Raw genomic sequence first — 57,671 nt, forward strand, 5'->3', positions numbered from 1 at the left:
GGTACATGCGGTGACTCAGGCTGCTAAACATGTGCAAAACTATCGCCTTATAGACGCAACGCTTTACGTTACCTTAGAGCCATGCTCAATGTGTGCAGGCATGCTGGTACATGCAAGAGTTAAGCGCGTGGTGTTTGGAGCTTGGGATGCAAAAACAGGCGCTGCCGGTTCGGTGATGAATTTGCTACAGCATCCTGTACTCAATCATCAGTCTGAAATCGTGTCTGGGGTATTAGCCGATGAATGCGCTAACAAAATTTCCGCATTTTTTAAAAGGCGAAGAGAAGAGATTAAAGCAGCTAAAAAAGCGAAGCGCTCTCTGCAAAATGAGAAGCTGGAGCCAAAGCAGTTATAAATCTGGGTAGTTACTGATTAGCGTAGTTATCAATCTGAGCAGTTATAGATAAGCTTAATGACAAATGGGGCAGTTAAAAAACAGGGCACGCGTTTATCATTGCTCTGAGCTTCTGGTAAGTTGGGTGAACATGTCATTAGTGACATAAAGCCTTCTGCGGTGCAGTACTTTCTGATGGCTTTTCTTTATCAACAGTCTGCGTCTATTGTTATTTCTCAATGTAACCCCTTTTCTCATAAATCTATTTTTTTTCATATACTCTCCCTATCTTAACGATGTTGGGAAGCCAAATAATTCCCAAACCTATGTACCTTATCGGTATCATGTTGGGCTGGGCTTATGCTTCCAAACTTACGCCATAGAGATGACACTTAAATGACATATTTCAATAGCCAGCAGACTTATACTGGTATTATATTTTATTTTGTTCATCTAGCCATACTAGGCTGTCGTAGTAGCGCCTGATATTTTCAACATACTGCATTGCTTCATCGCCGCGAGCATAGCCATAGCGGGTAGTGCGATAGTATTTTTTCTGCCTAAGCTGCGGCAATCTGCGTTTCACATCCACCCACAAGTCAGGGTTACCGCCTTGACGCTCGGTTAATACTCTCGCATCTTCCAAGTGCCCCATACCTATATTGTAAGCGGCCATGGCCATCCATACTCTGTCAGGGTTACCAATTCGCGCAGGTATTCGGCTCAGTAAGCTGGCAAAATATCGCGAGCCGCCGCGAATGCTTTGTTCAGGGTCAACGCGATCGCTTACATCCCAGTCACTGGCGGTATCAAGGGTGAGCATCATCAGCCCCCTAACACCAGTGCGAGAAACCGCGTCCGGCTCCCAGTGGCTCTCTTGATAGCTCATCGCTGCCAGTAATCGCCAGTCTAAGTCGCCTGAATATTTTTTGAATAAGGGTTGGTATTGTTTAAGGGTAGACTCTGCAGCGTTCTTGAATGCTCTGCTGTCAACATAATCAAACTGACGAATGTGTCCAAAATATTTGTCTTCTAAAACGGTAAACCACCCTGACTGATGTACCGTTCCAAAATACTCAATAATCGCCGCTTTCACTGAGTCATCTTGGTTTACCGGCATAGCCCAAGCCATGGGCATTTTCGCATTTAGGGTTTTTGCCACAGCCAAGCTTGGATAACGCCTGCGCTGTAACGCGAGCCGATTGCTGTCGGCCACTGTAAAGCTAATTTCTCCTGATGCGACCTGCTGGAGCAATTCCTCTGAATCAGAATCTTCGGTGGTGATAACCTTTGATGACGTTACGTCAGTAGACGATTGATTCAAGAGTGCGTTCAGTACGTGTACTTGACTGCTGCCCGACACGGCAATAATAGGTGACGATAGCGCTTGTATATCACGAGGCCGGGTTGTACCGGCCTTGAATACTAGCTGTTGATCCACAAATTGATACGCTGGTCCGTAGTCAAAGCGCTGCTGCAAATTTGATGTAACGGCATCGCCGGTTGCAACAATGTCGAGGTTTCCTTCTTCTAGCTGCTGCAACATAACTTCATAACTATAAAACGGGTACAAATCGAGCGTTACCCCGAGATAATCCGCAAAGCCAGCCAAAAGCTCATATTCAAACCCTTGGGGCCCGCCGGCGCCATTGTAAAACGTGCCGGCGCCATATACGGTTCCAACTTTGATAGAGTTTCTTTCAAGTAGCTGCGATAGTGCAGTCGGCACAGAGGGCACCGTGCACGCTATGGTGACAACAGAAAGTATCAGTAGGGCGTAAAGTCGAAATTGCTTTTTATAGCGTTGTAACTGCATAGCGCTTTTCTTATTTGTGTTAGTTAAAAAATTTCAAAAAAATTTCATGTAAGGTCGTATTGAGGTTACCAAATGAGCGTAATTGCTCTATAATCCGCGCCGAATTACTCATCAATTTAAGAGGCAACGCGTCGCATTGGTGGTCGTTGTTTCAAAACAACCAGGTAAAGCACTATGTTGGTCCTTCGAGGCGCTCCCGCACTATCAGAGTTTAACCAAACTAAACTGATTGCAAAGCTGGGTCAATCCGGCGTTAAGGTGAAAAACCTTTATAGCGAATATATTCACCTAGTAGATTCTCAAGGTGACTTATCCAATCAGCAAATAGAAATCTTAGAAAAACTGCTCACTTACGGGCCTGCTAGGCAAACACAGTCGCCTTCTGGAACACTTTTTCTTATCACCCCTCGTCCAGGTACTATCTCACCTTGGTCCTCAAAAGCCACCGATATCGCTCATAACTGTAGCCTTGATACTATTAACCGTATTGAACGCGGTTGTGCATTCTACATCGATACCGATACCCGCTTAAGTGATGACGATTTTGCTCTAGTTGCTAGTTTCTTACACGACAGAATGACAGAGTCGGTGTTTACCAATACTGATGATGCGGCGGTGCTTTTTGCACAGGCCGAGGCAAAAAGCTTTACCTCTGTAGAGATGTTAGAACACGGAAAAGATGCACTTGTAAACGCAAACGTGTCTTTAGGCTTAGCGCTTGCTGATGATGAAATTGATTACCTATTTGACAGCTTTACGACGTTAGGCAGAAACCCGACGGACGTAGAGCTTTATATGTTTGCACAAGCAAACTCTGAACACTGCCGTCATAAAATTTTCAATGCCAGCTGGACCATCGACGGAAAAGATCAGGAAAAGTCACTTTTCAAAATGATCAAAAACACCTTCGAATTGCTGCCTGACAGCGTGTTCTCTGCCTATAAAGATAACGCAGCGGTAATGGAGGGTTGGCAAGCCGGACGTTTCTTCCCAAATCCTCAGTCTCATCAGTACGAATATCATCACGAAGATATCGATATTCTGATGAAGGTTGAAACACACAATCATCCAACGGCTATTTCGCCTTTTCCTGGTGCTGCTACAGGCTCTGGTGGTGAAATTCGCGATGAAGGCGCTACAGGTCGAGGCTCTAAGCCAAAAGCTGGGCTTGTTGGCTTTACGGTGTCTAACCTTCGCATTCCAGGTTCAGAGCAGCCGTGGGAAAGTGAATACGGTAAGCCGCAGCGAATTGTTAGTGCACTTGATATCATGACAGAAGGCCCATTAGGTGGCGCTGCGTTTAACAATGAATTTGGTCGTCCTAATCTGTTGGGTTACTTCCGTACTTACGAACAAGAAGTAAACAGCTTTAACGGTGTTGAAGTAAGAGGCTATCACAAGCCTATTATGCTCGCCGGTGGGCTGGGTAATATTCGCCGCGACCAAATTGAGAAAGGTGAAATCACGGTGGGGGCCAAGCTAATTGTACTTGGCGGGCCAGCGATGAATATCGGCCTTGGTGGCGGTGCAGCCTCATCAATGGCATCAGGTCAGTCAAACGAAGATTTAGATTTTGCTTCTGTGCAACGAGAGAATCCAGAAATGGAGCGTCGCTGTCAGGAAGTTATCGATGCATGTTGGCAGCTTGGTGAAAATAACCCTATTCAGTTTATCCACGATGTTGGTGCGGGTGGCTTGTCTAATGCGTTACCCGAGTTAGTCAGCGATGGTGGTCGCGGCGGAAACTTTGAGCTTAGGAAAGTATTGTCAGACGAACCCGGTATGACGCCGTTAGAATTGTGGTGTAACGAATCGCAAGAACGTTATGTCATGTCAGTAGCACCGCAAAATATGCCAGTTTTCGAAGCGATTTGTGCCCGCGAGCGGGCACCCTATGCGGTAGTCGGTGAAGCGACGGTTGAAGAGCATTTAAACCTCAATGACAGTCAATTCGATAATAAACCTATCGATATGCCATTAGACGTTTTACTGGGCAAGCCGCCCAAAATGCATCGGGATGTTACATCAAAGGTTGCACATTCACCTGCCTTTGACGACAGTAAAATCAGCTTAAGTGAAGCAGCAGAGCGCATTTTGTCACTGCCTACGGTAGCTGAAAAAACCTTCCTTATTACCATTGGCGATCGCTCTGTTACAGGACTAGTCAATCGCGACCAAATGGTGGGTCCGTGGCAAGTTCCCGTTGCTGATGTCGCGGTTACGGCCAGTGCCTTTGACACCTATCACGGCGAATCAATGGCAATGGGAGAGCGTACTCCAGTCGCCTTGCTATCTCATGGGGCTTCTGCACGACTTGCCGTAGGGGAAGCGCTGACAAATATCGCGGCCTCTTACATTGGTGATATTAAACGCATCAAATTGTCTGCAAACTGGATGACGGCCGCGGGTCACCCCGGTGAAGATGCAGGTTTGTATGAAGCGGTTAAAGCTGTTGGGGAAGAGCTTTGCCCTGAGTTGGGATTAACTATTCCAGTGGGTAAGGATTCTATGTCGATGAAAACGGCATGGCAGGACGATGGCGAAGAAAAATCAGTCACATCACCGCTGTCTTTGGTTATTACTGCATTTGGTGCGGTAAAAGATATTCGTAAAACCGTAACGCCCCAGTTAAGAACTGACAAAGGCGACAGTAAGTTATTACTCATTGACCTTGGTGAGGGCAACAATCGCCTTGGCGCTAGCTGTCTAGCGCAAGTGTATGAACAACTCGGCGACAGCCCAGCAGATGTGGTTTCACCCACCAGACTGAAAGGCTTTTTCAACGCTATTCAAGCGCTATTGGAAAACGGTCTTGTACAAGCGTACCACGACCGCTCTGACGGCGGCTTATTTACCACCGTTGCGGAAATGGCTTTTGCTGGTAAAACCGGTGTAACAGTGACGCTAGATAAACTCACCGGTAATGATTTATCAGTGTTATTTAACGAAGAGCTAGGTGGCGTACTGCAGGTGCTAGAACGCGATAGTGACGCGGTAAATAGCATTCTTGAAGAGCACGGTGTTGCCGACATCACTTATGATATTGGTTCTGTTAATACTACCGATATGATTGAGTTTCAGCGCGACGGCGTTGCTGTTCTGGCTGATAGCAGAGTATCGATGAGAACCACGTGGGCAACGACAACGTTTGAGATGCAAAAGCTGCGGGATAACCCCACTTGTGCAGAGCAAGAACATATCGCTAAGCAAGACGCAACAGATCCAGGACTTCACACTAACTTATCCTATGATGTTAATGATGATATTGCGGCACCTTACATTGCGACTGGCGCTAAGCCTAAAGTGGCTATATTAAGAGAGCAGGGCGTTAACTCCCACCTTGAAATGGCAGCGGCATTTACGCGTGCAGGCTTTGATGCGGTAGATGTTCACATGAGTGATATTCTTTCAGGTCGAAGTTCACTAGACACCTTTGTGGGTCTTGCCGCTTGTGGCGGCTTCTCTTACGGTGACGTTTTAGGAGCAGGTGAAGGCTGGGCGAAGTCGATACTCTTTAACAGTATGGCAAGGGATCAATTTGAGCAGTTCTTCACTCGTGACGATACCTTTAGTTTAGGTGTGTGTAACGGTTGTCAGATGCTGTCTAACTTGAAATCACTGATTCCAGGTACAGAGCACTGGCCTCACTTTGTAACAAACCAATCGGCTCGCTTTGAAGCGCGTGTTGCTATGGTAGAAGTGATGAAATCAAAATCTGTGCTACTTGATGGCATGGTCGGTTCGCGTATGCCAATAGCGGTCTCTCACGGTGAAGGGCAAGCAGAGTTTGCCAATGCTGATGCGTTAGCAAAAGCAAACGAGCATGTTGCGTTGCGATATGTGGATAATTTTGGCAACCCAACTATGCAGTACCCTGCTAACCCTAATGGATCTCCACAAGGGATCACCGGCCTTACTTCAGCCGATGGGCGCAGTACCATTATGATGCCGCACCCTGAGCGGGTATTTAGAGCTGTCGCCAATTCTTGGCGCCCAGATGACTGGGAAGAAGATGGGGCATGGATGCGTATTTTCAGAAACGCACGTAAGTTTGTCGGTTAAAATCTATGATAAGCGCAATTTATGTTGGCTGTTTGCAGCCAACATAGCTGCTGATTTATTAAACAAGGGCACTTTTTGTGTCAAACCATTGGCTTAGCGTCAATATTTTGCTTTTGCCCCTTGTTATTGGCGTATCGCTGATCTATTGTAGTGCTGCACGGATTGCAATTTGGTTACAGGAGTTGAATTGGGTTGCACTAGTTATTGGTAACAATACTAGTTTAAATAATAAGAGACGAACAATGAATCGTTCCTCAAAAGGGTTTGGCTTGACTGGAGTCGCCATCGCCGTGGTTTTGATGTTTATTACCGCCGTATTTAGTACTTCTGCAAAATCTGCAGACGCTCCAACAACGCTAAGTGTGCAATCTTCAGTTAAGTAGTCTGAAAGCAAATAATAAAGCCCGTAATAAATACGTTTATTACGGGCTTTAATCATTTTGGGCGATGCTATTTTTTTATATCCATCTTGCGCTCATCTTGCTCTAAGTTTGAGCGGTACTTATCCTTTCCTATTTTTTTCTCTGTTGATCAATTTTTGTTGAGGATGTTTCTTTAATAATACATAGGTAGCGCCAAATCCGCCATGCATAGGCTGCGCGGTATGAAACGCAATGACTTCCTCAAGTTCGCGCAACCAATGATTAACGTAACTCTTTTTTAAAGCCGGAAATGGTTTAGAGTTTTCACCAGTTCCATGCTTGATCAAAAGTGCTCTTACGCCTTTTTCATGCCCCGAAAGCACGTTCTGATACAGTAAATCTCTGCTTTCATCGAGGGTTTTTCCCGCCATAGATATCACCACCTCTAGCGGGTACTTTCCTAGCCTTAGCTTTTTAAATACGCCATCTTGAATACCTGGCTGCTGAAATTGTATAAAGTCATCGGGCGGCACAGGTTTCACACCTTCCATACTCAATGGATTTTTTAATTTATCTCGAATGGAGGCTTGCAAGGAAGCGCGTTTCTGTTTTTCTGCTAAGGCTGCTGCTGGGTCGTGCAACTGTGCTTTATCGTCAGAAATAATGGGTTTTACGTCTTGCATCTCAGCAAAAAAAGAATCCAATTCATCGTGTTCGAAATGGCTCATTACGGCTCCCCGAGGTTATATCTAGCTTCAATAGCACGTTACTTAATGGCTTAAGTAACGACAAGTGTTTTGTACACTAAAACAGGATATGGGGATTAAGTTGTAAATTTCACTGGGGTTAGAAAATAGCGCCGGGCTCGTTTAACATCTCGATCACGTCCCATATGTCCTTTGGGCTGCTCTGCTCATTTGCACAGTCGCGTTCTGTGTCATTTTCCATTCTATTTTCTCTAAATACGTCAACTAGTCTCTACATAGTATTGCGTGGATATGTTTAAAAGCAAAATCTACAGAACATAAACAACGCAGTCTGTATGTGAAAATTTACAAGATAAAGTTAGGAAATTGTCAGATTATGGCGTCCCCACCGCGACTCGAACGCAGATCTAAAGCTTAGGAGGCTCTTGTTTTATCCAGTTAAACTATGGGGACGTAGCATATTATTATACCCACCTAAGCCAAATACGGAACCCTGGATTTAGGATAATTACCCCGTTGCTTCTGGTGCGTTTATTTTTTCACCACAAAGTCATTTTCTTGGATATTTGCAACCAAACCAGAGTTTTTGTGAATAATCGTTGAAGAGTTTGCAAAAGTATTTTCAACCACAAAAACACCAGGGTAAAGCGAGTATTGAAGGTATTTCTTTCCTTTATTATCCATGACTTCTTTTGCCTGATAAAGCACAAGCTCGTCGCTGTCTTGCAAACCGTTATCTCGCCCTAAGGAAATAGAAATAATATCTCCGGCCACATTAATCACTCGCCCTGTTACCGGTTGGCAGGCTGTCGCCTCTTTTAAGTCTTGAATAGCATCTAGCATTAGCTTTTGTGCCTCACGACCATAAGTAGAGTGCCAAAAGTAATTTGAAAACTCATCGATTTGAGCAAACCGGTCAAATGTCCACTGCGCATGTGTACTGTAAGACTTGGTAAAGAGTTTACCTCCATTGATGCCGTCAAAAACATGAAGAGTCATTCCAAAGTATCTGTCAACGCTATCATCGGCCCACGGTGTAAATACTGAGGCTGCTTTTCTTTTAATACTCAAGTCGTCGATGGTGCCCACTATTACAAATTGAGAGTTTCCTCTTTGAGACAAAGAGCGAACGTTTTGTTCGGTAAATTCGCTTTTAAATTTTGCTGTATGCGGTGCAATGTAAGACAAGCGAAGCGTATCAGTCGTGTTAGCCATTAAGTCTGCAAAGCGTTTCGTTACCGCTTCATCTAAGTGCCTAATATTGCCCTCGGTAAGTTGTCGTCTATTTGGGATAAGGAAGTGGGTTGTTGCAAAACGTTTGATATCAGATATGGCGGCGCATTGTTGGGTGGCAGGGAAGATATCAGCCCTAATACTCACAGTGAAAACTTCGCCATTGTACCTTTCGTCGATAATTTCTAGTTGTTCAACTTCGCCCGTACTGCGGATTGTCATTTCTTCGTTTTCAAGCAATCCATTTGTAAGCTGTTGGACACTTTTGATAGATGCTCCTGAGAAAAGCATGGCTTGTTTTAGGGCCTCTTCGATTGCCTCACGTTTAGCCGTTTCTTTGTCACCATTTAAGATAATCGCTCGCCCTTTAGCCTCATACCACATGGCATGGGATTGCCCACCAAACAAGGCAATCAGGCAAACCAGTGCCACACACACATTGATCAAAATGGCGTAGCCTTTTATCTTTTTACTTTGCATATAAACCTCACGAACGCTGCAAATAATGCATCGCTTATTTGTGTTTGACGTTTATCAACGCTTAACTTGCGACGGCTCTGTAGTGACTGTATGAATGACTCAGCAATTCCACAATGTAGTAGTGAGTGCTTTTATCTAACTCTTTTACAAAAAGCGCTTTTACATAAAAATGACGCTACGTATTCAGTAATGGCTTTGTAACCCTATAACCTTTTACATGTATGCTAAAACAGTGCCAAGTGCTAAAACAGTGCCAAGTGCTAAAACAATGCCAAGTGAGAGGGGATAACGTTACGAAGCATAATTAAAAAGCGCTACAGAACATAGAGACGCAGTTTAGTTAAAAGGCTTAGCAGTTCAAAAGGCTAAGCAGCTAAAAAGAATGAGCAGGTAAAAAGAATGAGCTCTACAAAAAGCGCGAGTCGTTAGCACTATGATTAAGCCGTATTGCGGTAAACAGGTTTTAAGCAGAATATAAATAGGTTATTTCAAAACGTATTCTCTTGTGAGCCACATACGATTAGGCACAGGCCTTGCACACGATTAGGCGCAGGCTTTGCAGAGGTTAGGCACAGGCTTTGCAAATGATCAGGCGCAAGCCTTGCAGATAAACATACAAGCAAAGCACACGCATAAAAAAATTATCGCAGATATAAGCGTAACGGACACCGCTAAGATTAATGATGACAGGGTGAGCATCTTAGTTAACCGTTACGCGTGATATCAGGAATAGGAAAGAATGTAATGGGTATTTCAACAAGTGTTGTTAGAGTGAAGGCTGCTTTACTTGCGTTTAGTATCATGACACTCGCGAGCTGTGGTGTCATCGATAAGCATGTTGAGTGGGAAACGGTTGAGCCAGCGTCGTACCCTGTTCTTACCGCTATAGGGTATGCCCCTATCGAATCGCAGCAGGGCAGTAATGCTAACGTAAAGCTTTTAATGGCGATGAAAGCGTCAAAACTAGAGGCCTACAGAGAGTTAGCCGAACAAGTTTACGGTCAGCGTATTGAAGGCAGCCAATCATTATCTAGTTTGGTTGTTGATAGTGAGTCCTTACGTGCTTCTGTGGATGGCGTAATTAGGGGAGCAAAAATTGTGAAAACTTACCCGGTAGGTGAAGACACGTATGTCACAGAACTTTCTTTGGATATGAAACGTGTGCACGACATATATTTGACGACGGCAAAGCCACGAAGAGTAAAAGACGTTAAATATTACTGAGCGGCGATGAGGTACTGGTTATATCAAAGCGGGATTTCATGAAGGGTATGATTAATTACAGTGGAGTAGGCAGCGTTTGTAAGAGCTATGAATAAGCGCTGTGTATAAACTATAAACGCTATGCACTCACACCTGAACCAAGGGTACCGCCCTTCGGCTTTCCTTTCTTGTCATACGTAAGTGATTCTTTTGCACGTACTTCCATCATCAGGTTGCGCAGGTGGGTTAAACGAAGCTGGCCCTGTTCAACGGCTTTTTGGTTTACCTGAGTACGATACTTGCAGTCATCAAGCAAGATTTTAGCCTTATCTGTAAGCGCATCGTCTTCCTCTGTGTAAGACTGGCCATTCGCAAACATTGATTCTGCAGTGGCGTCTAACATTTGGATTTCTTCTAGAAGCTGCGTTTTTTCATCAAGCAAGGTCATTAACGCTTCGGCATCACGAGAGCTGATAAGATGAAGCTCTCTTTCTAATAGCCCAGAAAGCGCCGTCAGCTTATCCACCTGGCTGCTTAATACCGATGTTAAGTTTGCATGCTGATTCGTCAATTTATTACTCTTATGGTTCATTCGCCTTGTATAACAGTTAAGCTTCTGTTGTTAACTGTTCGCTGCGAAATTGGCACGTCTAGTTTGAATAATGTACGCTTTTAGATTGTGGCTTTCAAGTTAGCGTTTTATATCTCGCCGCAAGGGGTTTGGCAAAAGCCTTTAGCGTTGAATGAAGCCTTTAGCGTTAAATGAAGCCTTTAGCGTTAAATGAAGCCTTTAGCGATACATAAAGCCATTAGCGATGATACTAAAGCAGCGAAGCTTGGAACCTACGTTATACCCTCACTACTGAGTATTGGTCGTTTCCAGAGCCCTGCGCTATCGCTATTTGGTGCCGAAAATTTCTGCCTCAGCTTTTGCAATCTTACTTGCAAGTACTTCAGGGTTGATTTGGTAATCGCCGCTTTGAATTGCTTTTTTCAAACGATCGACCTTTTCCTGATTAACTGGCGCCTCAGTCCCTTTTTTCTGAACTTGGTTCAGCTGCTGGGCCGATTGCGTCAACGAAACAGAATCTTGGCGAGGTGCTGGCGCCGCGGTGGCGGTTTTAGCAGTCGCTTGCTGTTGAGCTTGCTGGGTCTGGTTTTGCTGTGAAACCTTACCATTATCAACGGGATTTTTTGGTAACCCATTGTTTATATTGTTAATAGCCATAATAGTTCCTCACTACCTTTTTACCTCTCTATACGTTATCGGCCGCTGATACATTTTCTTTAGCCCAAATTAACGTAAAAAGGATAGTTTTCGTACGCCATTATTACAATTGTATCACGACTTTCTCTACGCTGGCGACTCTGGCTATAACGGTCTTTTTTGAGCTCGCATTGAGTACCTGAATATTATCGCCCACCACGCCATCTTGTTGCGCTATACCGGCGGTTTTTACTTTCATTTTGCCTGCTTCGGCAGAGATGGTAATACGATCGCCCTTGCATACAAAACAGAGCATATTTGCTTGGATAGCCTGTCCATTTGTGGCGCGGCGTTTCATACGTGCACCAACTAGCGTTTCAATGTTGGTAAACGTTGTATAGCGAAGACGTTTAATGTCTACACTCGCCATTTTCAAATTTGATGAGGTCAACACTGTGCCTGGGCTAACGGCGCCATAGGTCACAACAATATCTTTTGTCCTTGATACCTGACCACTAGTGAATAAATACCAATCATTATTTTGACAACTCACCCGCACAGAAATGTACGATTGACGAAGGGCTTCTTCGGACGTGTGATACTGATAGCCCTCAGGGCATTCGGGAATATTTATCCTATCGTCTATTTTAACCATATCGACGTCGATGTTAGTATCCGCCGTGTTATCAGAGAGTTGCGATACTAGGTAGTCTTTAGCGCCATTTTCCACAACACGGTGTAAACTGTCTGTCGCAACACATGAAAATGACACTGCACTTGACATAATAAGCGCAATGGCGGCCAATGTTTTCTGTTGTCTTTTGCTATTCAATTTTTTCATTGTGACTTTTCGTGTTCAGTTCGTGAGTTATTGGCTATGCTTAGTAACAATATGCGGGGTTACCACGACCGAGCTTTCTAATGTCAGTCGCTTTTGAGAGTTGCTTTTAAAAGTTTTAGGCGATACTGTCATTTTTCTGTCGTTTAACCTGCAAAAACCAAGTGATCTTGTCTATCTTATTGGATAACGCAATGTTCATGCCCAGAATTACCTAGAGGTGACTTATGTCGGGGATTTTAGATTCAGTTAACCAGCGCACGCAGCTTGTGGGGCAGAATCGTTTAGAATTATTATTGTTTAGGCTAAACGGACGTCAGCGCTTTGGCATAAACGTGTTTAAAGTTCGCGAAGTGCTTCAGTGCCCTCCGTTAACTTCCATGCCCAAGCTAAATCCTCTGGTACGGGGAATTGCCCATATACGTGGACAGACTATTTCCGTTATCGATTTAAGCATGGCGACGAAAGGCAGAAAAATAGAAGACTTGTCTAACGCCTTTATCGTAATTGCAGAATACAACCGCTCAGTGCAAGGTTTCTTAGTGGGCGCGGTAGAACGCATCATTAATACCAACTGGGACGCGATAATGCCGCCACCTCAGGGGACTGGGCGCGCAAGTTACCTCACCGCAGTAACTGAAGTTGAGAACGAACTCATTGAAATCCTCGATGTTGAAAAAATACTTAACGAAATTTCTCCACTGAATGCGGAAGTCAGCTCAGAAGTCGCTGAAGGGCTAACTACCGAAGGGCAAGAAAACAAAATTATCTTTATTGCGGATGACTCCACAGTCGCAAGAAATCAGGTTAAAAAGGCGCTGACTTCATTAGGTCTTGAGATTGAGCTCGCCAAAAATGGTCTTGAGGCGCTTAAGCGTTTAAAAGAAATTGCCGAAGAGTATGGCGATATTACTAAACGCGTTGGTGTTTTAGTTTCTGATATTGAAATGCCTGAAATGGATGGCTATACGTTAACTGCAGAAATCAAGAATACGCCTGAACTGCAAAAGCTTCATGTTGTCCTTCACACCTCGTTAAGCGGCGTATTCAATCAGGCTATGGTTCAGAAAGTGGGCGCCGATGACTTTATCGCAAAATTCCACCCTGACGAACTAGCGACCGCAGTGCAAAAATGGCTAATGACTGAATGCGAATAACGGAGCACCAAGGGATTGATTAATAAAGAGGTTTCGCCAGAGGGCTACCTAAAGTTTAGGCAGTTTTTAGAAAAGCAGTGTGGAATAGTGCTTGGCGAAAACAAGCAGTATTTAGTACGAAGTCGACTGGCGTCTTTGCTGTATAAATACAGCTATAGCTCTGCGGATGAATTGATCAACGTGGTTGTGCGCGGTCACGATCGCGGATTACTGCAAAGCGTGATCGATGCCATGACGACAAATGAAACCTTGTGGTTTCGCGATAACTACCCCTTTGATCTTCTCGTGAAAGACTTACTTCCTGATTTGGCCAAAACCAACAGGAATATCAAAATTTGGAGTGCGGCTTGTTCCTCAGGTCAAGAACCCTACTCAATAGCAATGGCAATTTTAGAGTTTCAGCGACAGCGTCCTGGCATCTTGAGAGGAGGTGTTGATATTGTGGCGACAGATTTGTCATCTGAAATGCTGTCTAAGTGCGAGCTCGGTGTTTACGATGAACTGTCTCTAGCGCGAGGACTTTCTCCACAGCGCAGACAAACGTTTTTCCAGCAGCACGAAATGGGGCGAATGCAGATAAAGCCAGAAGTGCGTCGCATGGTGACGTTTAAAAGTTTTAACTTATTGTCGAGCTATGCCGCCCTCGGCCGGTTTGATATCGTGTTTTGCCGTAACGTACTCATTTATTTCTCTGCAGACGTGAAACAGCGGATACTGCAACAAATTGCCGGCCAGCTGCAGCCAAAAGGCGTTCTTTTCCTTGGCGCTTCTGAATCCATCAGTTCAGCCAGCGACACTTACTCTATGGTTAAATGCCAACCTGGCCTCTATTACCAAAAACGATAAAGTAGTATCAAAAAAGGTAGGGTAGTTGAAAGCTGAATTTTAAAGGCTTTTTTATTACCTGTTCCTCTTATTCCGCAAAATAACAAACGTCAAAATCCAAACTGGCACTCGCCTTGCTAACTATTTCACTAGAAGGTAATTAATATCTTTCTGATGGGACAACACGCATCAGAAGGTGGTGAAAAGTTAGGGGTCATAGTCAATGGCGATCAATCTAGATAAGTTAGTAGGGTTCCACGAATCAGCGCTTAAGATCCGCACTGAGCGGATGGAAGTCATCTCTGGCAATCTAGCGAACGCTAACACTCCTGGCTACAAAGCAAAAGACATCGACTTTAACAAAGCCATGCAGTCAGCCCTGAACGAAGGTGTTCAGGGTCAACACAAAAGCACTGGTGGATTAGTTCGTACCAATGAACGCCACCTAAGCGGCAATCCTTCGTCAGTCGCGGCAAATTTTGACATGCAATACCGTATCCCTACTCAACCTGATACGGGTGATGGCAATACTGTTGAAGTTCAGTCTGAAAGGAATCGCTTCCTAGATAACGGACTTCGCTACCAAGCGAGTTTGCAGTTCTTAAACGGAAAGATTAAAGGCATGAAAAAAGCACTAGGCTCTGGAGGGCAGTAGCAATGGGTTTATTTAACGTTATGCAGATATCAAGCACGGGTATGGAGGCGGAAAATGTTCGCCTTAACACCACGGCTAGTAATATCGCAAATGCAAATTCAGTGAGCAGCAGCTACGAAGAGACCTATCGTGCACGCCACCCCGTGTTTGCATCAGCATTGCAAGATGCAATGAACAGCCAGTCAAAAGGTGTGGGAGTTCAGGTTAAAGGTATCGTAGAAAGCGACGCGCCTTTACAAGTTGAGTATTCGCCCAACAACCCTATGGCTGATGCTGAAGGCTATATTTACAAGCCAAACGTGAATATCGTCGAAGAAATGGCGAACATGATGTCGGCATCTAAAGCTTACGAAACAAACGTTCAAGTGGCTGACACCACGAAGCGTATTTTCCGCCGAGTATTGCAATTAGGGCAAGGGCAATAATGCGCGGTTGGGTTAATGTGAGGACAAACCAGTGAACACAATTAATAACACCGGCTTAAATACCGACCTCTACTGGCAAGAGGAAACGGTGAAAATAGCTGACGGTACGGAGCAGCAGCTTTCACAAGAAGATTTCTTCTCGATGCTGACAGAGCAGCTTGCTAATCAGGATCCAACAAAGCCAGTAGACAACGACCAAATGGTCGCCCAAATGACATCGTTTACTATGGCTGATGGTATCTCTCAGCTAAACGAAAAGTTTGAAACGTTTGCGTCGTCAATGACGTCGAATCAGGCGCTTCAGGCTTCCAGCTTGATTGGTCAGAACGTGCTTGTTCAAGGCAACGTTGGTTTCAAAGGCAGCGACGGTGAAGGAATTTCTGGCGTCGTTGTAAATGAAGGCACTGTTCAGAATATGACGATAAGCATTGAGAACCAGTTTGGCGAAGTTGTCAAAACGATTGATGCTGGAACGCAAACTGCAGGAAACATCCAGTTTGATTGGGATGGGAAAGATCAGCAGGGCAATCTCATGCGTGCCGGTGAATATGTAATAAGCGCCACGGGCGAATTAAACGGCGAGGGTGTACAGCTGAACACAGCGGTCAATCGTCATGTAGGTAGCGTAAGCTTGGCTGGAAGCGGTCAAGGTGTCATTTTGAATTTGGATGGTGATGTCAGTATTAATCTTGACGACGTCATTCAAATCGGCAGTTAGTAGGAGAATTAATAATGTCTTTTAATATTGCACTGAGCGGTGTATCAGCCGCGCAAAAAGATTTGGATGTAACCGCCAATAACATTGCAAACGTCAACACTGTTGGCTTCAAAGAATCACGGGCAGAGTTTGGTGACGTGTACGCAGCATCATTACTTGCAGGTGGTAAAACCAAAGTGGGTGATGGTGTGCTTACCCAGGAAGTTGCTCAGCAATTTTCACAAGGTAGTCTTCAGTTCACCAATACATCACTGGATCTCGCGATAACGGGTAACGGCTTCTTTGCTACGGTCCCAGAAATAACTTCGCGAGATTTTTCATTCACTCGTGCAGGTCAATTTAAGCTGGACGACGATAATTTTGTTGTTAACAGCGCGGGCGATAATCTACTTGGATTCCCAGTTAATAACGACGGAACAAGCGCTTCTGTTGCATTGAGTACCACTGAACCTGTTCGTATTCCTGATTCATCGGGTTCACCTCAGCAGACGTCTGAAGTTGATATTCGAATGAACCTACCTGCGGGCGATGTGGGTCTAGATCCACAGGACTTTGACCCAGAAGATCCCCTTACCTACAACGCAGCAACGTCTGTAACAGTGTATGACTCGTTAGGTGATAGTCATGTAATGACGTATTACTTTATAAAGGACAATGCACCTACGGCAGATAACGAGTGGTATGTGGCAACAGCGGTTGATGATACGCTTGTAGACATGACCGATTCTACGGGTGCAGATACGGACCCAGCAACTGCGGTGAATTCCGTTGGCGGAAATACAGGTAATGCAGTATCTGCCTCCAAACTGCTGTTTTCTCAAGGTGGTGATTTTAACGGAATGGAGACGCCAGATGGTCTCCCCACGTTAGATTTTAAGATGCAAACTGAAGCGTTGGGCGCTGGGATTCTTGCAAACGGTTCAGATCCAACCCAACAAATTAGCATCGATTTTAATCTAGATGTTAACAATGCAACGCCAAATGAACCCACTCAGTTTGCTTCCGCATTCGAGGTAACGTCACTAGAGCAAGATGGCCTGCCAGTAGGCCGTTTGACCGGTATTGATATCGGGCCGGATGGATTGGTAAGAGCAACTTTCTCAAACGGTACGTCTGAGCCCATTGTCCGCGTTGCGCTAGTTAGATTTTCTAATGAGCAAGGCCTAACGCAGGAAAGTGGTACTCAGTGGAAAGAAAGTATTCTTTCAGGCGAGGCTCTTGCGGGTGAGGCAACAACCGGAACCTACGGTGAAATAAACTCATCATCACTAGAACAAGCCAACGTAAACTTGACCACTGAGCTTATCGACATGATCATCGCTCAGCGTAATTTCCAGGCCAACTCTCGAGCTCTGGAAGTGAATAACTCACTTAACCAGACTATCTTGAATATCCGATAGGCGAAATGATATCGCGCGAAGTAGCTTAAAGTGGAAAAATAAAGCTAGCAAAATTAAAGCCGCAGATAGAATCTGCGGCTTTTTATTACTTAAAATCAGAACGTTAGTTACATATCCTTACTCTAGTCAAAATCATCGCTCTAACTCCCACCATTCTGGCACTACCTTTGCAATCTTTGTATATGGTTTGAACAGAGTCAAAAGTCAGTCATGGATAAACTTCTCTATATTGCAGCAAGCGGTGCGTCTCAAGACCTTATGGCGACAGGTATTCGCTCGAATAACTTGGCCAACGCCCAAACGACAGGATTTAGAGCTCAGCTAGAGCAAGCACGAGCAATGCCGGCCTACGGCGAAGGTTTGCCTACCCGTGTTTTTTCAATGACTGAAAGCCCGTCTAATAACTATGAATCTGGCCCTATGATTAAAACTGACCGTGATTTAGATGTGGCAATTCAAGGAGACGGTTGGTTTGCTGTTCAGGGCGACGACGGTCAAGAGGCCTATTCACGCAACGGAAACTTTAAATTAAGCACCGACGGAATTTTGACAGATGTTAACGGTCGCGCAGTGTTAGGGGATAACGGTCCGCTATTTTTGCCAGTGCCTCTTGATAATCTGACCATTGCTGCGGACGGAACACTGTCGATGAGACAGGTTGGCGCACCGGCTAATGTCATCGAGACGGTTGGCAGGTTAAAGCTAGTAAGCCCTAACTACTCGGATATGGAGCGTGGCACTGATGGTTTATTTCATATGAAAGACCGCTCGGTGGCAGACCCATCAGCTAAAGTAAAAGTGATGTCGGGCATGCTTGAGGGCTCTAACGTAAACGCCGTTGAAGAAATGGTAGATATGATAAGCCTTCAGCGTCACTACGAGCTACAGGTAAAAGTCATGAAGCAAGCGGAAGAGCTCGATACCCGCGGTAATATGATGTTAAGAATTTTGTAATAGCAGTTTTCAATTTTTGTTCAATATTTTTCTTTAATATTTTTCTTTAACAGCAATACGTATCGTCGTGTTGTTTGGAGGTTAACATGCATCCAGCATTGTGGATTAGTAAAACCGGATTAGATGCCGCTCAAACTGACGTGGCTGTGGTTTCTAACAACTTAGCGAATGCCTCAACGGTAGGTTTTAAGAAAGACCGCGCCGTATTTGAAGATTTACTCTATCAAAACATCAACCAACCAGGCGGTAGGTCGTCTGCAGATACTGAGTTGCCATCAGGCCTTATGCTTGGCTCTGGTTCGAAAGTCGTGTCTACGCAAAAAGCCCATACTCAAGGCAATCTGCTAACCACTGACAACGCACTTGATTTATCTATTCAAGGGCGCGGCTACTTTGAGATTTTACAGCCAGACGGCACAACGGCCTACAGTAGAAATGGACAGTTTAGTTTAAACGATCAGGGTCAAATTGTGACCTCTGGCGCGGGCTATTTACTGCAGCCTCAGATAACCATACCACCTGATGCACAGCAAATTACCATCTCTCAAGACGGGCAAGTAAGCGTGAGCATAAGGGGGCAGGCTCAGCCTCAGCAGCTAGGACAAATTAACATTGCCGATTTTGTTAACCCAACAGGCCTGCAGCCAATTGGTCAAAATCTGTATTCAGAAACAGTGTCTAGCGGTTTCCCCAACCGAGGTGTTCCAGGTCTTCAGGGCCTAGGGATGTTAGCGCAGGGCGCGCTGGAAACATCGAACGTCAACGTAACGGAAGAGCTCGTTAATTTGATTGAAAGTCAGCGACTTTACGAAATGAACTCCAAAGTTATCTCATCAGTTGACCAAATGCTGGGTCAAGTCATTCAGCAGCTGTAGGAGTGTTTACTATGTATCGTTTCGGTTATTTTTTTACTGCGCTAGTTGCTTTATCAGTAGTCACAGGGTGCGAGAGCACGCCTGATACACCGGTACAGGCAAACGATCCTTTTTATGCGCCAATTATTCCTGATTATCCCAGAGAAACGATCATTGAAGACGGTTCACTATTTCGCGGTCATTTAGCAAGAAGCCTTTATTCTGATGTCACTGCGCGTCAAGTGGGTGACATCATCACCGTTACGCTAAGTGAAAATACGGCGGCAACTAAGTCTGCAAACACGACTACATCAAGAGAAACTTCTGCCGAGCTTGACCCTATTATTGGGTTAGGTGGTAACGCGGTAAATATAGGTCGTGAATCCATACAGCTTGGCATTGATGGCTCAAACGATTTTGCCGGTGATGCTGCAGCTAACCAAACAAACAGCCTTCAAGGCAGTATCTCTGTCACCGTTGTGGATGTTTTGCCAAACAGCAATCTTGTGGTGCGGGGTGAGAAGTGGATGACCTTAAACCACGGCGATGAATATATTCGGTTAACCGGGATAGTTAGACCGCTCGATATCGACCCAGACAATCAGGTTGAATCTACGCGCATAGCAAATGCGCGCATTCAATATAGTGGTACTGGATCATTTGCCAATGCACAAGAGAAAGGATGGCTAGGTAAGTTCTTCTCTTCTACTTGGTGGCCGCTATAAATGATGGGGTTTCTTATGCGTGCTTTAACATGTTTATTTGTTGCTTTATGCCTTTCAGGCGCAGCCAATGCTCAAAGGATCAAAGACGTAGCATCTATTCAAGGTGTACGTTCTAACCAGTTAATAGGCTACGGACTGGTGGTAGGTTTGCCTGGAACGGGCGAGCAGAATCCGTTTACTGAACAAAGTTTTAGAACCATGCTCGCCAATTTTGGTATCCGCTTAGGTGCCGACGTGCGACCTAACGTTCGTAATGTTGCGGCCGTTGCAGTACATGCGGAGCTTCCTGCATTTAGCAAGCCCGGTCAAACAATTGATGTCACCGTTTCGTCGGTGGGCGAAGCGAAAAGCCTTCAAGGCGGCTCTCTACTACAAACCTTTCTTCGTGGTGTAAATGGCGAAGTATATGCCGTGGCCCAAGGAAGTTTAGTGGTCAGTGGTTTTGGTGCTGAGGGTGGCGATGGCTCGCGAATTGTGGTTAACACACCTACGGTAGGACGTATTCCAAACGGCGCCATGGTGGAAAGAGAAGTGCCAAGTGGTTTTGCAAATGGTGATTCGTTAACGCTTAACCTTCACTATCCAGATTTCACTACAGCGAAATCGCTGGCAGACACCATTAACGAACGCTTAGGTGCGCAGCCAGAAAATGGCTATGTCATTGCTACCCCCATTGATGCTGCCTCTGTTCGAGTATCGGCTCCCCGAGATGCAGGACAGCGTGTAGGCTTTCTCGCCACATTAGAAAACTTTGAATTTACCCCTGCCGAGGCTCCTGCTCGTGTGGTTATTAACAGCAGAACCGGCACCATTGTTATCGGTAGCGAGGTACGTCTTCTTCCTGCCGCGATAACTCATGGAGGGCTAACTGTCACTATTTCAGAAAACCAGCAGGTTGCCCAGCCAAACGCTTTCGCAGATGGCGAAACAGTAGTTACCACACAATCTATCGTTGACGTAGATTTAGCCGACAGCCGAATGTTTAAGTTTGAGCCAGGCGTAACGCTTGACCAACTAGTGCGAGCAGTAAACGAAGTGGGCGCAGCACCGGGCGATTTAATGGCAATCCTTGAGGCATTAAGGCAGGCCGGCGCATTACGCGGCGAACTGGTTATTATTTAGAGGCTTACGATAATGGACGCACTCAGCACAAAAGGCCAGCTTGATATGGCACGCAACGTTCACGATATGGGCAGCATCAACAAGATGCGCGAAGCCATAGCGTCGGGCGATGAAACTGTATTGCAAGAAGCAGCAGAGCAGTTCGAAGCGATTTTTGTACAGATGATGCTTAAGTCCATGCGTAAAGCTCAAGACGCATTAGCCGACGAAGACAGCCCTTTTAATTCACAGCAAGTAAAGTTTTATCGCGATATGCACGACCAACAGCTAGCCACGGATTTGACCGCTGGCGGTGGAATGGGTCTTGCCGATGTGATTGTGAAGCAGCTTGGCCAAACCGAAGAAAGCTACACGCCAGCTAGCGTTATACGCAGCGACGGCAATTTATCTTCGCTTAATCAACACCGCGCTGAGTCTATATCTCAGGCACAAGATGTAGCGTTATCCTCGCACTCTATGGGCAGCAAAAGTGCTCATAAGGAAGCGATGTTCGATAGTCCTGAGCAATTTGTTGAGTCACTTATGCCACATGCTGAAAAAATAGCTGAAAAGTATGGCATGGATGCAAAAGCGATAGTGTCGCAAGCTGCGGTTGAAACCGGTTGGGGAAAATTTGTTATTCACTCAGCCGACGGTAAAAGCTCCCATAACCTATTTGGAATAAAAGCAAATAGCGAGTGGAAAGGAGAGCAGGCCGTAGTTGACACGCTTGAATTCAACGGTTTGGTTCCACAGAAACAAAAAGCAGCGTTTAGAGCATACAGCTCTATTGAAGATGCAATGGATGACTATGGACGATTTATTGCTACGCAGCCACGCTACAGTGACGCAGTGAAAGCTGCAGGTAATGCCACAGAGTATACCCAAGCATTGCAGAACGCAGGTTATGCAACCGACCCACACTACGCCAATAAGATCATGTCTGTTTACAACAGCGATAGACTTAATGCGCTGATACCGCAGAGATAGGGGAGGCATACACCATGAGTTCAGTTGACTTATTTTCTCTTGCAACCAGTGGCGTTAATGCCAGTGGAAAGTTGTTGCAAACAACCAGTAATAATATTGCCAATGTAAACACACCTGGATACGTACGCGAGCGCACAGAGCTGAATAACAGCCAAGTGTTTGGTGTTGAAATTGGCAATACAGAAAGAATTATCAACGTGTTTGCGCAAAATCAACTTCGTCGCGACATAACCTCGGTTGGAGAGCTTGAGGCATTTTCATCAAAAACTACGGCTATCGATAATTTGCTTGCGGGTGATGCAAACTCTATTTCAAAAGGGATGAGCGAATACTTTTCTGCGCTACAGACTGCTGCTGACGACCCAACAAACTTGGCGTCTCGAGAGCAAGTACTTGGCAAGTCGGAGTCGTTGTTTCAGCGTATGAGAACCCTGTCTGACTACATGATTGAAAAAGAGGAGGAGCTCAACTTAGAGTTTACTTCTTTGATTAATCGCGCCAATACCCTTATTGGCAATATCGGTGATTTAAACCGAAATATTGTTATTGCTAATGGAAACAGCACAGCCGATCAACCATCAGCACTGCTCAATGAGAGAGACAAAGCCGTTGATGAGCTATCGTCAATTATGGGTATTAATGTTAAGGAAAGTCAGACACAAAACGGTGCGGTTACCATCAACTTAACCTCTGGTGAATCCTTGGTGTTGGAAAACGGCGCGTTTAACTTATTTGAAGTTAACACCGATGCTGACCTGTCGTTAAAGCAGTTAACTCTGCAAACCAACTTTGGTTCGCAAACAAAAGGCGACGCGTCACTGCGAATTCAGGAAAGTGATTTAGGCGGTGCACTTGGTGGACTATTCGGTTATCGAAACGAAGTGCTTGGGCCCACAATGCGAGACGTTGGTCAGCTGTCTATCGCTTTTGCAGACGCTATGAACGAGCAGAATAAGCTAGGTATGGACCTAGACGGCCAGCTTGGAAGTAATATTTTCGATATCCCCTCATTTCGCGGCCTAGCATACGCAGACACTAATGGTGATTACGTAGTCACAGCGCAAGTTACCGAAGGTATGGGCGCAGAACTAACAGATGCTGATTACAAAATTGAAGTAACTGCAGTTTCCGCCGGAGCACCCAGTGAGCTGGAAATAACGTTTTTAAATGCAGACGGAACACCAAAGAAAGATGGCTCTGGTAACGACATCGTGTTTTCAAACTTTCCTGTTTCCTCTGGCTTTAACGAACTGCCAGGTGGAATTGAAGTGGATTTTGCAGGAACGTCTAGCTACACGGTAGGCAACGAATTCCTTATACAGCCTACAAAAACGATAGCGTCAAAAATTGATTTCAGCACAATGCGACCAGAAGATTTGGCATTTGCAACACCCGTTCGCGGTCAAGCCGACAGTACAAACTTAGGTGATGCAAGTGTGGTGAATGTAGGCGTATCTAATACTACCGTGGGTGCAGGTATCGACCGCTCCGCCTTTGATGGTGCCGGTGGTATTGATACGGGAGCGCCCGCTCAAATTGTGTTCACTGCCCCAGACACGTTTGATGTTGTTGATGGAACCGGAGCTGTAATGGCAAGCGTTACCGGAACAACGGATTTAAACAACCTGATTGAACAGGCAAAAAATAGCGGTACGTGGCCAGCAGGACTAAGCGGTTTAACTGATTACCCAGGCTACGATATAAGTTTAGACGGCGTTCCAAGAGCCGGTGATAGCTTTTCACTCGCCTATAATACCGACGGTTTTAACGATAACAGCAATGCGCTTAATCTTGCGGCATTACAAAATGAGAATTTAGTTCAAGTGAGCAGTGAAGCCACAAATACACCTCGTACTTTTCAAGATGCCTATGCGTCAATGGTAGGTCGTATCGGTGAAGATGCTGCAATGGCCAAAGTGTCGTTGGCGTCTGCTGAAGCTATGCAGGTGCAATCAGAAAACTGGTTTCAGTCAGTCTCTGGAGTGAGTTTGGATGAAGAGGCTGCCAACTTGATTAGGTATCAGCAAAGTTACGCTGCGGCGGCTCGTATTCTTACCACCGCACAAGAGCTGTTTAACACTATTCTACAGTCTGCGAGGTAGTTAAAAAATGCGCATAACTACAAATCAAATTTACGACCAAAACGTTCGTTCAATAATGAACAATCAGACCGAGCTGTCTAAGACTCAAGAGCAACTTGCGTCAGGTAAGCGAATTATTGCTCCGAGTGACGATCCTGTTGGTGCGGCAAAGGTACTGCGTTTAACCGAAGAAGTGGACGAGCTTACTCAATTTCAGCGCAACAACGACCTAGTAACAGGGTCTTTAGAACAGCAAGAAGCAGTACTGACGAATATCACCAATTCTATCAATCGTGCTAGAACACTGGTTGTTCAATCTGGTAACGGCATTTTAGCCGACCCTGATAAACGGGCCATTGGTGCAGAGCTAGAACAGATAAAATTAGAAGTTTTAGATTTGATGAACACGCAAGATGCCGACGGAAATTACCTCTATGCAGGTTATCAGTCAGGCAATCAGGCGTTTTCCTTTAATCCTGCATCTACCGGCAATGCCGTTTCCTTTGCCGGTGATGCCGGTGTCAGTTTTATCCAACTTTCAAATAGCTCAAAAATTCAGTCAACCAGCAATGGCTATGATGTGTTTGAAAACGTGCTGTCTCGTTTTAAATTTTCAGTGACAGGAAGTGCTGTAGGCAATTTAGAAAGCGCGACGGTAAAAGAGCAGGGAACATTCGATACGTTTTTCGATAAAAACTTCGACCCTGTGAATGCAGCTAATAATAACTATCGGGTGAATTTCTTGGCCGGTGGGCAAGCCGAACTTGTTAATCAAGGTACGGGCGCAGTAGTGGATACAGTAGGCTTTACATCGGGCCAACCTTTCACCATAAAAGGCATGCAATTTGAGGCTACTGCCGTTGCCGGCAACAGTATAGATTTCTCTCTGGATACGCCAGAAAAGAAGAGCATGGCTCAGGCAATTCATGAGATTCAAGAGATTCTGCTAGACAGCACCATTGATAACGGCGCACTGCAAGAGTCTATTGCCGATGCATTGGTAGGGCTAGATAACGGCTTAGAGCGAATTTCTCTAGAACGGGCGTCCATCGGAAGTCGACTGAACATTGCAGAATCATCGTATGAAACTAATCTGGATATGGAAATTGCAGCTAAAGCCGCGCGCTCATCCATTCAAGATGTAGACTACGCTGAAGCGTCGACTAAATTTGCTCAACAAGAGACAGCATTAAATGCCGCCCTTGCTACATTTCCAAAAATAACCAACTTGTCGTTATTTAACTTTATTTAAGATGCGTTAAATAGGTTATTGACGCGGATTTACATGCTCAATTTAGCTAGGTAAACCCGTGCTTCTTCATCGCAATGACTCGAATAATAGGATACGTAAAGAATATCGTTATCAAGTACCAAGCCTGGATAACTGGTATCACCGCCACTTGGAAGAGTAATGAGCTCAGTGAGCTTTTTTGATTTAACATCAAAATGCCATAATCGAGTACTGAAAATATCGTCCTCCCATTCAATGTGTCTACCTGCGACAACAAAATTCCCAACTTCCAACATAACTGCTGCTGGTCCGCCGATGTAAATGTCTAAATCATGCCATTCCCAGTTTGTGTAAGGTGGATTTGCGTATCCAAATTGAGCGCTGTACGTGTCGGCATCTCGGCGTAAAAAGACGCTCGCATTACCCTTTTCGTCAAAGGAAAGCGCACTCTCATTGGGGTAGCCTTTGTCTGATTTTTCAAGTCCAAATACATTGTCTTGATAGCATGTCATTGTGTTTAAAGGATTGCCCCTATACAGGCTTATAGATTGCGCTTTGCGATTATAGGCAAACCCGTATGCCGTTGTTTTAAACCAATCGCAATTCCAAATCCACCAAGCGTCGTCGCCAAAATAGTGTGGTCCATGCCAGAATAATCCTGTGTCAGAGCTATAGCTCACCATATGACGTGAAAGGCTACTGTCTTCTAAAACAGTTTTGGCATAAGCGGTGATGATAAGACGTTTGCCATCGAATGAGAGTTTTGGATCCCTAAGATCTGTGCCTGGTATTTCCAATGCCAAAGAGTTGAATGGCTGCAATGTATTTTTATTTATCTGTAAAACGATAATTTTGCCGTTAGGGCTGACATGGTTGTCAGCCTCGCGGTAGGTGCAAAATAGCGATGAATCTGAATTATCAAAAGGGTCAGTGCATAAATCAGTAAAGGCAGCATGAGGTGCGGGCGCTGATATCTGAGTGACCTCAAGTATTTTCAATTTATCCAGCACTAAATTTCTCCTATAAAAATCCGAGAGTTACGGCGTTTAATTCAGGCAATAAGCGGCAATATGTTACCGCTAATCGGCAATAATCGTAATTTTTTCTAAAGGGAAGTTACATATTGTCGATACAGTTTCTGAGAGAGCCAGTTCATCAATTACCCCTCAGGTGTTGATGACTACTAAAACAAAACGTCGGAAAACCCGACAGCCAGCCCACGCTGGACTGAGAGTGTAGGAGAGACTTTATGTCTATGTTCGTCAATACCAATGTATCATCATTGAATGCACAACGTCAGTTATTCGATGTTAGCAATTCTTTGAATACGTCATTTGAGCGTTTGTCTTCAGGTTTTCGCATCAACAGCGCTGCTGATGATGCTGCAGGTTTGCAGATTACGGATCGTTTAACATCACAAATTCAAGGCTTGGATCAAGCTGTACGCAATGCAAATGATGCTATTTCGTTAACCCAAACTGCAGAAGGTGCACTAGGGGAAACAACAAATGCACTACAACGCATACGTACTCTAGCCGTACAATCGCAAAACGGAATTAACAGCACAGCGGACAGGGTTGCTCTTCAGGAAGAAGTATCAGCATTGCGTCAGGAGATGTCTAGAATTGGCAGTACTACAGAGTTTGGTGGAGTATCATTACTTGCGGGTGGCTTCTCAGCTACTTTCCTTGTAGGCGCAAATGCTAATCAAAAGATCAGTGTAAATTTGTCAAGAGTTGGTGGCTTTGGCGCAAATGGTCTATCAATCGATGGCGACGTTTTATCGGCGGGCGGTGCTTCAAGCATGCTGGCAGAAATAGATTCAGCGCTATCGGTAATTGGGAGTACACGCGCAGAGTTAGGTGCGTTGCAAAATAGATTTCAGTCAACTATTAGGAATCTGAGCAATATTTCCGAAAACGTATCAGCGGCACGTTCGCAAATCAAAGATACAGATTTTGCAGCTGAGACTGCGAGTCTCACGAGAAATCAGATTATACAGCAGGCAAGCACCACTGTATTAGCACAGGCGAATCAGCGCCCACAGGCAGCATTACAGCTTCTAGGTTAAGCGCTCTAAGCCATCGACTACAGCGAGGATGGAGCCAGGGGGTAGTGACCCGGAGCTTGTTATCTATCTAAATGGCCAGTAATTGAATGTAATTCAATTACTGGCTTTTTTATCTAGAGTATCAAGATACTACCAAATACTTTTCCCATTCTGTTTTCCTCTAGAAAGCGAATACGTGTTTTCAGCTCCTTGTAACCTATTAATTCTCATCCCGCATTGAAAAAACGTTTTCACTACTGCCTTTTATTACCTTCACATAAGCTGTTTTACCCACAAAGTCTTAATTTCTCTGCGTCTCAATCTCAACTTTATGATTTTAATTGGCTCGTAATGTCATGAAAATCATCGGTTTTTAAAAATTTTACTTTTTTTTCGTCTCAGGCGGCAAAAAACGCTAAAGGAAAATCGGTAATAGGACGATAACTATTACAAAGGGGAGATAAAGAACATTTTTACTTCCCAAGTGCCAATAACAACAATAGTAGGGCACTAAGCAAGACCCTATTTACGTAAAGTAAATAAAGTAAGTGAAATTAAAGGTTAGGAAAATCAACCTATTAAGATGCTAAAAGTGCAGTTTAAAAAGTTCTAAAGTAATTGTGTTTTAATGTCGATAAATAGGAAGGTTTGTTAGAAGGGTTGGAGCTGCTGACAGGCGAGAATGAAGCCAGGAGGTAGTGAGAGGTTTGAGGTCTGGAACATCAATCTCACCAGCCAGCAAAGAGAAGAAAACTTCTCCGTTTAGCAAACTTCATCAGTAGTGTGCCGATGAAGTGTCAGATAAAACTGACGACTTAAATCAAGCATGCACTGTGCCAAGAATTTAATAAAACGCGCAAATAATAAAACCAATAGCGCAATTACTCGAAACTGTTAGGAGAGACCCCATGAGTCTATTTGTAAACACCAATGTGTCATCGCTGAATGCCCAGCGTCAACTATTCACAACAAGTAATAATCTGAACACCGCATTTGAACGCCTATCATCCGGTTTCCGTATCAACAGTGCTGCTGACGATGCTGCAGGACTCCAGATAACTGACCGAATGACTTCCCAAATACAGGGACTGGATCAGGCTGTTAGAAATGCAAATGATGGTATTTCTCTAGCACAAACTGCCGAAGGTGCATTACAAGAAACAACTAATGCCCTTCAGAGAATCAGAACTCTTGCGATTCAGTCACAGAATGGAATAAACAACACTGCTGATAGGGTTGCGTTGAACGAAGAAGTTGCAGCATTGAGAACCGAAATGTCTCGTATTGGTTCTACAACGGAATTCGGTGGAGTAAGTTTATTGACTGGCGGTTACTCTGCATCATTTTTGGTTGGTGCTAATGCAAATCAGAAAATCAGTGTCAATCTTTCAAGAGCTGGTGGCTTTGGTGCTTCAGGGTTAGGGATAGATGGTGACGTATTATCCGCAGGTGCTGCATCTGCTATGCTTACAGATGTTGATGCTGCGTTATCAATAATTGGAAGTACTCGCGCCGAATTAGGGGCAACTCAAAATAGATTCCAATCGACTATTCGTAACCTAAGCAACATATCCGAGAATGTGTCTGCGGCGAGATCACGAATCAAAGATACAGATTTTGCCGCTGAGACGGCAGAATTGACCCGTAATCAGATACTTCAGCAGGCAACTACTACAGTATTGTCGCAAGCTAACCAGCGTCCGCAAGCTGCATTGTCACTTCTTGGAGGATAAAGATACGACGCTTTAGGAAGGAGTTGAGAGGCCATCCCCTAAAAAGGAATGCGACCGAGAGGTCGCACCTTTAAGAAAGCGCCGACTAACAGGACTGAGAGTGTAGAAGCGTTGGTTGAGAGGCCAGTTTGTCCTACTAAACCCTGCCAGCCGACAGAAACTAATTTTGCTCAATCTCCTAACGTGAGCAAATTGGCCGAGATATTATGTCTCGGCCTTTTTTTTATAATCGCCGAAACATCCCACCAATTTCAAACTCCAGTAGAGCAACGCTGGAACCCACATACAATAAAGCATCTTTGATGCCAACTTCATTTAAAACTCTCATTTAATTTTAAGTAGCAGTTTAGCTTTACTCGGTCATATTTTTAATTGGCCGTAGGCTGCATTAGAGCCCGTCTTATTTACACTGCAACCGGATACCGCTTCATGTAAGCCCAATTTATTATCTTTGACAACGAATCTTTGGTTGTCCCTGTAGTTTGAGACTCCGTATACGTATATTATTCGACCAAATAAAAAATAATAAAATCAATGCTATGACTATAATTAAAGAGTTTTTGAAAAAAAATTAAAAAAAAGACTAAAGAATCTAAAGCCTTGGCCGATACCTATTGTTGAGGGGTAATATACTTTACTTTTACAAGAGAGGTTAGCAGGCGTAGTGACCCGCTAATTTGAACTGGATGGATTTGAATGTACTTGTAAGCACATCGAATCTCTAGGAGGTAACCTAATGTCTTTATTTGTAAATACTAATGTGTCTTCGTTAAACGCACAACGTCAGCTTTTTGACGTTAGCGATAAATTAAACACATCTTTCGAACGCTTGTCTTCCGGATTCCGTATCAATAGCGCTTCAGACGACGCAGCTGGACTGCAAATCACGGACAGGCTGACGTCACAGATCCAAGGTCTGAACCAAGCCGTTCGCAATTCCAACGATGCGATTTCACTCTCTCAAACCGCTGAAGGAGCGTTAAGTGAAACTACAACCTCACTTCAACGTATTCGGACTTTGGCTGTGCAATCTCAGAATGGTATAAATAGTACTGCTGATCGGGTAGCACTCAATGAAGAAGTGACTGCATTGAGAGAAGAAATGTCCAGGGTTGGTTCCACTACTGAATTTGGTGGTGTATCTCTACTTACAGGAGGTTATTCCGCGACATTTTTGGTTGGAGCGAATGCGAATCAAAAGATCAGTGTCAATCTATCCAGAGCTGGCGGATTTGGCGCAAGTGGGCTGGGCATTGATGGCGACGTCTTATCAGCAGGGGCAGCATCTGCAATGCTGGCTGACGTTGATGCGGCATTATCATCAATAGGGGCACAGCGGGCTGAACTTGGTGCATTGCAGAACAGATTTCAATCAACTATAAGAAATCTAAGCAGCATATCAGAAAACGTGACCGCCGCTAGGTCTCAAATAAGAGATACAGACTTCGCCGCTGAAACAGCGTCCTTGACGCGGAACCAAATCATTCAGCAAGCATCCGTTTCTGTTCTTAGTCAGGCGAATCAGCGCCCGCAAACAGCGCTGTCTTTGCTCGGGTAAACTATACTCTACAATTTGTTCAGTAATGTTGAAACGGGTGCCCGCTTTTCTTGCGAGCGCTCGTTTTTGTGTTTTTGGTGAGGAGGTAGTTAGTGGAAATTCAAAATACCCAAGTTGGCCAAGCTTTTGCTTCGCCATCTGCAAGCACTGTAGTCGGGTCTGATTTACAACAAGCATCAGAGACGGGGGCCAAACCTTTGGCAATAGACAGGGAAAATAAATCAACAAATACTGAGGTAACTGAACCAGGGTTTAGCAGGGATCAAATTTCTGCTCAAGTAAGCCGTGCAAACGCCGATAACAAGACATTAGAAGATAAAGCGACTCTTGCAGAGGCGGCCAAGAAGGTAGAGTCTTTTTTACAAACTCAAAATCGGGATTTGGCGTTCTCAATAGATGAAGACACCAATCGCTCGGTGGTCACTGTAAAAGACTCGCAGTCTGATGAGATAATACGGCAAATTCCTTCCGAAGAAGTGCTTGAACTTGCCGAAAGAATACGAGACTTGCAAAACGATATAGGTCAAACGGTAGGGATGTTTATCGACCGGCAAGTTTAACGAGGTGAATTATGACGATACAATCATTAGGTGTTGGCTCAGGATTAGCGTTAGATGATTTGGTACAACAGCTTATTTCGGCGGAAAGACAGCCGAAGGAGACAAGCTTAAATGCCAGAGAAGAAGCTGTCGAGGCAGAAATTTCTGGTTTGGGTCAAATAAAATCCAAGCTCTCTGAATTTAAAGATTCAGTTGACGACCTTCGCACTGATAGCGACATCAACGGCAGAGAGCCGACCGTCAAAAATCCCTCTGAGGATAATGATGTGCTCTCTGCAGAAGCATCATCCTCTGCACTGCGAGGTAGCTACGCCGTTACAGTAGAACAACTAGCGGCCGGGAGTCGAATAACGACTAACGCGGGCGACTTTACGTCTAGTTCAGATCCACTTTTGTCTAGCGGAACTGGCTCTTTGACGTTTGCGGTAGGTACAGACAAAAACTTTACTATTAATGTCGATAATACGACTACGCTTGCCGATCTTCGCGAACTGGTAAACAGTTCTGCGGATAATTTTGGTGTGACTGCCAATATCATTGAAACTGGAACCACAGAGGGACCTAGACTTGTTTTTGTCTCTGAAGAAACAGGTGCAGGTAACGATCTTTCTATTACTAATGATTCCGGTAACGCCGAACTTGACCGGTTGTCAACGGGCGGAGCTGCGACTAATATTTCAGCCGCTAATATTGAGCTAGCGAAAAATGCTATTGCATCGGTAGACGGTATTACTGTTGAAAGCAATAGCAATGAGTTCGACAATACTATTCAAAATGTCTCTTTTACAGTTAACGAATTATCGCCTAAAGATGCCAACGGTAACGCGCTGGCATCAACTTTGGGAATAGGTTTCGATAAAGAGGGCTTGGAACAAAAGATTAGAGATTTTGTTGATAACTACAATGGACTAATCGACGAAATTGGAAGGTTAACTCGATACGGTGAATCAAGTTTAGAAGATGATGGTGCTTTAGCCGGTGACTCTCTTCTTAGAGGAATGCAGTCTGGACTTGCAAAAATTGTAAGCGAAAATGTTAGTAATTCTTCACTGGGCGGGCTCTTCAGACTTGGCGTTGAACTTGATAAAGACGGCAAGCTAGAAGTTGGGTCTAGTGACTTTGGGCTAGGTTCTGGTGAGGATCGCCTCAAGGACGCGCTCGAAGACAGTTTTGATGATATTGCAAAACTTTTTACCGATGAAAATGAAGGGATAGCCGTTAAACTATACAATTTCGTCGATGAATTCTCGTCTTCAGACGGGCTTATCAGCTTGAGAGAAAAAAGTGCTAAAGAAAGTCGAGAGAATATAAACTCGGCACGAGAATCGCTTGAGTTACGCATGATTAGTTTTGAGCAAACCGTAAGAGCAAAATATGTCAATTTAGATAAAACGGTTGCACAGCTTAATCAAACTGGCTCTGCGTTATTTGCAGCGCTGTATTAACAACTTATTGGAGTTTCTATGTCACTACGAGGCATTAAGGCATATCAAAAAGGCAATCTGAAGCAGGATATTTCCACTGCCGATCCACACAAACTCACATTGTTGTTGCTCCAGGGGGCGTTAGATCGAATTGCCTATGCAAAGGGGGCGATAGAGCGTAAGGATTTTGTGGCGAAGTCGGGCTATGTATCTAAATCCACGTCTATCATTATCCATCTTAGAGATACGCTAGACTTAGAAGCGGGTGGGGAAATTTCAAGTAACTTGTTTTCCTTGTACAGCTATATTTTAGACAGAATCAATGAAGCACACTTAAATAATTCGATAGAACCGTTAGACGAGTCTTATGGTTTATTAGAACCAATAAGAGACGCATGGCTTCAAATTCCTGAAAGTGCAAAGCAGGAAGCATATGCGAAGCAACAACGAGAAAGCCTTGGATGAGTGAAGATCTCATCATCAGCCTTGATCATGAGCATACACCACTATTTTTGCGATTAGTTAACAGAAAAATCCAGCAGTGCCTCCTCGACATTGATACGTTTTCACAAGAGTTTGCTTATCTCGCTGAATTGCGACACAGAATTGTTATAAGACAGCTTGGTAAGCTTAGCGGGGAAGCAAAGCAAGCTTTTGCGGAAAAGGAGGTGGACGCTAATAATGTCCTTGAAGAGCGCACCTCATGCTTGCTCAACGAGGCAAAAAGTGAGGTAATACAATTTAAAAGAAACGAAGCTGCGGTTAAGAGATACAAATAAAAATGCGTAAAGCGATTCAAATATTCCTCACTGAAGATGAAACACAAGAGAAGCGCGAAGAAGCTTTTTCCCCATTAATAAATAGAAACTTCAACCGGAGTTTGATGTGTTTCAAACGTATCGTTCCCTCTATTTATACTCTTATTCGGCAAAATGCGACAGGTCACCACTCAGTTTACATAAATCGTGAAAGCGAGTTAGATATTGTCGAATATGAGTCGGGAAATGTCTTCTACGGGTCCAATCGGACCAATGATATTTCGATTCATGTAAATCGTTTTCTCCGCAACCCTCATATATTGCAACTTGATACGATGCGACCGAATGATGAGGTAGTGAATACGCAAAATTTCGGTGGACTTGTTGTTTTGGGTATTGGGCTAGGCACACATATTTATGAGCTTATAAAACAGAGAGGTGTAAAGCACCTTGTGGTATACGAGCCCAGCTTGGATTTTCTTTCGTGCTCGCTGTACACCGGTATCTGGCCGAAGATATTTGATTTTGCTGAGAAAAACAATATATCGATTTATCTTCAGGTACCCAATGGTGGTAAGAGCCTCTACAGTGATCTAAGTGAGCTAAAGCAAGCTTTTGATCTTGAGCATTTCGCCGTATATTTTCATTATCATAGCAGGGATTTTGATGACATTTTTGACGAATTAGCGTCAAATAATTGGTCTCTTTCTAAGGATTTGAGGGAAACGGTTGAGAAAAAAACGTTTGAAAATTATCTCCCTAAATGGCCACCTGTTGTAGATGCTCACGCCTGGCAAAAAGCACCTGATACTCATGATTTATTCGAACGCAATATAAAAGCTTTTGAGAAATACTTTCCAGAGATTGCTTCGGAATTCAAAAACTTTCAAACCACACACTGGCAAGTTGTTGTAAACGAAAACCAAGAAGTCAATGTGAAGAATGTAAGTCGGGGCGAGTTTCTTTTAGGCAATGAGCCGGTCAGCGAGTCTGAAGCCATATACAGACTGTTTAGAGATAATCCTAGTAAAGATGAACTGATTTTGGGTTATGCAGGTGGCAAATTATCTCCTTATTATCATCACCAAACAGTAATGAAAGTGCAAAAGGACTTACGAAACTATAAGAATGAGAATGCTTCTTTAGACCAGAGAATTAAGTCAGTGCTTATGTTTGGTCTGGGAGTGGGTTATCAGTTAGCGTCTTTACTTGAGGCGCATCACGTGGAGAAGCTTTTTCTTTACGAGCCAAATCGGGATTTTTTTTACGCTTCTCTTTTTGCAATTGATTGGCAAAAAATTCTAGAGGAGGTCGATGCCTCTGGTGGAAGAATATATCTAAATATAGGTGATGACGGGTCTAACCTAGTGCAAGATTTCCTTACGCAATTTCACAACGTAGGTACTTATCATCTTGCAAATACTTACCTTTTCAAAAGTTATGACAACGATATTCTTGAGCCTACACTATCTAACCTACGCGAAGATTTAAAACTTATTGTAGGGCTCGGCGATAATTTCGAAAATTCGCGTTATATTATTTCTCACTCGAAGTGGGCAGTAGAAAACAGAGTGAAATTTTTGCTAGAACGTGAAAAGTCACCGCGGGAGCTTAAAGATGTTCCTGTGTTTGTAGTGGGAAACGGCCCTTCGCTAGACGGTTTATTCCCTTTACTAAAAGCTGAAAGAGAAAAGGTTATCGTTGTTAGCTGTGGAACGGCGCTACAGGCCTTACATAAACATAATATCGTGCCTGATTATCACGCTGATATTGAAGTGAATCGCTCTACCTTCGATTGGACTGCACGCATTAAAGACAGGGCATTCTTAAAGCAGGTTAAACTTATCAGTGGAAACGGAGTTCACCCTGATACAGCAAGTTTATACAAAGACGTCTTTTTATCACTCAAAAGTGGTGAAGCAGCAACACTAATGCTTACATCGCTTATGAGCGAACTTAATTTCTCAACTCTTAAAAACTCCTACCCCACTGTATCTAACTTTGCGATTGACTTTATTGTCGAAGCAGGGTTCAAGCAAATTTATTTGCTGGGTGTAGATATGGGGTTTGTCGATATAAAGCATCACCATTCGAAGCACTCTGGATACTACACATCAAATGGGAAGGAGCTTTACGATTACCAAAAAGAAAATAATACATCGATTGTTGTTGAGGGTAATCTTCGGCCATATGTTAAAACGAAATACGAATTTAAAATGTCAAAAGCCGTTATTGAGCGAACGCTTTCTACAAGTGACGCTGAAGTCTATAATTTAAACGACGGTGCGAAAATTAAAGGTACTATTCCGCTTGACCCAAAGAATGTGCTTATTACCTCTACACCAACTTCGAGAAAGCAGCTTGTGGTTTGGCTTGAAAACGAGGCATTCCAAACGGTAGATTGCCAGCGGTTCAAAGAGCGTTTCGAGGAAAGTATCAAAAACGCAGACCTGTTAGAGGGTATTGAAAGGTTAAGAGTTCGCGCTGGTGGCGATATGGACAGCCGAGAAGTCGTTGAAAAGCTCGTTTTAGAACAGCGTAAAATATTGTTTGATTATTATCGCGAGGGCAAGCCCATTGTTCTCTATTATCTCAATGGCTCGGTTAACTATATAAATACCGCACTAAGTAAAGCGCTTAATATTATGGATGATAATGAGTGCTTAGAGCTAGTGAGTAAAATATTAAAGCACTGGCGAGAGTTTTTGATAACAATATCTCAGAGTATGAGTGTAGTTCCTTACGAATTCGACTTTATTACAAGCTTTCCTGAAGAGCGACAAAGGTCGGTCACTAATAATTATTATCTAGATAATGGAATCAGTGTCAGCACAAAAGATGTTGAACTTGGCCTACGACATGCGGCAGGTTCGCTAGGCCTCGACCTGCATAAAAATAGCAAAACCGAAATAGTGATAACAAAGTTTGACGGTCAAAAGAAGGCTAATGCAGCGTCAAATACTAAGATTTGTTATCTTATATTTGAAGATCAGTATATAGAGCAGGCCTTACAGGAGAAGTGCGACGGCGATATTGTTGTCTATGTTCCCGACTATTTGAAAGCGTGCGATTGGGGCGGTACTGACTTTGAGTCACAAGAGCACTACATTTGTTATGTTTCACTATTAGCTATTACGTGCCAAAAGGGGGTTGAAATTATTGTGCCGAAACTTCCCTCTAATGATACAGAGCAGGCTCTGTCCTTAGCTCCACATTTAGGGACTTCGCGTCTTTTTCAAATTTATGAAGCCTATCACTTTTTAGTGTTTTCTGAGGGTCTGTTAGAGGAAGGTGAAAAGTCGACAGGATCAGGTGATCGTTTCAGGTATGTCCCATTTTTGAAAAGCGCGAATCTTGTGATTGCACAAATTCTCGTACGCGACCATAAAAGAAAATAAGATTTCAGTAAGTCTGAACGAAATCTACAGTAAATAGGAAGGAAAACGGTGACCTATAAAACAGAACAAGAACAATTCTGGGCTGGTGAGTTTGGAGATAACTATATCGATAGAAACGACTCTGAATCACTACTCTTTTCAAAAGTTGCGATGTGGTCAAAAATGTTGCGTTCGGCTAACAATGTGACATCCGTCCTTGAGTTAGGCTGTAATATTGGCTTGAATTTAGTTGCACTTAAAAAACTACAGCCCAGCCTGTCGCTAGCGGGGTACGAAATAAACAAAAAAGCGGCGGAGCAGGCCGAAAAAACGCGTGTTGCGGATATTTCTACAGCGTCAATTCTTGAAAAGATAAGCAGCAATAAATTCGATCTGACATTTACCGCTGGCGTGCTTATCCACATAAATCCAGAATTTTTAGACAATGTTTATAGTAACTTGGTGGAAAATTCTCGTCGTTATGTTCTAGTTGCTGAATATTACAATCCATCTCCCACTGTTATTACTTATCGGGGCGAACAAGACAAGTTGTTTAAGCGCGATTTTGCTGGCGACTTGATTGAGCGTTATGGAATGAAACTTGTTGACTATGGCTTTCTGTATAAGCGAGACAATTGGGCTCCACAAGACGATATTACGTGGTTTCTTTTAGAGAAATAGTAGACCATTACTGTTGAGATAATATCGCTTGGTTCTTGATATTAGGCTGAATTAGCAAGCTGGAAACCTTTTTGGTTTTAGGTCTTTTGGAAGGATGTGAGATCTAGCGTGTAAAACGTAATGTTATCTTGCGTTGTGAGATACGTAAATCCTGCGCCAGTGAAAAGCCGCTGGCTTGTTTTGTTTTCAATTTTTATACGCGCTTTTATCAAAGTAGAACTTTGAAACTCTCTTTTAAATCTCTCTAATGCTGCGGTTAAGCATCTTTGAGCATAGCCCTTTCCTCTGCAATGCGGATCAAGGTTAATCGATACTTCTGCATAGCGGCAATACACATCGAACCGAACAAATCCAACGGGGGCAGCGTCTTCCAAGTAACACAAAATAAGCAGTTTTTTCTCATCATTTAGGGCATGTTGGAGCCAGCCTATATGCTCTTTCCAGGTGACCGGCCTCGAGTTTAGTGACATGGCCATTGTGTGCGGGTCGTTGCGCCACTGAAAGAGGTATTCTGCATCGTCGCGCGTCACTAAGCGGCTCAACATGTGTATCTTGTATCCTGATACGGCACTATCGGATAATGTCCCATGAAAGAGGGCTGCCTCTTTTCACTGACCGACACACCTGCTTCCCAATAACATTCTTCAGGTGTTTTACGGGCAGACCAAGACCTGGACGAATAGCTCGAACGTTCTCTCGTGTGAGTATTTCTCCTTCCTTAATATCTTTTACAATGTAGAGGCTGCGTCTGAGTTTACGCGAGTTTATTTCTGATTCTGTGCATCCGTATGAGATGTTGCCAATCGCCACGCGTGCACGTTTTGTCTCGGTGACTAAAAGAGCAAACTCATCCGCCTCAAGAGAAAATGCCGCGTCTACGCCGCCAGCACTTCTGTCTATAACGAAATGCTTCTCGATAACGGTTGCACCGTGGGCGGTGGCAGCAATTGCAGTACCAATACCTGTGGTATGATCTGATAGCCCTACCTGGCAGTTAAATAATTGCCGTAGATGGGGGAGTGTTGCTAGGTTAGCGTTTAACGGGTCCGCAGGGTACTGACTGGTACATTTAAGAAGTACATACTCGTGACAATTGTTGTGCTCAAGTACCTCAACAGCCTCGGCTATCTCAGTAAGGCTTGCCATGCCAGTAGACAATATTACCGGTTTACCCGTTCTAGCGACCTTGGCGATTAATTCATGATCCGTGTTTTCAAATGACGCAATTTTGTAGCATGGAACGTCGAGTGTTTCTAAGAAATCAACTGACGTTGCATCAAAAGGCGTACTAAATGCCACCATGCCTCTTTCTTTTGCTCTTTCAAATATCGCTGTATGCCATTCCCAAGGAGTATGTGCTTTTTCGTACAACTCATAGAGCGAGTGGCCTTGCCAAAGGCTTTGTGTGTCATCGATAAAAAATTCACCATGCTTTATGTCGATAGTCATAGTGTCGGCGGTATAGGTTTGCAGTTTAAGCGCATGAACACCAGCATCGGCGGCAGCGTCTACCATTTCTAATGCGAGTGTTAAATTTTGATTATGGTTACCCGATAACTCAGCAATAATAAAAGGAGGCTCATCTTTACCTATGCTGAATGGTCCAATCTTTATGGTGTTCACTTTTTTCCTCTCATGCTTGTTGTAAAGGTAAAGGCTGTAGTAATTTTAAAACGTGTTCGCTCACGTAAGGCGTACCACTTTGTCGAGGGACTATACTACCAGCGCATTGAGACATGGCCTTTAATATTGATGGTGATTGTAGTAACAACGCAAGATTTTTTGCAACGTCCTCTACAGACACCTGATCCCAAAATCCAAGGTATTTGCATACGTTTTCTTTCGATAAGCATCGCGTCGTTTCAACTTGGTTTTCTGCCACGCATACAACGAGTGCAGGGAGCGTTGAGATACAGCGTTCCCAGTGCATTGAACCACCCGCACCAACCATTAGTGACGCTTTTTGCATCAACTTCGCTATCTGGTTGCAATCTATATGTAAGCGCATGTTGTGTTTAGCAATCTGGTTTATTTGATTAACCTTATCTACCACATCACTTTTCGTTTGATGGCCACTTCCAATAACTATATCGACTTGTAATTGAACATCTTTAATCGAAGCGATAGCGTCAAGCGTTACATATGTCATGTTAGCGGGGTCACTGCCGCCAAAGCAAACTAGCACCCGTAGGGGTTCGCGCGTGACGAAATCATGCGTTGGCTGTTCATAAAACTCCTGTCGCAATAATGCGTATTCTGGACCGAGCAGCATTTTACATTGAGGTGGGACTAACGTTTTGTATCGATTACCTTTATCGAAAAAATTAACATCCAGCAGTAAATCACAATAGTGGGGGCGGTTGGCTAAGTCATCGATAACCATCACTTTCGCGCCAGATAACGAAAGTTTTCGTTCGAATGTTTCATCTAGTTGGTAATGATCAACCACCCATAAGTCAGCGTCCACATGTTCAACATCGCTGTCGATCCGCTGCACAACCTCGTGGTAGAAGTTACACGGTGCATAACGCTCTTGTAGGAGGGTGGAATTTTGAGAGTTTACAAAGGTGATGCTGTAGGGAATGCCAGACCCGTCCAGCATATTTTGAATGCCCTTAGCTAATGTAAGGCATCGCATAACATGACCCGTGCCTATTTCTGAGTTCGCGTCCACTCTAAAAGCAATTTTTAAGATTAGCGCTCTCCCATTTCTTTCAGTATTCTAAACATCACTTCTGCACGCTTCCAGTCTTCGAACGTATCAATATCTTGAACGAGATGAGAAGAAAGCTTTAACATTCGTGAGTGTTCAGAAAATATTGCTTTAGACGTGTCTAACCACGTCGATGCTTGCGCAGCATAAAGTTGTCCCGCATCATGGTAAGCGTGTGGTAAATCCTGAGAACGCTTGTTGATATCGATAGCGCTATAGGGATGAATATTACCACTCTCATCCTCTAATAAGGCTCTTTGTATTGGAAAGGAAAATTGGTGGGCGGTAAAAACGTAATCGGCCTTTGCCTGTTGTAGTAACTCAATCGATTTATCTATTAGCTGCTCCGTGACAAAAGGCGCGGTAGCGTAAAGGCATAAACAGTATTCAACGGTATTTTTAAGGGCTATATAATCACTCAGCGCAGCGCGGACAACTGGGGTGGTACCTGTCATATCATCAGCGAGAGACCTATCTCGCATGAAGGGAACATCGGCTCCATATTCAATTGCAACGTTTGCAATCTCATGGTCATCGGTAGAGACAATGACTTTATCTATTAACTTACTTTTTAATGCGGCTTCAATTGAGTAAGCAATAATTGGTTTTCCGCAAAAGCGAGTAATATTTTTCCTTGGAATGCGTTTGCTTCCGCCTCTTGCGGGGATTATAGCGATATTCATTGTTGTTTCGTCACCTTCAAAAACGTCCTAGACACTCCCGTATTTAGGTATCAAAAGTTTATAATGCCAAATTTACTTGCCGAGCTTATCAAGCAATGTGATTAGTTTATCGGCAATAAACTCAACTTGTGAAGATGATAAATCTGGAAAAATAGGCAAGGTAATTGCTTGTTGATAATATTGCTCTGCGTTAGGAAAGTCTCCAGCGTTAAATCCTAACGCATCATAATATGGCTGAGTATGGATGGGAATGTAGTGCAAGTGTGCAAAGATCCCTTCGTTTCTGAGGCGCTCAATAAGTGTTTTTTTTTGTTCTTGACTAATATCGAGTACACGAACGACATAAAGGTGATAGCTAGAGTAGCTTTGGTCACTAACTATTAGGGGGTGAATTCGCGGGCAAGATTTGAATAGCTCATCGTACTTTTTAGCGATGGCATTACGTTTCTCTATAAATAAAGAGAGTTTTTTGACTTGACTAACGCCTAGCGCTCCTTCGATATCATTCATTCGGTAATTATAGCCAAGACTTACTTGTTGGTAATACCAAGGTCCATGAGAGGGTTCTGTCATTAACGCTTTATCATTAGTGACACCATGACTCCTGCCCAACCGCATTGAGTCTGCAAGCGCTGGATCATTTGTCATTGCCATTCCGCCTTCCATGGTGGTGATAATTTTTACTGGATGAAAACTAAAAACGCATATGTCTGAGTATTCACAGCTTCCTACAAAGTTGTTTTCATATTGCGCACCTACCGCATGAGAAGCATCCTCAATGATTCTAAATCCGTAGTGAGAAGAAAGTGCAAAAATACGCTTCATATCACATGACTGCCCCGCAAAATGAACAGGGATGACGACTTTTGGCAGCGTGTTATTTTGCGCAGCTTTTTCTAATTTATCTTCTAGCGCGCTGACGCACATATTGCCGGTTAAGAGATCAACATCAACAAAGTCTACCTTCGCATTGCAATAAAGCGCACAGTTTGAGGAGGCAACAAACGAATTAGGTGAAGTCCAAACCGTATCTCCTTCGCCAACTGAAAGGGCAAGACATGCTAAATGTAAAGCTGAAGTAGCGCTATTGACCGCCACCGCATATTGCGCATTACAGTATTGTGCAAGGGCTTGCTCAAAACGGGGAACAGCGGGACCTTGGGTTAACCAATCTGATTTTAAGGTCTCAACAACAGCTTTGATGTCTTCACCATCAATGTGTTGCTTACCATAAGGAATCATTTGTTCGCTTCCTAATTGAATGAGGAAATTTCCTCTATGCCTAAAAAGTGCGGGTTTGTATCTGAAACGTATTCAAATCCTTCTACTACTGGCACTCCTTTCTCTTCTAGGGCATTACTTGTGAAGTCGTTGCTCCTGTGAAAAAACTTAATTGCTGGAGCTATCACAAAATGATCCTCATATTCGAACGTGTGAAATGCCATATCCCCCGGGCACATCATTTCATGTAGTTTTTCACCGGGGCGAATACCGACTATTTTAATTGGTTTATTTGGTGCCATTGCCTGTGCTAAATCGGTAATTCGAATAGATGGGATTTTGGGAACAAAGATTTCACCACCTAGCATGCGTTCGAAGTTCTTTAGAACGAAGTCAACACCTTGCTGAAGTGTTATCCAAAAGCGAGTCATATTTTGATGGGTAATAGGTATGTGGTCGGTGCCTTCGTCTATTAAGCGTCTGAAAAAGGGGACAACGGATCCGCGAGAGCCGACTACATTACCGTATCGCACCACAGAAAATCGAGGCTTTCTTCCTCCGACCATGTTGTTTGCCGCAACAAACAATTTGTCAGAGGCAAGCTTGGTCGCCCCGTAAAGATTAACTGGGTTAGCAGCCTTGTCAGTAGATAGTGCGATAACTTTGCTTACGCCATTATCAATGGCCGCATTTATTACGTTTTCAGCACCGTCTATGTTGGTGCGAATGCACTCGGTTGGATTATATTCAGCGGCTGGAACCTGCTTCATAGCGGCCGCATGAATAACATAATCAACACCCTGCATAGCACGAGTTAAGCGGTCTTTATCGCGAACATCACCAATAAAATAGCGCATGCAGTTAGCATTAAACTTTTGCTGCATTTCGAACTGTTTTAGTTCGTCACGAGAATAGATAATTAAACGCTTTGGTTTATATTTAGCTAAAAGAATCTCTGTATATTTGTGGCCAAAAGACCCCGTCCCACCAGTTATCAGTATTGATTTCCCATCGAACATATATCTGCCACTGTTTTTACGATTATGGAATAAATATATCATGTGTCGGCGGTAATGCCATAAACCATTAGTTTTAATGTGAAATTTATACGAATTTTTATACTTAAGCTAGCGCGCCTGTTGGTAAATAACCTGTATAAAATAGAGCAGAACCTATTGTTAACTTCGTTCATGATTTTCATTTCTCACTATGAAGGCATTGTTGAGTATTAAACTACATATGCTGCACTGAATTTTAATACCAATTGGTAGTGCTTATAAAACGTGGTTGGTAAGATTTTGAGCAGTATTGTGCTATAATTACAATAAGACCTTTCTGATAGGCAAAATTATGCAAATAGATAACAGCGGCCCATCCTCGCTAATTGGGCAGATTCAAGAAAAGCAAACTAACCTTTTCGAGAAGCTCGCCTCTGGCAAAAAGGTTAATAACGCGCTGGATGATGCGTCTGCACAGCAAATCATCGACCGGTTAACCTCCGAAGTTGAAGGTAACCGCCAAGCCGTCAATAATGTGTATGACGGTATCTCAGTTGCGCAGGTAGCAGAGGGCGGCTTAGGTAGCATTAATTCCGACGTCGACAGAATTCGCGAACTCACGATTCAGTCAGGCAATGGTATTTTAAGCGCAGGTGATCGCCGTTCTATCCAGTCTGAAATTACTCAGCTTCAAGAAAACATCTCGCAAACCATAGAGCAGACAAATTTCGCTGGTAAGCCTCTGTTATCTGATAACGGTTCGTTGAATTTTCAGTCAGGTGCAGGTTCTGAACAATCCATTAGTGTGCAAACGCAAGACATTGCTGCGCAACTAGGCGATGTGCTTAATATCGATATCACGGCGGGCACGAGTGTAAATGATGCATTATCAGCGGCCGATTCGGCGCTAGAAATAATTGGTGGCGCTAGAGGCGACCTTGGTGCAACACAAAATCGATTTGAGAGTGCAGCGAGAACGCTGACACAAGCAAATGTAAATACGGCTGATGCCCGCAGCAGAATTCAAGATCTTGATTTTGCTCAGGCGGCCTCGCAGCGCGCATCGAACGATGTTCAATCACAAGCTGCACTCTCCGTGCAGGCACAGGCTAATCAGCAGCAAGGCCAGGTATTGCCACTGCTTAATTAATCGATGCTGCATTTTAAGTAACGCCAACAGCGTTATTTTCTACAAATTAACCAAAAGAAGCAGGGTAACCTGCTTTTTTTATTGCTATATTTCCGAAAACATCGGTTGCAGAGTTAACTTTTACCGTTACAATTTGCTTATGCGCTACACTATAAATAATAACAAAGCGTCATTGGGGAATAGATGAAGGACATATTGCTGATTAGTGATAATCAGGAACTCATTCAAAATTTAGAAACGATCGTAACCTTCATGGGAGACTCGTGTTTGTCGCGAGGGCTCAGTGACTGCGATACGTACCTATCTTCTTCCGGCGCTGACGCTGTACTTATTGAACACTCATCAGAAGCCATTGTTAATAAACTAGTCACGAAATATCCCCATATTCCTTTTGTCGCCCTTGTACAAAACGAAGGCGAAGCGAACGTAAACTGTAACTTGGTAAGCGTTATCAGTACGCCTCTTACTTACCCGGTATTGACTCAAGCTATCCACCGTTGCCAAGAGTACTCGCGTCGAAAACCTAATTTGTCGAAATCTTCAGGCACGAAAACGCGGCTATTTAGAAGCTTGGTGGGTAAGAGCGATCAAATTCAAATTGTAAGGCGTTTGGTGGAGCAGGTGGCTCCTACTGATGCTACAGTACTTATACTCGGTGAATCTGGTACCGGTAAAGAAGTGGTTGCACGAAATGTCCATTTCTTTTCTGAGCGTAAAGATGGCCCCTTTATTCCGGTAAACTGCGGTGCTATTCCAGGTGAGCTTTTAGAAAGTGAACTTTTTGGGCATGAAAAAGGCGCTTTCACCGGTGCGATTAGCGCCAGAAAAGGTCGTTTTGAATTAGCCGAAGGTGGCACCTTATTTCTTGATGAAATAGGAGATATGCCATTACAAATGCAGGTAAAACTACTTCGTGTGCTGCAGGAGAAAACATTTGAGCGCGTTGGCGGTACTAAGCCGCTTAAGTGTAATGTTCGAATTGTTGCCGCTACGCACCGTGATTTAGAGACGATGATAAGCCAAGATAAATTTCGTGAAGATCTATATTATCGTCTCAATGTTTTTCCCATCGATAGCCCGGCCCTTCGTCAACGAAAAGACGATATCCCGCTTTTACTGCAAGAGATCAACAGTCGAATACAAGGCGACGGAGTTGATGGGGTTCGCTTTACTGAAAGAGCCATTGCATCGCTTATGGAACATGAATGGGCAGGTAATGTGCGAGAGCTCTCTAACTTAGTAGAGCGGCTCACCATTTTATATCCTGGTCACATTGTGGATATAAGCGATCTCCCCGAGAAATATCAATACGGTGACACTGCCGCCTACGAGCCAGATTACCCTGAAGAGATACTCGAACGCGAAGCGTTCAATAGCCTGTTCGCTGAATCAGCAGCGCAAGAACGCATTGAAGAGCAAGTGCTCGAGCTAGGAGAATCTGCTGAGACTGCACAGGACAAATTCATTTCCTCTACACTGCCGGAAGAGGGTGTTAACCTCAAAGAATACCTATCGGAACTTGAAGTAAACCTTATTCGCCAAGCCTTAGAGAGCCAAGAGTGGGTAGTCGCTCGCGCCGCGGATAAGTTAGGAATGCGCAGAACCACACTCGTGGAGAAAATGCGTAAATACGATATTCAGCGCACTGAGGATGCCTAACGTCAGGTATTTGACGTATTTTTTTGGCGCATAATCAGTGCTAACCTTTTGAATGGCAAAGTAAAATAAAACTGGCACGCCTTCTGCTTTAGTTAAGCCATATTTCGTTAACGTCTGCAATTTGACGAGGGTTATATGGCTTACGACAGCTCACAAACAATTTCCGAATACGCTGCTTCTAGTTTTGTTTTTCATGGCTCGAAAAGCAACGATAACCTAGCTGACTTTTCAACAAATCAAACGCCTTCTTCTGAAGAAGTGGCCTCGCTGAGACTTCAAGCAAGTCGCCTAGAGCATCTGCTACAAGTTATGCCCGCTGGCGTTATCGTCCTCGACGGCAAAGGCATAGTGCGCCAAGCCAACGACCAAGCAAAAGCATTACTCGGCGAACCCCTTGAAGAAGAAATTTGGCGACGTATCATCACACGCTCTTTTAAGCCAAGAGCCGATGATGGACATGAAGTATCACTGGTAGATGGACGCAGAGTTAAGCTGTCAATAACGCCTCTGGAAAATGAACCAGGCCAACTTATTGTCATCACTGATTTAACTGAAACCAGAGAGCTTCAAGCCCGAGTTAGTCACATGCAGCGTCTATCTTCTTTAGGAAAGATGGTTGCGTCATTAGCGCATCAAATAAGAACTCCGCTATCAGCGGCGGTACTGTATGCATCTAACCTTACACGTAAAAATTTGCCTGAAAATGCCTCGCAACAGTTTGCTTATAAGCTTACTGATCGCCTCAAAGAACTAGAGAACCAAGTGAATGACATGTTGCTGTTTGCGAAATCAGGAGAGCAACAAGTGGTTAGCCAAATTACCTTATCCGAGCTGTTTGAATCTATAGAGTCAAACGCTCACGCCATGACGTCACAAGAGCAGCAAACCCTTTTATTCAAAGGTTTCGATAGCGCGGCGTCGATCACTGGTAATTTAACGGCGCTTCAAGGTGCCTTACTCAACCTCATACACAATGCAAGTCAGGTAACACCTAAAGGTTTTGAGATAGTCGTAGAAGCGAAACTCGATAATGGTTCTTTGGCGATTGAGGTAACAGATAGTGGCACGGGCGTACCAAACGCCATCAAATCGAAAATATTCGAACCCTTTTTCACCACTAAAACTCATGGCACTGGTCTTGGATTAGCGGTTGTTAAGTCGGTTATTAATGCACATGACGGCGTGTTAAATGTCGGTGATGCAGAAAATGGTGGCGCATGTTTCAGTGTTAGCTTGCCGTGTAACACCGACAATATGCTGACTAACGTCGCGTAAACTCATAGGAGAATACCAATGTCTAAAACTACTATTTTGATTGTTGAAGATGACGCAGGTTTGCGCGAAGCACTCTTTGATACCTTGCTGCTTGGTGACTATGACGTTATCGATGCAGATTGCGCAGAGTCAGCTCTTATGATCCTGTCGGCCAAAAAGATAGATTTGGTGGTGAGCGATATTCAAATGGGCGAAATGAGTGGGCTTACGCTGTTAAAGAGCATTAAAGCTAAATACCCAAGCATGCCGGTACTGCTGATGACAGCCTATGCGACCATTGATGATGCAGTGCAAGCCATGCGAGACGGTGCAACTGATTACTTATCAAAGCCATTTGCGCCAGAGGTATTGTTAAACCTAGTCGGGCGATATGCGCCTGCGCAAAAAATAGAGTCGCGAACGCCAATCGTTGCCGACCCATCGAGCATTAAGCTACTTGAGCTTTCTCGCAAAGTGGCAAAATCAGAAGCAACCGTAATGGTGTTAGGACCAAGTGGCTCGGGTAAAGAAGTTATTTCTCGTTACATACACGACCAGTCTAATCGCAGTGAATCGCCATTTGTGGCCATTAATTGCGCTGCCATTCCAGAAAACATGCTAGAGGCCACCTTATTTGGCTATGAAAAAGGTGCGTTTACTGGCGCGGTTCAAGCATGTCCTGGTAAGTTTGAGCAAGCGCAAGATGGTACCTTGCTACTCGATGAAATTACAGAGATGGACCTAGCGCTTCAAGCTAAGCTGCTACGGGTTTTGCAAGAGCGCGAAGTGGAAAGATTGGGTGCACGAAAAACAGTTAAACTAAACGTGAGAGTTATTGCAACGAGTAACCGAGACTTACGTAAGGCTGTTGATAATGGCGAATTCAGAGAAGATTTATACTACCGATTAAATGTTTTTCCCATTGAATGGCGTCCGCTATCTGAGCGTCCCGGTGATATTGTACCGTTGGCTGAACATCTTATTACCCGCCACGCAAGCCAGCAAGGGCTGGGCAACATTAGGTTAAGTGCGGCAGGGCGCAGTAAACTATCTCAATATCAGTGGCCAGGAAATGTCCGTGAGCTTGAGAACGTTGTGCAGCGAGCGCTTATCTTATGTGAAGACGGTGAGATAGATTCTAGCGATTTAATGATAGATGAAAGCGTATCCCTTGCTGCGGATACGGCTATTACGCCAGAGGCGAACGAAGATAGTCATCTGGGTTCAGAGCTTCGGTATCAAGAGCACCAAATTATTCTGGATACGTTAGCGTCGTGTAATGGCAAACGAAAAGACGTAGCGGAGAAACTGGGGATCAGTCCTCGTACCCTCCGCTATAAATTGGCTCGCATGCGCGATGATGGTATCGAAGTGCCTGCCTAGTATTGCGTTAGTTTTTTATAAAAGCATTTTCACACAAGAATTTTATACAAGAGACTTCATACAAGAAATTTCATACAAGAGATGCCGTCGCCATTAATCATATTGTTGGTGGCGGTTTTTTGTTGTCGGTAATTAATACGCTTTTCCCCTTCACGTCATTATTTTGGCTCTCTGGCTTTTCCATTCTCAACTTGTTGATTTTTAATGGATTAAAAACTTGGCAAGCCCTTTGCAAAACCTTCCTTATATAATAAAAATGTGACCGATAGCCGTCACAATTCATCGATACTTAGGAGTGGTTATGGACGTTAAAGCCAACAGCTTGTACCAAGAAATGCAAAGTATGATTGGGCAGACTCGTCTTCCAGTTAACGAGCTACAACCCTCAAATGGGCTTCAACCTACTAACGAGATAAACACCTCTGCGAGTGATTTTTCCTCTATGCTCAAGCACGCTGTCGATGGTGTAAATAACATTCAGCACGAATCGAAGTCCATGCAACAGCGCTTTGAAATGGGCGATGCCAACCTTAGCCTTGCTGAAGTCATGCTGGCAAAAGAAAAGTCGGGTATTGCGTTTGAGGCAACGGTTCAGGTACGCAATAAAGTACTTGAAGCATACAAAACAATCATGAATATGCCGGTGTAGGTGGAGTAAGTTATGGCTGAGGCAACAGGCACAAATTTATCTGTCCCCGACCAAGGGAATGGAATGGATAGCGAGCCGGAAAATAAATCAGGCTTTATGGATACCCTAGGCAGCGCCGACATGATGCGTCAAATGGCATTGGTCGTTGTGTTAGTTATTTGTGTGGCTATCGCTATTTTTATTCTCATTTGGTCACAAGAGGCAGATTATCGGCCACTAGCCAAAATGGAAACTCAAGAGTTAATTGAAACCCTTGATTACATGGACGCCAACCAAATTGATTATAAGCTTGAAGGCAATACGGTTTACGTGAGAACCGATGAGTTTCAAACCATCCGCCTAGGCATGACGCGACAAGGTCTAAATAACCCTACTGAGACAGGCACAGACATCATCATGCAAGACATGGGGTTTGGTGTGAGTCAGCGGGTTGAAATGGAGCGTCTTAAGCATGCTCGCGAGCAGCAGATTGCATCAACCATTCAGGATATGTCGAGTATTCAAAAAGTACGTGTTTTGCTGGCTATGCCTAAAGAAAATGTATTTGCGCGAAGAGAGAAAAAAGCGTCGGCTACGGTAGTACTAACCGCTAAGCGAGGCTCAGTAATTACCGGTGAGGAAGTTGACGCAGTAGTGGATATTGTTGCATCAGCAGTACAAAACCTCGACCCATCAAAAGTAACAGTCACCGACAGCAACGGACGTTTACTCAATTCAGGCTCGCAAGATTCATTGAGTGCACGGGCTCGAAAAGAATATGAAATTGAGCGCCAGCGTGAGCAGGAGTATTTAGAAAAAATTGATGCCATACTTATCCCAGTATTGGGCATCGGTAATTATACTGCCCAAGCAGACGTATCGATGGACTTTACTGCGATGGAACAAACTCAGCGTAGCTACAATCCAGATTTACCTGCAGTACGAAGTGAGATGATTGTAGAAGAAAATAGCGTTGGCGGCGGGGTAGGCGGTATTCCAGGTGCGCTCTCCAATCAGCCCCCGCTAGACTCTAACATTCCTGAAAATGCCACAGGTGCGGCAAGTCAACAAACTATTCCAGGGCGTACGGCAAAAGAATCAACGCGCAACTACGAACTTGATACCACAATCAGCCACACTAAAAAACAATCGGGCGTAATCCGTAGGTTAAGTGTTTCTGTGGCAGTAGACTACACGCAAGTCGCGGGTGAAGACGGCACCATGACGCCATCACCTCGCAAGCAAGAAGAAATACTCAATATACGCCGACTGTTGCAAGGTGGCGTAGGCTTTGATGTTACGCGGGGAGACTCTCTTGAAGTGGTTAGCGTGCCATTCATGCGTATGGATACGGGAGAAGTCGAAGATATTCCATTTTGGAAAGACCCCGATCTTCTGCCTATAATCAAGCTCATCATCGGTGGATTGGTTATAATAGTACTTATCATTTTTGTCATCCGTCCAATGTTGCGTCGCTTGATTAATCCAGACGAAACGAAAGAAGTTGACGATTTCGATGCTGATGAAGGCTTAGATTTAGGCGACGATACCATTAGCATGCTGTCGACAGATTTCGACGAGGGTCAAGTTGGCTTTGCAGCAGATGGGTCGCTCATGTTACCTGACTTACACAAAGACGAAGATGTATTAAAAGCCGTGCGCGCCTTAGTTGCAAACGAACCAGAATTGTCAGCCCAAGTTGTGAAGGGCTGGTTGATGCAAGACGAGTAGTGAGAAAATATTATGGCTGAAGAACTTGCCAACGTTGAAGACCAGTCCTACGACGTCAGTAAATTAGAAGGCGTTGAAAAGGCAGCAATATTGCTTTTGAGCTTGTCTGAAGAAGATGCCGCGCAAATACTTAAGCACTTAGAGCCAAAGCAGGTACAAAAGCTCGGCAGTGAGATGGCGAAAGTCGATGATATGACACAAACCAAAATCACGGCGGTGCACAAGCATTTCATTGAAGAGATTCAAAACTACAGTACCATTGGGTTCCAGAGTCAAGACTTTGTTAAGCGAGCACTTACTGCCGCTCTTGGTGAAGACAAAGCCGCCAATCTTATTGATCAAATACTTATGGGAAGCGGTGCGAAAGGCCTCGATTCACTTAAGTGGATGGATTCTAAGCAGGTGGCCAGCATCATTCGAAACGAGCACCCGCAGATACAAACTATTGTATTGTCCTATTTAGAGCCGGAACAAAGTGCAGAGATTTTGGCCCAGTTCCCAGAGAAGGTGCGGTTAGACCTCCTTATGCGTATTGCTAATCTTGAAGAAGTACAGCCAGCAGCACTGCAAGAGCTCAACGAAATTATGGAGAAACAGTTCGCGGGTCAAGCTGGAACACAAGCCGCGAAAATGGGCGGCTTGAAATCTGCAGCCAATATTATGAACTACCTAGATACCTCTATTGAAGGGCAGTTGATGGATGCAATTCGCGAGCAAGACGAAGAAATGAGTCAGCAAATTCAAGATCTCATGTTTGTCTTCGACAACCTAATTGATGTTGATGACAAAGGCATTCAGGCTATTCTTCGAGAAGTGCAGCAAGACGCCCTACTCAAATCAATTAAAGGTGCGGATGAAGAGCTTAAAGACAAGATCATGCGCAACATGTCAAAACGTGCGGCCGAAATGCTTAACGATGACCTTGAGGCGCTTGGTCCAGTTCGTATCTCTGAAGTTGAAGTGGCGCAGAAAGAAATTCTTTCAGTGGCCCGTCGACTTTCTGACTCTGGCGAAATTATGCTTGGCGGCGGTGGCGGCGAAGAGTTCTTGTAATAGTGTCTTTAAATACTGATTTGCCTTTAAATGCTGTTGCCTTCAAATACTGGGAAAAATGATGTCTACGAACAAAGGTTTTAGTGAAAGGGAAGCAAGCGATGCTAAGAAATGGGACCTGCCATTTGTAGAAGATGCCAGTGCTAAAAAAAATGACGGCACGACTAACGCCTTAAACCGTCGCTCAGACTGGAAGTATGAGCCCCCTGAAGAAATAGAAGAAATTTCTCCGCCAACCGCGGATGAAATTGAGGCGATTCGTCAAGCAGCATTTGATGAGGGGATGAGCGATGGAAAGGCCGCCGGCTATGAAGAAGGAAAAGCCCAAGGGCTAGAGGAAGGATTTAACGAAGGCCGTGAAAAAGGCCACACAGAAGGGTTAGCCCAAGGCCTAGAAGAAGGGCAGTCTCAAATAGCGACGCAAACTGAGCAGTGGCAGATGCTCGTTGATAAGTTACATGACCCACTCTCCCAAGCAAATGATGAAACCCGCGACCAGCTAGTAAAGCTGGCGGTTACCCTTGCCAAAGCCGTCATTAAAACTGAAATTGATACCAACAAAAGCGTGATTATACAGGCGTTAAGCGAGGGTATAAAAGCGCTTCCCATCAATCAAAATGAATACCAAATACATTTACACCCTGACGATATCACTATTGTGAAGGAGCACTTTTCTGAAGAGGAAGTGGAAAAGAAAAAGTGGAATTTGATCGCCGCGCCTAACATGGAGCGAGGTGGCTGCGACATCGTGACAGCCCAAAACGCAGTGGATGTTTCTGTTGAAAGGCGATGCCGAGAGGTCATTGAGCGCTTCCTTCTAAACCAGGGGTTAAACGATGACTAGCCCATGGCACAATCACTTTGAGTCGCTGACTAAGCAGGTGGCGTCGGTACCAATTGTGGCGGCGGGTAAGCTGGTTCGCGGTATTGGTTTAACCTTGGAAGCGGTTGGATGTCAACTTCCCGTTGGAAGCCAATGCCTTGTGCAAACCATTGAAGGCGAAATTGAAGCGGAAGTAGTAGGGTTTGGCGATGACATTACCTATTTAATGCCCACCGAAGCGGTAAGAGGGATTGTTCCTGGCAGTAGGGTAATGCCATTAAATCGACAGGGCGGTTTACCCGTGGGGATGGGGCTATTAGGCAGAGTGGTAGATGGCAACGGCCAGCCACTCGATGGCCTTGGTGAAATTGAGGCTGAACATCGCGCACCTACTACCCGTCCGCCAATGAACCCGCTCATAAGGCGACCTATTAATACTGCAATGGATGTGGGCGTTCGCGCCATTAATGCACTTAATACCGTAGGTGTTGGACAGCGCATGGGCCTATTCGCCGGCAGTGGTGTAGGCAAAAGTGTGTTATTAGGAATGATGACAAGGGGCTGTGAAGCGGACGTAGTTGTAGTTGGCCTTGTGGGAGAGCGTGGGCGAGAAGTAAAAGAATTTATTCACGACATTCTCACAGAAGAAGAGCGCAAGCGTGCAGTGGTAGTCGCAGCACCAGCAGATACGTCTCCATTAATGCGACTAAAAGGCTGCGAAACTGCAGTGACTATTGCAGAGTATTTTCGCGACAAGGGAATGAAAGTGCTGCTTTTAATCGATTCTCTCACGCGTTATGCCATGGCACAGCGCGAAATAGCGTTAGCCGTGGGAGAGCCGCCTGCAACAAGAGGCTATCCACCTTCCGTATTTGCGCGGTTACCAGCACTGGTAGAGCGCGCCGGTAATGGAAGTGAAAAGCAGGGTTCGATAACTGCGTTTTATACGGTATTAACAGAAGGCGATGATTTACAAGACCCGGTAGCGGATGCCGCAAGAGCCATTCTAGATGGCCATGTGGTGCTATCTCGTACATTGGCGGACAGTGGCCATTATCCTGCCATCGATATTGAATCATCTATTAGTCGAGTGATGCCGCAAGTTGTGAGTGAAGAGCATCAATTAATGGCACGGCGTATTCGTCAGGTGTATTCTCAATACAAACAAAACCAAGATCTCATCTCTATTGGTGCATATGCAAAAGGCTCAGACCCGCGTATCGATTTAGCCATAAGGGCAGAACCTGCAATCAACGCATTTTTGCAGCAGGGAATGAATCAAGTGTTAGCTTATGACGAAAGTCTAGAGGGTATGGCAGCGCTCGCGAAAGGATTAGGATAATGTCGAAACAACTAGAGCGGTTAGCCGAGTTTGAAAAGGAAAAAGAACAGCGAGAGGCGCGTTTTTACCAACAGGCGCAGCTTAATGTTAATCAACAAAAGCAAAAGCTTTCTAGTTTAGAGCAATATCGCGTTGATTATATCAAGGGTATTCAACAGACCGGACAGTCTGGTGTTACAGCCACCTATTATCAGCAGCACCTTTCTTTTGTGGGAAAGCTTGATAAGGCATGCGAACAGCAAATGCACATTATTGGTCAAGCGAAAGTCGCCGCCGATCAACGCAAGCAAATGTGGCTTAAACAGCAGCAAAAGGTGAAAGCGGTCACACTTTTACTTGATAAAAAGCGTATAGCAAAAGAGCAAAAAGAGGCGAAGGCCGAGCAGGCTATGATGGATGAGTTTGCCACTCAGCGATTTATTCGCTCTAAGCGTTCGGTTTTCTAACTCCTTTTTACCTTTTCCGTGGTTTCAATTTATCTTCCCTTTGATGAAATACCTCTCGACTCTTGACCAGGTTGTCTCCAATTTTATATCTGCCACTTCATAACTCTAGCTTCATAATTCTAGCTTCATAAGTCACTTCTTCATTCTTTAAGTGCTGACGTTATAAACCTGTTGGTGCGTCCTTTGCTTTAACCTTTTTAGAGAGCCGTGATTTGGTTTCAGGCGATTTAGAGTAAAGGGATTTATAGACAAGCGATTCTGAGTTAAAGGAGTCAGAGAGCATTAATTCAGAAAGCATCAATTTAGAAAGTATCGAAGCAAGTCAAAACAACACTATTATTTTTATTAGCGTACAAATGGAAGCAAAAAGTATGGCTTGAAATGTTTATTGCGGTACGTTTATTGCTCCACCAGTTATTAAGTATCGCTAGATATCGCTAACCATGGCGAAGAAAGCAAGAAAGACCATTAGGCTTTTACACCGTTGTTAACGCAAATTGTAAGTATTAAAAATACCTTTATAAAAATGAATGTTTTTAAAATTTATAACTTTCATGTAGTTACATTTTTATTTGCGTACAGACAACGATATAACTTTTTACATTACTGGCTTTGCCGGTGAACGTGTAGGACGGTAGAAAATCATGCAACAAGTTGCCGCAAATAAAACAGACATTGCCGCATTGCCCTTCTCGGCAACTTCCACAGCAAAAGCGGTGGGGACAGGCCTAGACAGTCAAGCTAAAGGACAAAATACCGACGCTTTTAACAGTCTTTACCAAGAGGCAAAGTCTGTAGGCCGTGATTTCGTATTAAACGAAAACGCTCGCAGTGCTGACAATGCGTCTCGCGAAAGTGATACCCGAGCTGAACGTGCCGAATTGAACAACAAAGGCACGAGCGCTAAAGGCCCCGAAAACGCGAATAAACAGTCAAATAATGACTCAATGTTGAAAGATAGCAGTCACAGAGGGCTTGATTTTGATAACGGTAAATCTCCTGTGAATGCATCGGTAACCGTTACTGAAAAAGAATACACAATAGGCGCTGATGGTAACAAAGCGCTTACCAATTCTCGGATTACAAATGAAGAGGCTGGTGAACCCGATTGGATAGCACTCGTTGAGGGCATCACTAAAAGCGCATTGGGACAGGCTTCTAACAGTAGCAGCGCTGGAGGGGTTGGTAGTGCCGACAATAGCATTCAATCAATTAATGCCGAGAGGCTAGATGAGAGCAGCGCCATTGCTGATGCAGCTTCTGAATTAATGTCTCATTTACAGTCTATGGAAGGGGACGATGTAGCTTCTAATCAAACACTGGCTGATAAATTAAGCGAGCTGAGTAATTTGCTTAATAAACAAGTCGAACATGCAGACACGAAAGATAGTGCACAGAGCGAGGGTGCGGGAGAAGATAAAGGCACAGATACATTGAGTGAGTTGCTTGCAGCGCTAACAGGTTCAGAGTCTTCTGAGCGACAAAGTGCCTCAGAGAATGCCAGCCCAGAAGATGCTAGCAGCGAAGAGAGCGCACAAAAAGCGTTTTTACTCAGCCTTGCAAAAGATGCGCTTCCAACACCAACCGACAGACTACGTAAGGCACTGTCTAAAGAAAATGCGGGTGAAACCGCCACTGTGCAAACAAACACCAATATTGACACCTTGCATGATGAGCTAACAAACGCAGGTACAAAGGGCCAAGACTCTGTCACTCTTCAACAGTTATCTGCATTGCGCGCAAAGACAGCGGTTTCTGATATAGATGCTTCAGGTCTAGATGTTCCAGACCCCAACGCTTCAAACCTAATTGCTTCAGATTCAGAGGCCGAACAGAGTTTACTTACTGCTGCTCAGCAAGACGTTTCTGCCAAAGTAGTGGCATCCGCTGCTGCGGGTAATGGAGAGAATGCAAATACAACGAGCGCTACGTCTAGCCTTAATAAAGGTGGAGACAACTCTGTAGCGAGCTTAGAGGCGGCTACCTTAAGCGATGAGTCTCTTTTAATGGCAATTAATAAATTATCGCCTGAAACGGCGCAAAAAGCGACAGAAGCCTTTGCCGAACGCATGGTTGCTCTTGTGCCAAATAGTCAGCAGCAACAGGCGGTGAAAGCAAATATTATTGCGGGCATTAACGAGTTCCAAAAGCAGGTTGAACAGGGCCATCAGCCTGGTATCGACTTATCAGCAATAGTTGCTGACGCTGCCAAAGAAGCCTCACTTGCCAGTGACGTATCGGCTGCCCTTAATTCAAGAGTCGATGCCCAAGCGGGGCAGTTTATGCAGTTGATGAACAACGCCCAAAACAGTATCCATCAAATCGTGCAGAATCAATTAGCGCAAGTTGATACAACGATTAATGAAAACAGCCAGCTACGCTCAGAGGCTTCTAAACCGCAACAGCAGTTTGAGGGCTTTGATAAAGCCGTTAATATTCATAAGCCAGAAGGGCAACAGCAGCTGAACGAAAAAATTCGCTGGATGGTTAACGCCAGAAATACAATGGCAGAGATTCGTTTAGACCCGCCAGAATTGGGCAGTATGCAGGTGCGTGTAAACGTGCAGGGTGATGCGGCTAGCGTAAGCTTTATCGTGCAATCTCAGCAGGCTAAAGACGCCCTTGCCGACACTATGCCAAAACTCAGAGACATGTTATCTGAACAAGGCATCGAACTTGGCGATGCTCAAGTAAGAAAAGATAACTCACAAAACGGTGAAAGTGGTCAGCAACTTGCAAGCCAAAGTGGAAATGGTCAGGGGCAGCGTGGAAATAATGACGCTGAGTTTGATGACGACACTCGAGTGATTGAACAAGCGGTAACGAGAGAAGCAAAAGGCGGTATTGATTATTACGCTTAGCCCTTTTGGCAAGGTGCTTTTTTAGCAGAGTAAGTTTAATACTGCTGGTTTTGACCGAACAGTTAAGCTCAAACAGTGTATATCAGCAAATATCTGCAAATTTTGACTAAGGCAGCATTGCGATTTTTACCTGAAGTCTGATAATACAGGCTTTGTGGTACTAAATAAGATATAGAAGAGATTTCCATGGCAGATGAAGAGTTACAGGTAGAAGAAGGCGGAAAAAA

At 44.2% G+C, this 57,671-nt stretch carries 51 protein-coding genes and 1 tRNA gene (2 of these 52 cut by a window edge); 38 read left to right on the forward strand and 14 right to left on the reverse strand.

What is annotated here, in order from left to right:
- Positions 1-355, forward strand: the 3' portion of a protein-coding gene (gene tadA, locus JV36_RS0107695; RefSeq protein WP_032094362.1) for a tRNA adenosine(34) deaminase TadA. The gene continues 203 nt to the left of window position 1, outside the view; 355 of the gene's 558 nt are visible here — the last part of the coding sequence; its start codon lies beyond the left edge, outside the window; its stop codon occupies positions 353-355.
- A gap of 412 nt (positions 356-767) precedes the next feature.
- Here the strand turns inward: tadA and mltF are convergent, their stop codons facing one another.
- On the reverse strand, positions 768-2,150 hold the full coding sequence (gene mltF, locus JV36_RS0107700) for a membrane-bound lytic murein transglycosylase MltF (RefSeq protein WP_032094363.1): 1,383 nt from the start codon (positions 2,148-2,150) through the stop codon (positions 768-770).
- Positions 2,151-2,324: 174 nt separating this feature from the next.
- On the opposite strand from mltF, the gene purL reads away from it, so the two are divergent.
- Both purL and JV36_RS19765 read left to right on the forward strand, forming a co-directional pair.
- Positions 2,325-6,212: a phosphoribosylformylglycinamidine synthase gene (gene purL, locus JV36_RS0107705; protein WP_032094364.1), complete on the forward strand. Its 3,888-nt coding sequence runs from the start codon at positions 2,325-2,327 to the stop codon at positions 6,210-6,212.
- A 242-nt stretch (positions 6,213-6,454) separates the two neighbouring features.
- Positions 6,455-6,595 (forward strand): hypothetical protein, encoded by a 141-nt coding sequence (locus JV36_RS19765; RefSeq protein ID WP_200883139.1) that lies wholly within the window; start codon positions 6,455-6,457, stop codon positions 6,593-6,595.
- Positions 6,596-6,714: 119 nt separating this feature from the next.
- Here the strand turns inward: JV36_RS19765 and smrA are convergent, their stop codons facing one another.
- The 3 genes from smrA to JV36_RS0107725 all read right to left on the reverse strand — a co-directional run bounded on the left by smrA (position 6,715) and on the right by JV36_RS0107725 (position 8,994).
- A complete protein-coding gene (gene smrA / locus JV36_RS0107715) occupies positions 6,715-7,302 on the reverse strand; it encodes a DNA endonuclease SmrA (protein ID WP_032094366.1) in 588 nt (195 codons plus the stop codon).
- A gap of 356 nt (positions 7,303-7,658) precedes the next feature.
- Positions 7,659-7,734, reverse strand: a tRNA-Arg gene (locus JV36_RS0107720).
- Positions 7,735-7,812: 78 nt separating this feature from the next.
- On the reverse strand, positions 7,813-8,994 hold the full coding sequence (locus tag JV36_RS0107725; protein ID WP_032094367.1) for a flagellar assembly protein T N-terminal domain-containing protein: 1,182 nt from the start codon (positions 8,992-8,994) through the stop codon (positions 7,813-7,815).
- Positions 8,995-9,795: 801 nt separating this feature from the next.
- On the opposite strand from JV36_RS0107725, the gene JV36_RS0107730 reads away from it, so the two are divergent.
- Positions 9,796-10,218 carry an LPP20 family lipoprotein gene (locus JV36_RS0107730; protein ID WP_235207809.1) on the forward strand — a complete coding sequence of 141 codons (423 nt, stop codon included), beginning with the start codon at positions 9,796-9,798 and terminating at the stop codon, positions 10,216-10,218.
- Between the two features lie 118 nt (positions 10,219-10,336).
- Here JV36_RS0107730 and flgN read toward each other — a convergent pair whose 3' ends face one another.
- The 3 genes from flgN to flgA all read right to left on the reverse strand — a co-directional run bounded on the left by flgN (position 10,337) and on the right by flgA (position 12,245).
- Complete coding sequence (flgN, locus tag JV36_RS0107735; protein ID WP_032094565.1) at positions 10,337-10,768, reverse strand: flagellar export chaperone FlgN; 432 nt, start codon at positions 10,766-10,768, stop codon at positions 10,337-10,339.
- Positions 10,769-11,095: 327 nt separating this feature from the next.
- Positions 11,096-11,425 carry a flagellar biosynthesis anti-sigma factor FlgM gene (gene flgM, locus JV36_RS0107740; RefSeq protein ID WP_032094369.1) on the reverse strand — a complete coding sequence of 110 codons (330 nt, stop codon included), beginning with the start codon at positions 11,423-11,425 and terminating at the stop codon, positions 11,096-11,098.
- A gap of 103 nt (positions 11,426-11,528) precedes the next feature.
- Positions 11,529-12,245, reverse strand: a complete 717-nt coding sequence (gene flgA, locus JV36_RS0107745; RefSeq protein ID WP_032094370.1) for a flagellar basal body P-ring formation chaperone FlgA — start codon at positions 12,243-12,245, stop codon at positions 11,529-11,531.
- A gap of 224 nt (positions 12,246-12,469) precedes the next feature.
- Here flgA and JV36_RS0107750 point away from each other — a divergent pair, with 224 nt between their 5' ends.
- The 13 genes from JV36_RS0107750 to flgL all read left to right on the forward strand — a co-directional run bounded on the left by JV36_RS0107750 (position 12,470) and on the right by flgL (position 25,379).
- Positions 12,470-13,399 (forward strand): chemotaxis protein CheV, encoded by a 930-nt coding sequence (locus JV36_RS0107750; RefSeq protein ID WP_032094371.1) that lies wholly within the window; start codon positions 12,470-12,472, stop codon positions 13,397-13,399.
- Positions 13,400-13,414: 15 nt separating this feature from the next.
- Positions 13,415-14,245, forward strand: a complete 831-nt coding sequence (locus tag JV36_RS0107755) for a CheR family methyltransferase (protein WP_032094372.1) — start codon at positions 13,415-13,417, stop codon at positions 14,243-14,245.
- Positions 14,246-14,447: 202 nt separating this feature from the next.
- The gene (flgB, locus tag JV36_RS0107760) at positions 14,448-14,879 is read left to right on the forward strand and encodes a flagellar basal body rod protein FlgB (RefSeq protein WP_032094373.1); all 432 of its coding nucleotides are present in this window, start codon (positions 14,448-14,450) and stop codon (positions 14,877-14,879) included.
- 2 nt (positions 14,880-14,881) lie between these two features.
- Positions 14,882-15,304, forward strand: coding sequence for a flagellar basal body rod protein FlgC (gene flgC / locus JV36_RS0107765; protein WP_032094374.1), 423 nt, complete (start codon positions 14,882-14,884; stop codon positions 15,302-15,304).
- Between the two features lie 31 nt (positions 15,305-15,335).
- A complete protein-coding gene (locus tag JV36_RS0107770) occupies positions 15,336-16,022 on the forward strand; it encodes a flagellar hook assembly protein FlgD (RefSeq protein ID WP_032094375.1) in 687 nt (228 codons plus the stop codon).
- A 14-nt stretch (positions 16,023-16,036) separates the two neighbouring features.
- Positions 16,037-17,422: a flagellar hook protein FlgE gene (flgE, locus tag JV36_RS0107775; RefSeq protein WP_032094376.1), complete on the forward strand. Its 1,386-nt coding sequence runs from the start codon at positions 16,037-16,039 to the stop codon at positions 17,420-17,422.
- A 210-nt stretch (positions 17,423-17,632) separates the two neighbouring features.
- Positions 17,633-18,376 (forward strand): flagellar basal-body rod protein FlgF, encoded by a 744-nt coding sequence (gene flgF, locus JV36_RS0107780; protein ID WP_032094377.1) that lies wholly within the window; start codon positions 17,633-17,635, stop codon positions 18,374-18,376.
- A gap of 86 nt (positions 18,377-18,462) precedes the next feature.
- Positions 18,463-19,251, forward strand: coding sequence for a flagellar basal-body rod protein FlgG (gene flgG, locus JV36_RS0107785; RefSeq protein ID WP_032094378.1), 789 nt, complete (start codon positions 18,463-18,465; stop codon positions 19,249-19,251).
- Positions 19,252-19,262: 11 nt separating this feature from the next.
- Positions 19,263-19,955 (forward strand): flagellar basal body L-ring protein FlgH, encoded by a 693-nt coding sequence (gene flgH, locus JV36_RS0107790; protein WP_032094379.1) that lies wholly within the window; start codon positions 19,263-19,265, stop codon positions 19,953-19,955.
- 15 nt (positions 19,956-19,970) lie between these two features.
- Positions 19,971-21,077, forward strand: coding sequence for a flagellar basal body P-ring protein FlgI (locus JV36_RS0107795; protein ID WP_032094566.1), 1,107 nt, complete (start codon positions 19,971-19,973; stop codon positions 21,075-21,077).
- Between the two features lie 12 nt (positions 21,078-21,089).
- The gene (gene flgJ / locus JV36_RS0107800; protein WP_032094380.1) at positions 21,090-22,046 is read left to right on the forward strand and encodes a flagellar assembly peptidoglycan hydrolase FlgJ; all 957 of its coding nucleotides are present in this window, start codon (positions 21,090-21,092) and stop codon (positions 22,044-22,046) included.
- A gap of 14 nt (positions 22,047-22,060) precedes the next feature.
- Positions 22,061-24,148, forward strand: coding sequence for a flagellar hook-associated protein FlgK (gene flgK / locus JV36_RS0107805; protein WP_032094381.1), 2,088 nt, complete (start codon positions 22,061-22,063; stop codon positions 24,146-24,148).
- A gap of 7 nt (positions 24,149-24,155) precedes the next feature.
- Entirely contained in the window at positions 24,156-25,379 is a 1,224-nt protein-coding gene (flgL, locus tag JV36_RS0107810) for a flagellar hook-associated protein FlgL (RefSeq protein WP_032094382.1), read from the forward strand.
- 29 nt (positions 25,380-25,408) lie between these two features.
- Here the strand turns inward: flgL and JV36_RS0107815 are convergent, their stop codons facing one another.
- On the reverse strand, positions 25,409-26,368 hold the full coding sequence (locus tag JV36_RS0107815) for a hypothetical protein (RefSeq protein ID WP_052010003.1): 960 nt from the start codon (positions 26,366-26,368) through the stop codon (positions 25,409-25,411).
- A gap of 239 nt (positions 26,369-26,607) precedes the next feature.
- Between JV36_RS0107815 and JV36_RS0107820 the strand changes: the two genes are divergently transcribed.
- From JV36_RS0107820 to JV36_RS0107865, 9 genes are all read left to right on the forward strand, one after another.
- Positions 26,608-27,429, forward strand: coding sequence for a flagellin N-terminal helical domain-containing protein (locus JV36_RS0107820; protein WP_032094383.1), 822 nt, complete (start codon positions 26,608-26,610; stop codon positions 27,427-27,429).
- Positions 27,430-28,316: 887 nt separating this feature from the next.
- Positions 28,317-29,141, forward strand: coding sequence for a flagellin N-terminal helical domain-containing protein (locus tag JV36_RS0107825; protein ID WP_032094384.1), 825 nt, complete (start codon positions 28,317-28,319; stop codon positions 29,139-29,141).
- 736 nt (positions 29,142-29,877) lie between these two features.
- Complete coding sequence (locus JV36_RS0107835) at positions 29,878-30,699, forward strand: flagellin N-terminal helical domain-containing protein (RefSeq protein WP_032094386.1); 822 nt, start codon at positions 29,878-29,880, stop codon at positions 30,697-30,699.
- 92 nt (positions 30,700-30,791) lie between these two features.
- A complete protein-coding gene (locus tag JV36_RS0107840; protein ID WP_032094387.1) occupies positions 30,792-31,259 on the forward strand; it encodes a flagellar protein FlaG in 468 nt (155 codons plus the stop codon).
- A gap of 11 nt (positions 31,260-31,270) precedes the next feature.
- The gene (gene fliD / locus JV36_RS0107845; protein WP_032094388.1) at positions 31,271-32,704 is read left to right on the forward strand and encodes a flagellar filament capping protein FliD; all 1,434 of its coding nucleotides are present in this window, start codon (positions 31,271-31,273) and stop codon (positions 32,702-32,704) included.
- Between the two features lie 18 nt (positions 32,705-32,722).
- Positions 32,723-33,148 (forward strand): flagellar export chaperone FliS, encoded by a 426-nt coding sequence (fliS, locus tag JV36_RS0107850; protein WP_032094389.1) that lies wholly within the window; start codon positions 32,723-32,725, stop codon positions 33,146-33,148.
- Positions 33,145-33,462: a hypothetical protein gene (locus tag JV36_RS0107855; RefSeq protein WP_032094390.1), complete on the forward strand. Its 318-nt coding sequence runs from the start codon at positions 33,145-33,147 to the stop codon at positions 33,460-33,462. Before fliS ends, JV36_RS0107855 begins: the two co-directional genes overlap by 4 nt.
- A gap of 2 nt (positions 33,463-33,464) precedes the next feature.
- Positions 33,465-36,839: a motility associated factor glycosyltransferase family protein gene (locus tag JV36_RS0107860; RefSeq protein ID WP_052010004.1), complete on the forward strand. Its 3,375-nt coding sequence runs from the start codon at positions 33,465-33,467 to the stop codon at positions 36,837-36,839.
- Positions 36,840-36,887: 48 nt separating this feature from the next.
- Positions 36,888-37,499, forward strand: coding sequence for a pseudaminic acid biosynthesis-associated methylase (locus JV36_RS0107865; protein ID WP_032094391.1), 612 nt, complete (start codon positions 36,888-36,890; stop codon positions 37,497-37,499).
- 77 nt (positions 37,500-37,576) lie between these two features.
- Here the strand turns inward: JV36_RS0107865 and JV36_RS19215 are convergent, their stop codons facing one another.
- From JV36_RS19215 to pseB, 6 genes are all read right to left on the reverse strand, one after another.
- Positions 37,577-38,044: a GNAT family N-acetyltransferase gene (locus JV36_RS19215; protein ID WP_052010005.1), complete on the reverse strand. Its 468-nt coding sequence runs from the start codon at positions 38,042-38,044 to the stop codon at positions 37,577-37,579.
- 25 nt (positions 38,045-38,069) lie between these two features.
- Entirely contained in the window at positions 38,070-39,122 is a 1,053-nt protein-coding gene (gene pseI / locus JV36_RS0107875; protein ID WP_032094392.1) for a pseudaminic acid synthase, read from the reverse strand.
- A gap of 10 nt (positions 39,123-39,132) precedes the next feature.
- The gene (gene pseG, locus JV36_RS0107880; protein WP_032094393.1) at positions 39,133-40,194 is read right to left on the reverse strand and encodes a UDP-2,4-diacetamido-2,4,6-trideoxy-beta-L-altropyranose hydrolase; all 1,062 of its coding nucleotides are present in this window, start codon (positions 40,192-40,194) and stop codon (positions 39,133-39,135) included.
- Complete coding sequence (gene pseF, locus JV36_RS0107885) at positions 40,194-40,895, reverse strand: pseudaminic acid cytidylyltransferase (protein ID WP_032094394.1); 702 nt, start codon at positions 40,893-40,895, stop codon at positions 40,194-40,196. The genes pseG and pseF overlap by 1 nt, the downstream gene beginning before the upstream one ends.
- 72 nt (positions 40,896-40,967) lie before the next feature.
- Positions 40,968-42,137 (reverse strand): UDP-4-amino-4,6-dideoxy-N-acetyl-beta-L-altrosamine transaminase, encoded by a 1,170-nt coding sequence (gene pseC, locus JV36_RS0107890; RefSeq protein ID WP_032094395.1) that lies wholly within the window; start codon positions 42,135-42,137, stop codon positions 40,968-40,970.
- A gap of 11 nt (positions 42,138-42,148) precedes the next feature.
- Entirely contained in the window at positions 42,149-43,135 is a 987-nt protein-coding gene (gene pseB / locus JV36_RS0107895) for a UDP-N-acetylglucosamine 4,6-dehydratase (inverting) (protein WP_032094396.1), read from the reverse strand.
- Between the two features lie 331 nt (positions 43,136-43,466).
- On the opposite strand from pseB, the gene JV36_RS0107900 reads away from it, so the two are divergent.
- The 12 genes from JV36_RS0107900 to fliL form a co-directional block, all read left to right on the forward strand.
- Positions 43,467-44,264 (forward strand): flagellin, encoded by a 798-nt coding sequence (locus JV36_RS0107900; RefSeq protein ID WP_081926561.1) that lies wholly within the window; start codon positions 43,467-43,469, stop codon positions 44,262-44,264.
- Positions 44,265-44,447: 183 nt separating this feature from the next.
- A complete protein-coding gene (locus JV36_RS0107905; RefSeq protein WP_032094397.1) occupies positions 44,448-45,923 on the forward strand; it encodes a sigma-54 dependent transcriptional regulator in 1,476 nt (491 codons plus the stop codon).
- A 135-nt stretch (positions 45,924-46,058) separates the two neighbouring features.
- Complete coding sequence (locus JV36_RS0107910; protein WP_032094398.1) at positions 46,059-47,198, forward strand: sensor histidine kinase; 1,140 nt, start codon at positions 46,059-46,061, stop codon at positions 47,196-47,198.
- An 18-nt stretch (positions 47,199-47,216) separates the two neighbouring features.
- Positions 47,217-48,560: a sigma-54-dependent transcriptional regulator gene (locus JV36_RS0107915; protein WP_032094399.1), complete on the forward strand. Its 1,344-nt coding sequence runs from the start codon at positions 47,217-47,219 to the stop codon at positions 48,558-48,560.
- A gap of 301 nt (positions 48,561-48,861) precedes the next feature.
- Complete coding sequence (gene fliE / locus JV36_RS0107920) at positions 48,862-49,209, forward strand: flagellar hook-basal body complex protein FliE (RefSeq protein ID WP_032094400.1); 348 nt, start codon at positions 48,862-48,864, stop codon at positions 49,207-49,209.
- A 12-nt stretch (positions 49,210-49,221) separates the two neighbouring features.
- Entirely contained in the window at positions 49,222-50,919 is a 1,698-nt protein-coding gene (fliF, locus tag JV36_RS0107925; RefSeq protein WP_032094401.1) for a flagellar basal-body MS-ring/collar protein FliF, read from the forward strand.
- Positions 50,920-50,931: 12 nt separating this feature from the next.
- Positions 50,932-51,972: a flagellar motor switch protein FliG gene (fliG, locus tag JV36_RS0107930; RefSeq protein WP_032094402.1), complete on the forward strand. Its 1,041-nt coding sequence runs from the start codon at positions 50,932-50,934 to the stop codon at positions 51,970-51,972.
- 61 nt (positions 51,973-52,033) lie between these two features.
- Positions 52,034-52,816 (forward strand): flagellar assembly protein FliH, encoded by a 783-nt coding sequence (fliH, locus tag JV36_RS0107935; protein ID WP_052010007.1) that lies wholly within the window; start codon positions 52,034-52,036, stop codon positions 52,814-52,816.
- Entirely contained in the window at positions 52,809-54,137 is a 1,329-nt protein-coding gene (gene fliI / locus JV36_RS0107940; RefSeq protein WP_032094404.1) for a flagellar protein export ATPase FliI, read from the forward strand. The genes fliH and fliI overlap by 8 nt, the downstream gene beginning before the upstream one ends.
- The gene (fliJ, locus tag JV36_RS0107945) at positions 54,137-54,583 is read left to right on the forward strand and encodes a flagellar export protein FliJ (protein ID WP_032094405.1); all 447 of its coding nucleotides are present in this window, start codon (positions 54,137-54,139) and stop codon (positions 54,581-54,583) included. The genes fliI and fliJ overlap by 1 nt, the downstream gene beginning before the upstream one ends.
- 644 nt (positions 54,584-55,227) lie before the next feature.
- Complete coding sequence (locus JV36_RS0107950) at positions 55,228-57,444, forward strand: flagellar hook-length control protein FliK (protein WP_032094406.1); 2,217 nt, start codon at positions 55,228-55,230, stop codon at positions 57,442-57,444.
- 186 nt (positions 57,445-57,630) lie between these two features.
- Positions 57,631-57,671, forward strand: partial view of a flagellar basal body-associated protein FliL gene (fliL, locus tag JV36_RS0107955; protein WP_032094407.1) — the 5' end (the start) only. Its footprint extends 496 nt past the window's final position; only the first 41 of its 537 coding nucleotides appear in the window; its start codon is at positions 57,631-57,633; the stop codon falls past the right edge of the window.

Origin of the sequence: Alteromonas sp. LOR, from assembly GCF_000753865.1 — a bacterium.
Taxonomy (GTDB): domain Bacteria; phylum Pseudomonadota; class Gammaproteobacteria; order Enterobacterales; family Alteromonadaceae; genus Alteromonas.

Bases quoted from the DNA above. Each gene is read 5' to 3' on its own strand.
- mltF (WP_032094363.1), bottom strand. From the start codon at position 2,150: ATGCAGTTACAACGCTATAAAAAGCAATTTCGACTTTACGCCCTACTG.
- purL (WP_032094364.1), top strand. From the start codon at position 2,325: ATGTTGGTCCTTCGAGGCGCTCCCGCACTATCAGAGTTTAACCAAACT.
- JV36_RS19765 (WP_200883139.1), top strand. From the start codon at position 6,455: ATGAATCGTTCCTCAAAAGGGTTTGGCTTGACTGGAGTCGCCATCGCC.
- smrA (WP_032094366.1), bottom strand. From the start codon at position 7,302: ATGAGCCATTTCGAACACGATGAATTGGATTCTTTTTTTGCTGAGATG.
- JV36_RS0107725 (WP_032094367.1), bottom strand. From the start codon at position 8,994: ATGCAAAGTAAAAAGATAAAAGGCTACGCCATTTTGATCAATGTGTGT.
- JV36_RS0107730 (WP_235207809.1), top strand. From the start codon at position 9,796: ATGACACTCGCGAGCTGTGGTGTCATCGATAAGCATGTTGAGTGGGAA.
- flgM (WP_032094369.1), bottom strand. From the start codon at position 11,425: ATGGCTATTAACAATATAAACAATGGGTTACCAAAAAATCCCGTTGAT.
- flgA (WP_032094370.1), bottom strand. From the start codon at position 12,245: ATGAAAAAATTGAATAGCAAAAGACAACAGAAAACATTGGCCGCCATT.
- JV36_RS0107750 (WP_032094371.1), top strand. From the start codon at position 12,470: ATGTCGGGGATTTTAGATTCAGTTAACCAGCGCACGCAGCTTGTGGGG.
- flgB (WP_032094373.1), top strand. From the start codon at position 14,448: ATGGCGATCAATCTAGATAAGTTAGTAGGGTTCCACGAATCAGCGCTT.
- flgC (WP_032094374.1), top strand. From the start codon at position 14,882: ATGGGTTTATTTAACGTTATGCAGATATCAAGCACGGGTATGGAGGCG.
- flgE (WP_032094376.1), top strand. From the start codon at position 16,037: ATGTCTTTTAATATTGCACTGAGCGGTGTATCAGCCGCGCAAAAAGAT.
- flgF (WP_032094377.1), top strand. From the start codon at position 17,633: ATGGATAAACTTCTCTATATTGCAGCAAGCGGTGCGTCTCAAGACCTT.
- flgG (WP_032094378.1), top strand. From the start codon at position 18,463: ATGCATCCAGCATTGTGGATTAGTAAAACCGGATTAGATGCCGCTCAA.
- flgH (WP_032094379.1), top strand. From the start codon at position 19,263: ATGTATCGTTTCGGTTATTTTTTTACTGCGCTAGTTGCTTTATCAGTA.
- JV36_RS0107795 (WP_032094566.1), top strand. From the start codon at position 19,971: ATGCGTGCTTTAACATGTTTATTTGTTGCTTTATGCCTTTCAGGCGCA.
- flgJ (WP_032094380.1), top strand. From the start codon at position 21,090: ATGGACGCACTCAGCACAAAAGGCCAGCTTGATATGGCACGCAACGTT.
- flgK (WP_032094381.1), top strand. From the start codon at position 22,061: ATGAGTTCAGTTGACTTATTTTCTCTTGCAACCAGTGGCGTTAATGCC.
- flgL (WP_032094382.1), top strand. From the start codon at position 24,156: ATGCGCATAACTACAAATCAAATTTACGACCAAAACGTTCGTTCAATA.
- JV36_RS0107820 (WP_032094383.1), top strand. From the start codon at position 26,608: ATGTCTATGTTCGTCAATACCAATGTATCATCATTGAATGCACAACGT.
- JV36_RS0107825 (WP_032094384.1), top strand. From the start codon at position 28,317: ATGAGTCTATTTGTAAACACCAATGTGTCATCGCTGAATGCCCAGCGT.
- JV36_RS0107835 (WP_032094386.1), top strand. From the start codon at position 29,878: ATGTCTTTATTTGTAAATACTAATGTGTCTTCGTTAAACGCACAACGT.
- fliD (WP_032094388.1), top strand. From the start codon at position 31,271: ATGACGATACAATCATTAGGTGTTGGCTCAGGATTAGCGTTAGATGAT.
- fliS (WP_032094389.1), top strand. From the start codon at position 32,723: ATGTCACTACGAGGCATTAAGGCATATCAAAAAGGCAATCTGAAGCAG.
- JV36_RS0107855 (WP_032094390.1), top strand. From the start codon at position 33,145: ATGAGTGAAGATCTCATCATCAGCCTTGATCATGAGCATACACCACTA.
- JV36_RS0107860 (WP_052010004.1), top strand. From the start codon at position 33,465: ATGCGTAAAGCGATTCAAATATTCCTCACTGAAGATGAAACACAAGAG.
- JV36_RS19215 (WP_052010005.1), bottom strand. From the start codon at position 38,044: ATGTTGAGCCGCTTAGTGACGCGCGACGATGCAGAATACCTCTTTCAG.
- pseF (WP_032094394.1), bottom strand. From the start codon at position 40,895: ATGAATATCGCTATAATCCCCGCAAGAGGCGGAAGCAAACGCATTCCA.
- pseC (WP_032094395.1), bottom strand. From the start codon at position 42,137: ATGATTCCTTATGGTAAGCAACACATTGATGGTGAAGACATCAAAGCT.
- pseB (WP_032094396.1), bottom strand. From the start codon at position 43,135: ATGTTCGATGGGAAATCAATACTGATAACTGGTGGGACGGGGTCTTTT.
- JV36_RS0107900 (WP_081926561.1), top strand. From the start codon at position 43,467: ATGCAAATAGATAACAGCGGCCCATCCTCGCTAATTGGGCAGATTCAA.
- JV36_RS0107905 (WP_032094397.1), top strand. From the start codon at position 44,448: ATGAAGGACATATTGCTGATTAGTGATAATCAGGAACTCATTCAAAAT.
- JV36_RS0107910 (WP_032094398.1), top strand. From the start codon at position 46,059: ATGGCTTACGACAGCTCACAAACAATTTCCGAATACGCTGCTTCTAGT.
- JV36_RS0107915 (WP_032094399.1), top strand. From the start codon at position 47,217: ATGTCTAAAACTACTATTTTGATTGTTGAAGATGACGCAGGTTTGCGC.
- fliE (WP_032094400.1), top strand. From the start codon at position 48,862: ATGGACGTTAAAGCCAACAGCTTGTACCAAGAAATGCAAAGTATGATT.
- fliF (WP_032094401.1), top strand. From the start codon at position 49,222: ATGGCTGAGGCAACAGGCACAAATTTATCTGTCCCCGACCAAGGGAAT.
- fliG (WP_032094402.1), top strand. From the start codon at position 50,932: ATGGCTGAAGAACTTGCCAACGTTGAAGACCAGTCCTACGACGTCAGT.
- fliH (WP_052010007.1), top strand. From the start codon at position 52,034: ATGTCTACGAACAAAGGTTTTAGTGAAAGGGAAGCAAGCGATGCTAAG.
- fliI (WP_032094404.1), top strand. From the start codon at position 52,809: ATGACTAGCCCATGGCACAATCACTTTGAGTCGCTGACTAAGCAGGTG.
- fliJ (WP_032094405.1), top strand. From the start codon at position 54,137: ATGTCGAAACAACTAGAGCGGTTAGCCGAGTTTGAAAAGGAAAAAGAA.
- JV36_RS0107950 (WP_032094406.1), top strand. From the start codon at position 55,228: ATGCAACAAGTTGCCGCAAATAAAACAGACATTGCCGCATTGCCCTTC.